The following is a 56,574-nucleotide window of genomic DNA, read 5'->3' as shown; positions in this document are numbered from 1 at the left end:
CGCGAGCCGCCGCGGGGCTGGGCCCCCGACTGGATCGAGGCCGACGCCGATACCTTCGGGGAACACGCCCCGATGCCGTGGCCGACCCCGCGCGAACCGGTGACCGCGGTGGACGGGACAGTCGCGCCAAAGCGCGTGGAACCGAAGGATTCCACGCACCGCACCGTGGCCCCGGTTCACCCGAACGCCGCGCGGCCCGAAGGTCGGCCAGCGCCCAAGGCCACGCCACATGGTGGTTAAGTACCGTCATCAATGCCGGGGGCCGATTCCCGGATCGGAATAATGGCCCCCATGGCCTCCTCCAACACCGCACCGGGCATCGGTTTCCCCTCGCTGCTCGCCCACGCCTTCTTCCTGCAGGCGGCGGTGTACCTGGTGCGTCCGGCAACCTCCTACAAGGCCCTGGAACTCGGCGTGGACCCCGGGCTGCTGGGCCTGGTGGTGGCGAGCTTCTCGATCCTGCCGGTCTTCCTGGCCGTGTACATCGGCCGTGCCGCGGATCGCGGCAAGGAGCGGCACATCCTGCTGGTGGGTGCCGCCCTGATGATCATTTCCGGGGCGGGGCTGCTTTTCGCCGCGCCCTCGCTGCCGGCACTGCTCGGCTGGAACCTGGTCCTGGGCGTCGGGCACCTGATGAGCCTGATCGGGGAGCACAGCCGCCTGGCCTCGGCCACGAACCGCAACATGGACAAGGTCTTCGGTTTCTACACCATGGTCACCGCGTCGGCGCAGGCCGCGGCGCCGCTGCTGCTCGGCCTGCTGGGCGGGGCGGCCGTCACGCCTGACACCTCGGTGCTGCTGCGGGCCTATCTGGTGGGCGCCGCCGGCGTGCTGGCCACCGGCATTTTCATGGCCCGCCACCGCGGCGCGGGGCGCTCGTCCGGCCCAGCGAAGGCCCCGGTGAAGCTGCGCACCGCGCTGCGGGTTCAGCCCGCCGCCCGCAACACGCTCATCGCATCGATCGGGCTAAGCATGATGGTGCTGTGCACCATCGACCTGCTGCAGGTCTATCTCCCGGCGCTGGCCGTGGAGCGGGGTATCTCCACCCAGGCGGTCGGCATGCTGCTGGCGCTGCGTGCAGTCGCCACGATGCTCTCGCGGCTGGCCATGGACAGGTTGGTCCGTGCCGTGGGCAGGGCGCGTCTCTTGCTTGGATCCACCGGCATCTCCGCGGTGCTGATCGCCCTGCTGATGCTTCCGCTGCCGACACCGGCGATGGCGGTGCTGCTGGTGCTTGCCGGGCTGGCACTGGGCATCGGGCAGCCGCTGAGCATGACGGTGGTGTCGCTGGCGGCCACCGACGGCACCCGTGGCACCTGGATGTCGATCCGGCTGCTGGGCAACCGCCTGGGGCAGGCTGTGATCCCGGTGGGGGTCGGCGTCTTCGCCACCTCCCTGGGTGCCGGGGGAGTGTTCCTCGCCCTGGGTGTCACGACGGCAGCGGCGACGCTCGGGGCCATCGTGCCGCTGCGGTCCATGGACGACTGAGGCCGAGCGGCAAGGCCTATTGCGGGTCGGCGATCACCGCGGCGATCTTTTCACGGTCGACCTGAACCAGGTCCGCCGGGTTCCACGCCGGGCTGCGGTCCTTGTCGATGACCTGGGCGCGGATCCCCTCGGCCAGGTCATCGCGGTGCATCAGGTAGTCGGCCACACGCAGCTCCCGGGCCAGGGCCGAGGGCAGGTGATCCTCTGCCCGGGCCGCGCGCACCGCAAGCAGCGCGCATTCCAGGGAGGTGGGGCAATTGGCCCGCATCCTTGCCGCGGCTTCGGCCGCCGCGGGATGGGTCATGGCATCAAGGCGCCCGAGGATTCCCTCCAGCGTCGGCGCACCGAAGGCCTCATCGATCCAGGGCTGCGCGCTCGCCAGCGGGGAGGCGGCAAAGGAACCGAAAAGCACTTCCAGGCCGGCCGCGATGTCGGCCGCCGGCATCGACTCGAAGTCGGGCAGCGCCTCGATGACCTCCTCAAAACGCTCGGCATCCACCAGCATGTCCGCAAAGCCGAGCTCCACTGCGTCGGCTCCCGTGAAGGTGTCGGCGGTCAGCACCAGGTATTCACCCAGGTGCCCCGGCGCCCGGGCCGACAGGAGCGTGCCGCCCACATCGGGGCTGTAGCCGATGCGGGTCTCGGGCATGGCGTAATGCGCATCGGGGGCGGTGATGCGGATGGCTGCGTGGGAGGACAGCCCGATCCCGCCGCCCATGCACAGCCCGTGCACCAGCGTGATCACGGGCTTGGGGTAGGTCGCAATCATTTCATCAAGCGCGAATTCCATGCCGAGCAGATCCAGGAAGCGGGCGTGCCCGCCGTTTGTCACAGCATGGTGGAAGTCCTTGATGTCCCCGCCGGAGCAAAAGCCGCGTATCCCCTCGCCGCGCAGCACCACCATTGACACCCGCGGGTCGTCCCGCCACGTAGTGAGGACATCGGTCAGCTCCTGCAGCATCGCGCGGGTGAGGGCATTGATGCGCTCGGGTCGTTGCAGCACCAGCATGCCCAACGGTCCCAGGACGGAGGAGCTGATAAGAGTCGTGATCGTGATTGTCCTGTTCATTGCGGCGGGCGGGTAGTTGCCAATTTATCGCCCCCACGGCTCCCAAGGAAAACGCCGCCGCGGTGCAACGGCGCCCCCGGGCGGCGGGGGACCGGCAATTCACCGGTATCCTGAAGAGGATTTTCCGGCAGTGGAGGACACCGCCGGAGCCTGGAAACACGAAAAGCCAAAGGGAGCACGCCTGCACATGGCATCGACCGAAAAGAATGACGAGCGCGGAAGAATTGCCAGGCGCGTGCTGCCCGGGGGACAGGAGCCGGACCCGCGCTTCACCCTGGCCAACGAGCGCACCTTCCTGGCCTGGATCCGCACCGCACTTGCCTTCCTGGCCGGCGGCATCGCGCTGGAGGCATTCGCCGCCGCCGCCTTCCCCGGCCCGCTGCGCACCGGCATCTCGGTGCTGCTCATAGTCATTGGGATGCTGATCAGCGCCGGGGCCGCCTTGCGCTGGCGCAGCATCGAAATGTCGATGCGTCATTCCCGGCCGCTGCCGCTGCCGTTGATCATCCCGATCCTGGGGCTCGGCGGCGCCCTGGCCGCCGCGGTGGTCGCGGTGCTGATAGCCCTGGGCCCATGAGCACCATGCCGCCCACGCCCCTGCACCGGGACCCCGGGTTGCAGCCCGAACGCACCGTCATGTCCTGGGGCAGGACCACACTCTCGCTCTGCGTCGCCGCGGTGGTCTTCCTGCGCTGGCTTCCGCATTACGGGGCCGTGATCCTGGCGATGGTCGTGGTGTGCCTGGTTGCCGCCGGCGGCATCTATGCCACCCAGCGAAGGCGCTATGCCGTGGCCTCCCACGGGATCGCCGCCGAGAGGCTGCGGGCCGACGTGGTCGCCGTCCTCGTGATGAGCTGTGCTGTCCTCGGGCTGGGAATCATCGGGATCCTGGTGGTGCTGGGACCCTAGTTCCCGCGGCAGCCCGGTTGGCCCGGAGCGATCCGTGCCGACAGGGACCGACGACGTGGCCTGTTAATCCAGCTGACGTATGATCAAGGTTGATTGCCGCGGGCCCGGTCCGGCCCTCCACCGAAAAGCTGTCCAAGGAAAACCATGAGAAAAACCGCCATGGCCATTGCGGCCGCGCTCATCTCCGCACTGTTGCTTCCCGGAACCGCGGCAACGGCCGCCGCTCCGGTTCAGGCCCCCGTGGCCGCCGCGAGCATCCAATACACCAACAAGGCGTACCTGGCCAAGGCCGCCAAGACGCTGGGCGGCGCCGATGCCGCAACCGGCAAGCTCAAGGATGGAACGCTGTGGCGTTCCCACCGCGACGGGATCGTGGTGCACTCGGCCAAGCGCAGGGCCTTGACGGTCCGCAATGCTGTGGCCCAGGCCTGGGCCGACACCGGCTGGGAGAACGGCCGCTTCGGCTACCCGACCGGCGAACAATACAAGTCCGGGGCAGACACCCGACAGAATTTCAGCGGCGGCGTCATCGGGGTACGCCCGGACGGGACCTCGTACTGGTTGCCCAAGGCGCCCAAGCTGCCCGACTTCACCATCAGCGGTGCGGGCTGGGGACACGGTGTGGGCATGAGCCAGTACGGCGCCCGGGCCATGGCTGCCGAGGGCAAAAGCGCGACCAGCATCCTGCAGTACTACTACAACCCCGCCAAGGTCACGGCCAGCAAAACCGCGGCATCCGGTGACATCCGGGTGCAGGTGCTCAAGTCCGGAACCAACTCACTGACCGTCGCCGGCGGACGCATGCGCGTCACCGATCCCACGGCCGGAAAAACGTACACCGCCGTGGCCGGATCCACGCTCACCCTCGGCCGGAGCGGCTCGCAGCTTTCCTACGAGCTGAAGACCCCGGCCGGGTTCGACGTGGTGCCACGGGACAGGAACAAGGACGGGGTGCGCGACGTGAATCCGGCGCCCGGGGCCAACAAGGCCGGAGGCAAGCTACGCATCACGTGGGAGGGCACGCGCGCGTGGCCCTCGTCCAACCGCGCCACGATCTCCGTCCCCAAGGCCAACGCCGAATCATCGGCGCCGGGGCTCTACAGGCACGGCGTCATGGAAGCAGGGCTGCTCGGTGACCAGGTGAACCTGGTCACCACGCTGCGGCTGAACGACGAATACCTCTATGGCCTGGCCGAGGTCCCGTCCTCGTGGCCCAGTGCGGTGCTGCAGGCCCAGGCCATTGCGGGCCGGACCTATGCCATGCGCAAGAACACCAAGCTCAGGACATTCTGCGACTGCAACGTCACCGACGAGGTCCAGGACCAGAAGTTCACCGGATGGAAGAAGGAAAACGAGCAGCCCGGATACGGGGCCAAATGGAAGGCGGCTGTAGACGCCACCGTCTCCCGCAACGCCGCGGGCGTGCCGACCTCCGGCAAGGTCGTGATGTATGCCGGGCGACTTGCAGAGACCCTGTACTCCTCCTCGACCGGCGGGGCCACGCGCAACAGCGAGGACGTCTGGGGCGGCGCCGCGCTGCCCTACCTGCGCTCGCGCGCGGACTCCTGGTCGCTGAAGAAGAGCGCCAACAACCCCTACAGCTCTTGGACCCAGCGCACCAGCCAGCGGGAGATGGCGAAGGTCTTTGGGCTCAGCGATGTGGTCAGCGTGAAGTTCACCCGTGCCAAGGACCTGACCATCACCTCTGCCACCGCCAAGTCATCGGCCGGAACCAGCAAGACCCTGAAGGGAAGCACCTTCCGCGGATCCGCCTCCGGCATCGGCGCACTCTCGGCCTGGATCGGCGGCATCAAGGCCAGCGTGGTCGCCCCGAGCGCAACCACCATCAATGCCCGGAACTTCTGCACCACCACGGTCAAGCCCGGGGCCAGCATTTCCAACGCCGCGGCCAAGGCGCGCGACGGGGCGGTCATCTGCCTGAAGCCAGGAACCCACAAGCCCAGCAACGTGGTGCTCAAGCCCCGGCAAACCCTGGTGGGGCAGACGCGGTCAAACACCCGCTTCGACGGGACCATCGCGGTGGGCACGAAGAAGTCAGGGAAACTGCATCGGATCGGTACGGCAATGATCCCGGCCAAGGCACCCACAGCGCTCGCGTGCACCACCGGCAGCCAGTGCAACAGCGCCCAGGTCCTCTTCGCCAACGGCGCCCAGCTGACCCGGGTGTCGTCCAAGGCCAAGGTGAAGTCCGGTAGCTACTGGATCGACCACAAGAACCGTGCCATCTTCACGGGCAAGGCCAGTAGCTCGAAGAACAAATACACCGTGTCCTCCCTGGCCCGTGCCATGACGCTGGGAACCTGGTCCCGGATGGGCAATGTCAACGTGGTCGGCTACGCCAACCCCTCCAGCACCGGGGCGGTGTGGCTGCGCGGAGCCCACTCGACGCTCTTCTCGTCCCGGGTTGCGGTGAACCACGGCATCGGCGTGCAAAGCAACGGCCATGCCACCAGCATCATCAACTCCATCGTCCGGCTCAACGGGCAGGGGGGAATCAGTGCCTCGGGCGGGAAGAACTCGGTGGTGCGGGGGACCGAAATTAGCAAGAACGGGTGGGCCGGGTTCAAGCCCTCGAGCTTCACCGGAGGGATCGGCGCCTCCAACAAGGCCACGATGAAGGTTTCCTCCTCCAAGATCCTGGAGAACCGCGGGGCCGGAACCCGCGGGGTGCGCACCAATAGCGGCGCCAGCGTCTCGGTGGGTTCCAGCACGGTGCGCGGAAACAAATAGGCGCTGCCCCTTATCGCCGTTTGGGTCCGATGCTCAGCTCGGCCAGGACCTTGGTGAGCCGGTCCATGAACACCCCGACCTTGGGGTTGTCCCGGTTTTCCGGGCGGAGGGCAAAGATGCTGCGGGCCAGGCTGATCTCCGGTGCATCGATCACCTGGATGCCATCGGGTGCCCGCAGCATGGCCAGCTCCGGAACCAGCGCGGCACCCAGGCCGGCGGCGGCCATGTGCAGCGAGGCGTTGAAGTCATCCGAATGGGCGACCACGCGCGGGTGGATGTTGAACGCGGCGAAGAGCCGGGAGATCACGGTGGCGTCGGAGGTCCCCGGGTGGTGCATGATCCAGGGCATGTCCGCCAGCTGGGCGGCACTGAAGACCGAGGAGCCATCGAGTTTCCAGGCGGCCGGGACCACCACGCGGAACGGGTCGTCGCCCAGCCACTGGCGTTCCAGCTGCGCCGGCCACGCGAGCCCGCCCTGGCCCACCTGGAAGATCAGTGCGAGGTCCAGCTCCCCGTCCTGGCGCAGCCCGGTGATGGTCTGGTGGGGTTCGCCCACGTTCACGCGCAGGGCGATGCCCAGTTGGTCCCAGTCCGGGGAGCCCAACAGCTTGGGCAGGGCATAGGTGGCCAGGGAGGGGAAGATCCCGATGCGCAGTTCCTGCAGGGGCTTGCCGCTCGGGTCAAGGTCCGGGGTGGAGGTAGCGGCTATGAGTGCGTCGATGTCGGTGAGCACACGGCGGGCATGGCGCACCATGGTCAGCGCCGCGGGCGTGGGCTCGATGCTCTTGGCTGCCCGGGCAAATAGGGTGGTGCCGGTGTCGCGTTCCAGCGCCGACATCTGCTGGGAGACCGCCGAGGGTGTGTAGCCCAGGCGCATGGCCGCGGCGGCAAAGGACTTCTGCGTCACCACCTCCAGCAGCGTGCGCAAATGTACCGGGTTGACCACTGAAACTCCTGTGCCTCGGGCGGGATGAGGGCGCGGACCGCTTATGGACCGCGCCCGTCCCATCCTAGACGGGCAAAGTGGCTATTGGGTTTCTTCCTCGAGGACTTCGTCCTCGGTCCACTCTTCCTCGACGGTTTCCTCGTCGTCGGTATCGTCCTCGGCGGTGAGATCGTCATCGAGGAGATAGAGGTGCTTGCGCAGCGGATCGAGGGCGGTCATGGTCTCGGGACTGTCGGAGGAACCATCGTATGGTTGGCTGTCCCGGCCGTCGTCCGGCTCGTACATGTCGTCGTCAATCGGCTCATCGAAGACGGTGTCATCAAAGCTGTTGCTCATCGTGTCCCTCTTTTCTCCAAACGCCGGGATCTGCGACTGAACCCCGATTGAGTACAGCCTATGTTGCATCCGACCGTATGGGAATGGGCACTTTTTCGTGCACCGAAGCGGGCCTCTCGGCGGAGTAAGGTCGATATATGGACAGCGACACTTCCCCTCGATTCTTCACACCGGCCATCAGCCACCCGGCATTGCTTGCCGCCGCCGGAAGGCTCCTGGCACCTGCATTGTGGCTGGGATTGCTGATCGGGATTTCGTTCAGCGAGACGCCGCTGAAGTTCATGGCCCCGGGGATGACCCTGGCGCTGGGCCTGGGAATCGGGCAGCTGGTCTTCGCCGCGATGAACATCGTGGAAGCGGTCTTCTTCATCGTGCTCGCCGCTTCATGCATCAAGCGGGGCCTGGATCGGGCATATCTGTGGGTGGTCGCCGGGTTGGGTGCCGTGTTGCTGGCCAAGATCGCGCTTGTCAGGCCGTTCCTGGCCAAGCGCACCGAGGCAGTGCTGGCGGGAGTTGAGGCCGGCGGTTCGAGCTGGCACTACTTCTACATCGCCGCGGACGGCCTGCTTTTGGTCCTGCTAGTCACGGTGCTGGTGATGGGCGTTCGCCGCTGGGTGCTTCCGGGCCGGTAGGGGCCGCCGAAAGCATGTGCAAGACGGCCACCGGGCAATCCCGGTGGCCGTCTTGCATATGCGGGTTGTGGTGTGACTAGTTCGCCGGTGCCATGGACATGGCCTTGGCGGTGATCTTCACCGACTCCAGGCGCTGGGCGGGGTCGCCGGCATTGTGCACCGTGATCAGTTCGTCGGCCTGCGCGGTGCGCGCGAACTCCTGCAGGTACTCGGCCACCGCGGTGCCGTTGCCCACGGCGGTGTACTTGAGCATGTTCATGATCGAATCCCCATGCGGGGAATCCAGCAGCATTTCCACCTCGGCATCGGTGAATTCGGTCTCGCGGTTGCGGCCCAGCATCATCCGGATGCGGTCCCGCCGGACCTCCTCCATGATGGTCTGGGCCTCGGCATTGGTCCCGGCGGCAACCACTCCGACGCCGGCAATGACGTAGGGCTCGGCCAGGAACTCCGAGGGGCGGAACTCGTTGCGGTACGCGGTGGTCGCCTGCACCAGGGCATCGGGGGCAAAGTGCGAGGCGAAGGAGTAGGGCAGGCCCAGCTGGGCGGCAAGTCTGGCCCCAAAGAGGCTTGAACCCAGGATGTAGAGCGGGATGTTGGTTGCGCGCCCGGGATAGGCGTGTATGCCCTCGATGCGTGAGGTGTCCCCGAGGAAGGCCTGCAGTTCGAGCACATCGTGCGGGAACGCATCGGAGGCTGCAGGGTCGCGGCGCATGGCCCGGAACGTGGCCTGGTCGGTGCCCGGCGCTCGTCCCAGTCCCAGGTCGATGCGGCCGGGGAAGAGGGTTTCCAAGGTGCCGAATTGTTCGGCGATCACCAGCGGTGAGTGGTTGGGCAGCATGACGCCGCCGGAGCCAAGGCGAATGGTGTTGGTGTGGTGGGCAATGTGGCCAATGAGCACCGAGGTCGCGGACGAGGCGATGGTGCTCATGTTGTGGTGTTCGGCGTACCAGACGCGCTTGTAGCCGGTCGCCTCGGCGGTTTGCGCCAGTTCGACGCTCTCGGCGAAGGTCTCGGCGGCGGAACCGCCACGGCGGATGGGGGCAAGATCAAGGATCGATAAAGGAATGCTCACGTAAGCGGCAACTAGCCCCCGCCCGGTTTCATTCCCGCGGTGTTCGGGCACGCCGCCGGGACGCCATCCCAGGCGTAGGATTTTGAGGCATGAGGCGGATTCCGTGGCTGCTGGCCGGCGGCCTGCTGGCAATCACTCTGGGTGCCTGCACCGTGCTGGTCCCGGACCCAGATCCCGTCCCGTCCACCCTGCCGACTCCCGATCGACTGGCCGATCTTCCTGCAGATTGCCCGCGTTCGGGCGGCGTGGCGGAGCCCGAGGGCCTCGGCCCGGGGACTGAGGCCCAGATAGCCGCGGACCTGTTGGCCGCCGTGGGTGATTGGGCAAACGCGGGAACCGCAATGGTCACCAATGAGCCGGACTGGATCGGCCCCGGGCTGCCCGGGCACTGCCTGGGGGATCTGGCCGGGCTCCTCGGGAGGATCCACGGCTCTGCGCTGCTGGCCACTGGCGGGGATGAGACGCTGGTGCGCTTTCAGGCGGAAATGGTCAAGGAGAACCTGGCTAATCTGGAGGCCGCCAAGGCCCAAGGCAGGGCCACGAATGCCAAGCGGGAATTGGCGCTCATGCAGCAATCGTCGCAGTCGGAAAGCGGCGCGTTCCTGGATCTCATCGTGCGCAAGCTGGACAACGGGTCGATACAGCCAGACCGGATGGAGGAGTGGATGGTCATCGTGGCGCCGGACGATACCGAAAACCTCGTGTTCCATCTGGAGACCAAGGAAGCGGCGCACGGCTTCTTCAGCTGGTGAGCCAGGTACCAGGCGGGGTCCGATCGGTTAAAGCAGTATGGGCGGCACTCCCGAAGGAGTGCCGCCCATACTAATCAGCTAAATGCCGAAGGTGATGATCCGAAGCTTAGACAGCGCGGATATCGGTGGCCTGAAGGCCCTTCTGGCCCTGAGTAACTTCAAACTCAACGCGCTGGCCCTCTTCGAGCGAACGGAAGCCGTTCGACTGGATGGCGGAGTAGTGTGCGAAAACATCATCCGAGTTGTCGTCCGGAGCGATGAAGCCGAAGCCCTTTTCGGCGTTGAACCACTTAACGGTACCTGTTGCCATGATGGGTGTGTCCTTTCGAGACTGTCCTGAAATGGGACGTAGGGGAGCGAATTCCACTGTGGAATCCACTTGCAGCTACGTGATTCAACGCGGTTCAGAAAGGTACTCGCCCCGGCAACGGGGTGTTTGCACTGAAATTACTGCGAGAAAAACTAGAACTACAAGCTCAACGGTACGCTACTTGGCGGCCAGTTGCTAGCACGAGGGTCATTCCGGGCAAAAGTTACCCAGAATGACCCCTGCCGTTCACCAATCGATGCACTGCCGGTAACGCTCGATGACGATGTCCACGAGCTCCCGCGGAGGGGCTTGGTTCGGGTCCAGCAACGGGGCACTGAGAACGTCCGGGGAGCAGCTTGCCGCCAGATTTGCAAAGTATCCGGGGGCCAACAAATAGCTGGCAACCACGCTGCGACGCCCGGGGTTGAGGACACCGGCCGCGGCCAGGACATCGGGCAGCCGCGGTTCGGCAGCCGAGATGAAGGCGGGCGTCACGGGGACCTGCAACCGGCCGGCCAGCAGCTGTGCCATGGTGCGGCAATCCGCCAACCCGCGCGGATCCGTGGACCCCGCGCAGGCAAGGACCACCGCCTCGCCGGGAATCCAGCCGGCCTCCACCAGCCGGCGATGAAGCACGGCGGCCAGCGAGGCATCGGGGCCCAGCGGCGCCGCCACCTTGGTGCCCGGGAGCCCGCCCGCGGCGCGGGAAAGATCGCCCGAGGCGTGGGTTCCGGCCGACAGCAGCAACGGCACCAAGGCCGCCGCCTGCCCGGGGTCGATGGCACGGGAATTCAGGAAGGGATCGACCCGCGGATCCTGTACATCGACGAAGGCCGCGTGCACGGAGATATCGGAAAGTGCGAGATCCACCACATCCACCAGCGCCCGGATCGCCGCACGTCCCGCCGGGTCGTCCGTTCCGTGGGAGACAGCCACCAGATCGGGGGACGGGGCGGTTTCCATCCAGCCAAGCCAGGGCGAGTGTTCGACGGTTCCGGCCATCCGGGGGCCGGTGCGCGTCAGCGTCGTGGTGCTCATTGGGCGGCCTCCAGCCACAACATGCCCTGGTGCAGGCGCACCGGGTGGACCGGCAGCGCCGGCGCCGCACCGCTGAGGCAGTCGCCGGTGTCCAGGCGGTACACCTCTTTGTGCAGCGGGCAGGCAATCGTGGGAACACGGGCGCCGGCAATGGACTTGTCGCCCAGGATGCCGCGGGCCATGACCTTGGCGCCGCTACCGGGGCAGTGGTGCGAAGCGGCGAAGAACTCATCGTCCTCCGTGCGGTACACGGCAACCTGCGTGCCCTCAAGCCACGCGGCCTCGCCCCAGCCGGGCTCGAGGTCCCCGGTCCTGCACACGGCCACCAGGCCCTGCACGGTTTCGAGCGTGGTTTCTTCGAGCGTTGCACTCATCGCTTCGGTCCTCTCGTCGTTACTGCTTCGATGCCCCGAGCCTAGAAGTCCCTTGTTTCACGTGTTGCGATGCCACGTTGCGTGCCGGTAAACCCCATCTCACGGAGCCGCAGCCAGACGGTGAACCGGCCCCGAGGCAGAGCTGGCAGCCATGGGCGACCCCGCTGGCCGACCTCTGCCGGAGACTTCGCCTGCCTCCCGTTAACGGGATGTTTCGACAACCTCACGGGTTGGCTTGTGTCCGGGACGCAGAGTTGTCCTGAACGAAACAAAGAGGAAATTGGTAGGCAAAGCCCGTTTCCTAAGCTGAAGACAATCAAGCACGCGTCACAAGCGCAAGAGTGAAAGTCGGGTAACAGACATGGGTACAGGAAACGGCGCACGCCGCATCGTAGTCATCGGTGGCGGTCCAGCCGCACATCGCTTCACCGAGGCCATGGCGGCTCGCGAACCAAGCAACCTCGAGATCACCGTGTTGACCGAGGAAGCGCACGTTCCCTATGACCGGGTTGCCCTGACCAAGGCACTGACCAATACCTCGGTGGACCTCACCCTGGGGGACCCTGCACTCTGGGCACGCGAGAATGTCACCCTTGTGACAAGCGCTGGCGTGAAGACGCTGGACAGCATCAAGAAGGTGGTCCACACCCAGGATGGCCGCAGCTTCGACTACGACGAACTGGTGCTGGCCACCGGCTCGAACGCTGCAACACTGCCGATCCCCGGCAATGCGCACACCCACGTCTACCGCACCCTGGAAGATGTGTGGGCGATCAACGCCGGCATTCAGGCGCTCGCCGCCCAGCTCGGCCGCAAACCCGTGGTTGCCACCATCGGTGGCGGGCTGCTGGGACTCGAGGCGGCAGCCGGCTCCCAGTCGCTGGGCGCCGAGGCAGTTGTCATCGACGGTGGCAAGTGGCTCATGGGCACCCAGCTGGATGAGGGTGCAGGCCAGGCCATGGGCCGACTGATCGCGCAGACCGGTTTCACCGTCCACGGCGGGGTCTTCCCCAAGGAAGTCACCACCGAATCGGTGTACGGCATCGAGCAGGTCACCGGCGTGCTGATGGCCGACGACAACCACATCCCCGCGGACATGGTCATTGTCTCCATCGGTGTGCGCCCCCGCGACGAGCTGGCCCGCAACCACAACCTGGCTCTCGAGGAGACCGGCACGCAGGGACCGGTCTTTGGCATTGGTCCGCGCGGCGGCATTGAGATCAACGAGCACTGCGCCACCGCGGTGCCCAACGTCTGGGCGATTGGCGAGGTGGCCAACTTCGGCGGCATGTGCATCGGCCTGGTGGCCCCGGCCAACGCCATGGCCGAGGTACTCGCGGCGCACCTGCAGGGCGGGGACGCCGAATTCACCGGCTTCGACACCGCCACCAAGCTCAAGCTCTCCGGTGTCGACGTGGCAAGCTTCGGCGACGGGTTCGCCCGCACCGAGGGCGCGCTCGAGGTCGTCTACGCCGACGCGGCCCGCGGCCTCTACCAAAAGATCGTCGTCTCCGCCGACGCCAAGGTCCTGCTCGGCGGGATCTTCGTGGGCGACGCGAGCCCGTACCAGTCCCTGCGCCCGCTGCTGGGCCGCGAGCTGCCCGCCGAGGCAGGCGCCTACCTCAGCGCCCTGGGCGGAGAGGTGCCCGACGGGGACCTGCCCGATGACGCGGTGCTCTGTTCCTGCAACGGCGTGTCGGTCGGATCCATCAAGGACGCGGTCGGGGGTTGCGGCAGCTGCGAGGGCAGCGAACCTGTCAACGACCTGGCCTCGCTGAAGACCTGCACCCGCGCCGGAACCCAGTGCGGTTCCTGTGTCCCGATGCTCAAGAAGCTCATGGAATCGGAGATGACCAAGAACGGCGTCGTCGTCTCCACCGCCATGTGCGAGCACTTCGAACTTTCCCGCTCCGAGCTCTTCGAGGCGGTCCAGGTTGCCGGGCTGCACAGCTACCCGCAGATCATGGAGCGCTTCGGCCAGGGTTCGGGCTGCGATATCTGCAAGCCGGTCATCGCCTCGGTGCTCGCTTCGCAGACCTCGGGGCACCCGATGGAGGCCGGCCTGGCCGGCGCGCAGGACACCAACGACCGGGTCATGGCCAACATGCAGAAGGACGGCACCTACTCGGTGGTCCCGCGCATCCCGGGCGGGGAGATCACCCCGGAAAAGCTCGGCGTCATCGCCGCGGTGGCAGCGAAGTACAACCTCTACACCAAGCTCACCGGCGGGCTGCGCATCGACATGTTCGGTGCCCGGCTCGAGCAGCTGCCGGAAATCTGGAAGGAATTGGTGGACGCAGGATTTGAATCCGGACAGGCCTACGGCAAGTCGCTGCGCAACGTGAAGACCTGCGTCGGTTCCTCCTGGTGCCGCTACGGCATGCTGGACTCGGTGGCCATGGGCATCGAAATGGAGTTGCGCTACCGCGGGCTGCGCGCCCCGCACAAGTTCAAGATGGGCGTCTCCGGCTGTGCCCGCGAGTGCGCCGAGGCCCGTGCCAAGGACGTGGGTGTCATCGCCACCGCCGAGGGCTGGAACCTCTACGTGGGCGGCAACGGCGGCGCCAACCCCGCCCACGCCCAGCTGTTGGTCGGCGGCATCGACGATGCCACGCTGATCCGCTACATCGATCGGTACCTGATGTACTACATCCGCACCGCCGACAAGCTCCAGCGCACCGCACGCTGGATGGAGGATTTGGACGGCGGCATCGAGCACGTGAAGTCGGTCGTCGTCGATGACTCGCTGGGTCTGGGCGCGGAACTCGAGGCGGCCATGGAAACCCACGTGGGCAACTACCAGGACGAGTGGGCGGCAACGCTCGCGGACCCGGAGAAGCTGCGTCGCTTCCGCTCCTTCGTCAACGCCCCGGAGCAGGCCGACCCCGACCTGCACTACGTGCCCGAACGCGGGCAGCACCGCCCGGCCGAGCCCGTGCGCCTCGGCGCAACCATTTCCATCGGCGCACCGAACCCCACCCAGGAGCCATCATGATCGCCAACTCACTGCAACTGCAAGGCCAATTCGTCCTGGTTGCCGGCGCCCGCTGGGCGGCACGGCATGTCGTGGCACGCTATGTGTCGGCCGGCGCGCAGGTGTTGCGGGCCCACCACCCGCACGAGCTCGAGGGCCACGGCCAAATGCTTTCCGAGGTCAGGTTGCTGGTTGCCGTCGATGACGGCGCAGCGGGCTGGGAGGTGCTGGAAGAGATCGCCTGCCGCGAATCGATCCTGCTGTCCCGCGAACAGGCGGCCCAGCGCGACGGCGGGATCACCCTGCTGGGCGGCGGTCCGGGCAGCAGCGACCTGCTGACGGTGCGCGGCGCCGCGGCGCTGGCGAGCGCGGACGTGGTCTTCCACGACCGCCTGGGCCCGGGACACGACCTGGCCGCGCTGGCACCCGGCGCACAGCTCGTCGACGTGGGCAAGGCCCCGGGGAACCACAAGGTGCCCCAGGAGCGCATCAACGAGCTGCTCATCGCCGAGGCCCGTGCCGGGCGGGCCGTCGTGCGGCTCAAGGGCGGTGACCCCTTCGTCTTCGGGCGCGGCTCCGAGGAACGCGACGCGGCGCTGGCCGCCGGGCTTAAGGTCCAGGTGATCCCCGGGATCAGCAGCGCGATCTCGGTGCCCGGCGCCGCCGGGATCCCGGTGACCGCCCGCGGGGTGTCCAAGGCCTTCACCGTGGTCTCGGGCCACGACCCCTTCACCGAGACCGAGCTGGGTCATCTTGCAGGCATCGGCGGGACGCTGGTGGTGCTCATGGGCGTGGCAACGCTGCAGCAAAACGCTGCAGGCCTGCTGCGCAACGGACTGGCGGCCGACACCCCGGCGGCAATCATCGAACGCGGCTTCTGCGACACCCAGCGCAGCACCCGCGCCACCCTGGGCACGCTGGCGGCGGCGGCCCGCCTGGCCGGCTGCTCCAACCCCGCGGTCATCGTCATCGGAGGCGTCGCGGCCCTGGGCGCGAGCGTCGACGATGTGGCTGCCCTGCTTCCGGCGGCCGTGCGATGAGCGCGACGGCAACGGCCGGCGCCGGCACGCGGAGCGCCGGGGCGCTTGCAGGATTCCGCATCGCGGTGACCTCCCAGCGGCGTTCGGCCGAACTCATCGAGGCACTCGAGCGCCGCGGCGCCCAGGTGCTGCACGCCCCGACGCTGCGCCTGGCCCCGCTGGCCGAGGATTCCGAACTGCTTGCAGGCACCCGCCGGGTGCTGGAGCTGCGGCCCGAGTACGTGCTGGTGAGCACCGCCTACGGGTTCCGCCGCTGGTTTGAGACGGCCGAGGCCGCGGGTCTCGGCGACGAGCTGGCCGAGGTGCTGCGAGCGGCGCGGATCCACGTGCGCGGTCCCAAGGCGCTGGGGGCCGTGCGGGCCCTGGGCTTCGATGCGGAGGCGATGGCCGGCGACGAACTGACCTCCTCGATGGTGGCCAGGCTGGTACCGCTGCTTCGGGGCAAGGCGGTGGTGCTGCAGCACCACGGGCTCGGGGACGACGAGGCAGCCGCCGCGCTCCTGGAGGCCGGCACCCGGGAACTGGTGCGGATCAGCCCCTACCGCTGGGTGCCGCCGGAAGACGCCGGGAAGCTGGAGGTGCTGCTGCGTGCGCTGTGTTCGGGCTCGCTGGACGCCCTGACCTTCACCAGTGCCCCCGCGGTGGTGGCGCTGCTTGAGGCGGCACGGCAGCACGACTGCCATGCCCAGCTGCTGCACGCGTTGCAAACCACCGTCAGCACGGTTGCCGTGGGGCCGGTGACGGCCGCGCCGCTGCGTGGGGCGGGCATCGAGCCGCTCGTGCCGGCCCGGCACCGGATGGGCGCGATGATCCACACCCTGGTCGAGCACCTGGGCCGGCGCGGGGCGCTGGAATGCGCCACCGTGCTGGGCCCCTGCCAATTGCGCGGGGACACCGTCCACCTGGGCGGGGCCGGGACGGAGCTGGGCGCCAGCCAGTTGAGGCTCTTCAAGGCCCTGCTGGTCGCCCGCGGAAACGTGGTGTCCCGCGGCGCCCTGGCGGCCCTGCTGCCCGACGGGTCCTCGGACCACGCGCTGGACATGGCGGTGAGCCGGTTGCGCGGCGCGCTGCCCGATGCCCGGCTGGTCTCCACCGTCGTCAAGCGCGGCTACCGGCTCAACGCCTAGGCCTTCGGTGCCCGGCTCCCGTTGCCGGAAGCGCCACCGTTGGCCTCGGCGGGCATCCGGCGCAGTGCGAACGAGACGATCGCGGCGGAGGCCAGGGCCAGCACCATGGCGATCGCGGAGGTGTACAGCACTCCCGTGTCGAAGGCCTCGGCGGCGGATTCCAGCAATCGGTCGGCGGCCGGGGCGCCCAGGGACGCTGCGACCTCGTGCGCGCCGCCCAGGGTCTGGCGGGCCGTCTCGGTATCTTCCCCGCCCAGCTGCGCGGGGATTTCGACGTTGCGGCTGTACGCGGCGTTGAGGATCGAGCCAAGCACCGCTGTGCCCAGCACCGAGCCGACCTCGTAGGCGGTTTCGGAGATCGCCGAGGCGGCGCCGGCCTGGGCAGGCGGCACCGCGGAGAGTGCCATGTCGTTGGACAGCGTTTCGCTCAGGCCGACGCCTGCACCCAGGACGCTGAAGGCAAGCATGAGCATCGGAACCGATCCGGACTGGCCGGTGAGCATCACGATGCCGTAGGCGGCGGCGTTGAGCCCCAGCCCCCACACCATCACGTGCTTAACCTCGAAGCGCCGGGTCAGCCGCACCGCCAGCAGGCCGAAGGCAACGGTCAGTGCCAGGCCCGGCAGCATCAGGACCCCCGCCATCATGGGCGTGTAGCCGGCCACCAATTGCAGGTGCTGGGAGATGAAGTAGATGAAGCCGACCAGCGCAAAGATGCTCAGCAGGTTCACCGCCAGCGCGGAGGAGAATGCGGGGTTGGCGAAAAGCCGCACGTCGAGCATCGGGTTGCTGCGCCCCAGCTGGCGCCGGGTGAAGGTCACGCCCGAGGCGATGCCCACCGCGATCGCCAGGGCAGGCACCAGCGGTGAATCCCCGTGGGTCAGCTCCTTGATGCCGTAGACGATCGGCAGCAGCGTCATGATGACCAGGCCGATGGACAGCGGATCGATGGCCCCGGGCCTGGGGTCCTTGGACTCGGGAACCAATGCGGGGGCCAGGATCAGCAGCGGCACCAGCATGGGGACGGCGATCAGGAAGACCGAGCCCCACCAGAAGTTCTGCAGCAGGAAGCCGCCAACGACGGGACCCAGTGCCGCGCCGCCGGAGAAGCCTGCGGCCCAGACGGCGATGGCCTTGCGGCGCTCGAGCGGGTCGGTGAAGATGTTGCGGATCAGCGAGAGGGTGGCGGGCATCAGCATGGCGCCGAAGATGCCCAGCAGGGCGCGGGCGGCAATGAGTTGCTCGGCGTTGGTGGCAAACGCGGCCGCGGCGGAAACCGCGGCGAAGCCGGTGGAGCCAATCAGCAGCAGGCGGCGGCGCCCGAACCTGTCGCCGAGTGAGCCCATGGGCACCAACAGGCCGGCGAGCACCAGGGGATAGATGTCAATGATCCACAGCAGCTGGTTGCCGCTGGGGGACAGCGCAGCCGACAGTGCGGGGACCGCGAAGCTGAGCACCGTGTTGTCGACGGAGATCAGCAGGACGGGGAACATGAGGACAACAAGGGCAGCCCAGCGTCGGCGGTGGAGCGTGCCGGCGCCTGGATTCAGGGGAGTGCTCGTGTTGCGGTGGATGCTCATGGTGATCGGTTTCCTGTGGGAGTGTTGGTGGGCTGACAAGAGTAACTGTACCGTCCGGACGGTACAGTTACAATGTGACGATGACTATTGGAAGGGGATAGGGTTCACTACATGTCTCGACCACCATTAGCCAAGGAAAAGATCGTCGACGCCTACGCCGCGTTGCTTTGCGACGAGGGCGAGCGCGCCGCGACCATTGAGGCCACCGCCGCACGTGCAGGTGTTTCCAAGGGTGGTCTGCTCTACCACTTTGCCTCCAAGGAGGCCCTGGCCCAGGGCGTCATCGAGGGGTTGCTCCAGGCGTCCGCCGAGGACCTGGGGCACATGGGTTCCTCCCCGGAGGGCGCCTCACGGTACTTCGTGCGCACCTCCACCGTCATCGGCAGCGAGCTGGACCGCTTCTTCCTGGCCGTGCTGCGCCTGGCCCAGTCCGGCCACGAACCCTCCATCGAGGCGCTCGACGTGGTGCACTCCGGCTGGCTCGACCTGATCCGCGCCGAGGTGCAGGACCAGTACGTGGCCGAAACCATCATGCTGATCGGCGAGGGGCTCTACTACCAGACCTCCATGCCCGGGCCCTGGTCCCAGGGAACCTTCGCCAAGGACCTGGAGCACCTGCTGGACCAGGTCGAACGACTCAAGAACGGCAGCTGAGCCCCCATGTCCCTGACTCCGCCACGGCAAAAGCTCGCCGGCCGCATCGGCGCGCTGCTGGGCATCATCCTGATGGCCCTGTCGCTGCGGGCGGCGGTCGTCTCCGTGCCGCCGTTGCTGGGAAGCATCGGGCCGGAACTGGGATTCACTTCCTTTTCCACCGGCCTGCTGGCCATGCTGGCCCCGATCGTTTTCGCCGGGTTCGGGCTGCTCACCCCGCGCCTGATCCGTTGGTGGGGGCTGGAGAAGGTGCTGGTGGGCGCGGTCCTGCTGGCGGTGGCCGGGCAGCTGCTGCGGGCCGTGGTGGGGGATGTGACCAGCTTCCTGCTGCTCTCGACCATCACCCTGGCCGGGTACGGGATGGGCAACGTGGTGCTGCCGCCGCTGGTGAAGAAGTACTTCCCCGACCGCCTGGCGATCGTCACCTCGAGCTATGTCACGATGCTGGCGGTGGGCACCTGGATGGCCCCGCAGTTCTCCGTGCCGCTGGCCAACCTGGCCGATGACTGGCGCGCGTCCATTGCCGCGTGGGCACTGCTCTCGGCCGTGGTCCTGGTGCCCTGGGGCATCCAGCTGTTCCGGGACCGCAAGAACCCGCGCCCGGACAGCCCGCTGGTCAACGGACTGGTGGCAGCGCCCCCGGCCCGGATCAACCCGTGGAAATCCCCTGTCGCCTGGGGCCTGGCCATCTTCCTGGCCGGCAACTCCGCACAAACCTACGTGTACTTCACCTGGCTGCCGCCGTATCTCTCCCAACAGGGCTTGGACACCCAGACCGCCGGATCCATGTTGGCGCTCTTCGCCATCCTGGGCCTGCCGGTGAGCCTGCTGGTTCCGTTGTGGGTTCCGCGACTGCGCCACCCGATCGTGGCGGTGCTGGTCTTTACCGCCTGCTGGATCACCGGCCACCTGGGCATGTACCTCTCACCGACGCAGGGGACGGCGCTTTGGGTGGTGTTTGCCGGCCTGGGCCAGGGCACCTTCGCCATAGCCCTGCTCATGATGAACCTGCGCTCACGGACCACCTATGGTTCGGGTGTTTTGGCGGGATTCAGCCAAGGGCTCGGTTACGCCGGCGCGGCCGTTGTTCCGCTGCTTTTTGGCATCGTCAAGGACGCCACCGGCGGCTGGACCGCCTCCTTTGCCATGCTGGGGATCTGCCTGGCCGTGATGCTCGCCGGCGCGCTGATGATCAACGGACCGCGGAAGATCGAGGACGGCCAGGGCGAGGCCGAGAAGCTCGGCGAACTCGAGCGGGTCAGCTAGCCCTGGGAGGTTGGTTCCTAGTGAAGTTCGGCGTCGCGGTGCCAGGGACCGACGGCCTTGGGGACGTGCCAGCGTAACTTCAATGAGAGCAGGCGCAGCGAGAAGACAATCGCTGCCACGCCCAGCTCCCAGGCCCATCCTTCAATGCCCGCCACCCACAAGGCGGCGATGAGCCCGGCACCCAACATCGCCGGAACGGCATACATATCGCGCGGGTCGAAGATCGACGGGGTCTGGTTCGCCACCACGTCGCGCAGCAGGCCGCCGCCCACGGCCGTGGTGACGCCCAGCAGCGCGGCGGCAAAGGGATTCATCCCGAGCTCGAGTGCCTTGATCGTGCCGGAGGTGCAGAACAAGGCCAGGCCCGCGGCGTCAAAGACCAGCAGCGGCCGCTTCAGCCGCTGCACCCCGGGGGCCACGAAATAGACCAGCAGGGCGGCAAGGGTCGACGGAATGAAGTAGTACGGGTTCACGAACGCCGTGGGCAACACGCCCAGGATCACGTCGCGCACGATGCCGCCGCCGATTCCCGTCAGGCCAGCCAGGAGCAACGACCCGATGATGTCGAAGCCGCGCCGGGCGGCCAGCAACGATCCGGAAACGCCGAAGAAGAAGACACCCAACAGGTCGAACAGCAAGGGCATGGTCACCGGTTCTCATCCTCTGGTTTCGGGCTCGGCCGCGGCCTGGCGCATAGGATTCATTACAACACAGACCGGGGGCGGATCACGGTGTCGGTGACTGCATCGCCAGGTGGATCCTCCCGATGGTGTTCATGTTCCGGGTCGTCACCAGCGTCCTGGAGGCGACCTTGGTGAAATGCTTGGCCAGCGGCGTCTTCAGGCTCTCGCCACGCGGAACCTCCCAACAGATGGCGTGGCCCAACCGTGCCGCGCGCTCGGTGGCGGCGGGTTCCGGGGCGCTGCCAAGGACCTCGGCCGCATCCTGTTCATTGCCCGTGAGCACCAGGTATTCGTGCCGTTGGATCCCGTCGTCGGGCGATTTGAACGGATATTCCGCCACGATCCGCCCCAGCTGCTCCCCGTCCTGCACGATCACCGGGATGTCCCTGCCGTAGCGCTCCCGAAGGGCCTGTTCTACGGTTTCCTTGACGCGCGACGGATCGGCTTCCTCGCTGCCCAGGACCACATTGCCGCTGGCCAGCAGCGTGCGGACCTGCGTGAAACCGGCATCCTGCAGCAACGCGGCGAGGTCCTTCATCAGGACCTTGACGCCGCCGACGTTCACCCCGCGCAGGAAGATCGCATAGAGATTCATGTGGCCAAGTCTGCGCCGTGCACGCTGGCGGTGTCCATTCGCGCCCGCACGCACCACGGGGCCGCACCCGCGACAAGCGGATACGGCCCCGTGCTGATTCGTGTGTTGTCCCGAAAAGAGAGGACTAGCCCGCCCAGAGCGGCGAGATGGCCTTGTAGAGCTGCTGGACACCCAGGGAAATGAAGAGCAGGGCGGTGAGGCCCAGCAGGATGTTGGTGTGCAGCTTGTTGGCCCAGGCCTTGGGGATCCGCTTGCCGTTGAGCAGCCCCAGCAACGTCAAGGCAAGGAACGGCATGAACAGCGAGCCGAGCACGCCGTAGGCCAGGATCAGTCCGATCGGCTGGTCCAGCAGGAACAGGACCATCGGGGGGAAGGTGAGCCACAGGACGTAGAACTTGAAGTACTTGCCGCCCACGCGGGTGTCCTCGTGCCCGGATTCCTTGCCGCGCATGTTGCCCCAGAAGTCGGCGAACATCAGCGAGACGCCGTTCCACACGCCGATGATCGAGGAGAAGGATGCGGCCCAGAAGCCCACCAGGAACCCGGTGCCCACCACGTCTCCATACTTCTCGTTGAGCACCGTGGTCAGGTCCAGCAGGCCCTTGTCGCCGGCGCTGAGCGAGACACCGGCGGCGCGCACTACCTCGGCGCCGACAATGAGCATGGCAATGACGAAGATGCCGGTGATGACGTACGCCATGGAGTTGTCGATCCGCATGACCTTCATCCATTTGGGCGTGTACCAGCCCTTTTCGCGCAGCCAGTAGCCGTAGGCCGCCAGGGTGATGGTGCCGCCCACGCCGCCGGCCAGTGCCAGGGTGTAGACCAGGCCGCCCTCGGGGATCATCGGGATCAGCCCGGCGAACATTGCGGGGATGTTCGGCACGGCGATGATCGCCAGGCCGACGACGGTGACGAACATGATGCCCACCAGCACCGCGGTGATCTTCTCGAAGATCGAGTAGCGGCCAAACCAGACCATGGCGAACCCGGCCAGGCCCATCAGGACCGCCCAGATCTTCAGGTCGATGGCAGGGAACATGGCGGCCAGCGGCATGGCGGCCGACGACATCGCGGTGGCGCCGTAGACGAAGCCCCAAATCATGATGTACGGGCCGAAGTACCAGGTGGTCCACTTGCCCAGCGAGCGCCAACCCTCAAAGATGGTCTTTCCGGTGGCCAGGGTGAAGCGTCCGGCGCCTTCGACCAGGATGATCTTCAGCACCACGCCGACGATCACCGCCCAGAGCAGCGCGTAGCCGTAGCGGGAGCCTGCCACCAGGGTGGCGACCATGTCGGCGGCGCCGACGCCGGTGGCGGCAACGACCAGGCCGGGGCCGACGATCTTCCATTTGGCCGGCTTGCCGCCGTCATCGTCAATGCGGTCGGCGTGCAACGCCTTGACCGGGGGGAGGTTCTCTTCTGCTGGCATCAGCCTGTGGTTCCTAATCCTTGTGGTTGCCGTCTGTGCCTGGGATGTCGCCTGCGAGGCGGCACATCCGGCACGATCCTGCGCGTCGTCCGGGCCGGCAGGTTACCCGTAAGACGCCCTGCGGCGGAAGTTGTCCGCCGGTGGCGCAGGGGACGGGCCCGGTTTCATGGGCGCATCCTTGCGGATCCATGTGGGCCAAATCCCGTGCGAGAGTCTAGTCACAGACAAAGCTATAGGTGATCGCCCGCACACCCATGCTTAATTGCCCAGTCCTAACACTTTCTTAAGGAACCGGCCGGTGCGCCGTTTTGCCATTCCCCGCCCAGTCCTGATTGCCGGGCGCATCGGCGGGCCGCGTCCGGCAAGGGTTCATCCCGAAGTTCGGGGCGGCTAGGATCGCATCATGAGAACGCACTTGCCCTACGGCTCCTGGCCCTCGCCCATCACCGCCGAGCACGTCGCCGCCGGCACCACCCCGGTGGGTGGCGGGGTCTTTGTGGGGGACGAACTCTGGTGGGCCGAAGGCCGCCCGGCCGAGGGCGGTCGGATGACGGTGCTGGCCCGGGACGTCGACTCCGGAGGGCCGACGCGCGAACTTCTCGCCGCTCCCTTCAACGTCCGCAGCCGCGTCAACGAATACGGGGGAGCGTCCTGGGACGCCGTCGAGGCGGGGGAGGGACACCGGCTGGTGTTCGTGAACTTCGCCGACCAGCGCCTGTATGCGTTGGACGCGGGTGGAACACCGGTGCCGCTGACTCCCGTCAGCGCCGGGGCCGACGGGGACCCGCAATTGCGCTTTGCCGAGATCATTCCGGGGCCGACCCCGGGGGCCGTGCTGGCCATTTGCGAGGACCACCGCACGGAACTGCGCCGCTACATCGCCTCCATTCCGCTGGACGGCTCGGCGGCCGAGGACCCCGGCGCACTGGGGGAGGTCACTCCCTCCTCGCGCTTTGTCGCTGCGCCGCGGCTGAATCCCTCGGGAACTCGGATCAGCTGGATCTCCTGGGAGCACCCGCAGATGCCCTGGGACGGCACCGAGCTGCACGTGGCCGACCTCGTGTCCCTTGCCGCGGCCAATGACACCGTGCTGGCAGGGTCCACCACCGAATCGGTGCTGCAGCCCGAATGGCTTGGCGACGACGAGCTGGTGTTCGTCTCGGACCGCAGCGGATGGTGGAACCCCTACCTGCACAACCTGGCAACCGGCACCCAGCGGCCCCTGTGCGAGCTCGCCGAGGAATTCGCCGGACCCCTGTGGGCAGTCGGGCAGACCTGGTACAAGGTGATCGACGCGAACACGCTGCTGGTCACCCACGGCACCCACGGCACCTCGCTGGCCCGGCTGGATGTGCCAAGCGGGAAGCTCCGGCAGCTGGTGCTTCCCTTCACCCGCATCTCGCCCTCGGCACTGAAGGGAAACCTGCTGCTTGCCCTCACCACCTCGCTGGTGGAAGGGGACGGGCTGCGGCTCATCGACCTGGACACCGTGAAGACCACGAACATCTCGCTGGCACTGAAGGAACTTCCCGATCCCGAGGCGCTGCCCGGGGCCGAGGCCATGGAATTCACCACGGCCGACGGCTCGCGCATCTACGCCCACGTGTATGAACCGAAACTGGGAAACCTCGCCGGGCCGGTCGGGGAAAAACCGCCCTATGTCGCCTTCGTCCATGGCGGGCCCACCGCACAGGCCTTTGCCCAGCTCTCGCTGTCCATCGCCTACTACACCTCCCGCGGAATCGGGGTGGTGGACGTGAACTACGGCGGCTCCACCGGATTCGGCAGGGCCTACCGCGAACGACTGCGCGGCCAGTGGGGCGTGGTCGACGTGCAGGACACCGTTGCGGTGCTCGAAGGCCTGGTGGCAGCGGGCATGGCAGATCCCAAGCGCCTGGCCATCGAGGGCGGGTCCGCCGGCGGCTGGACCGTGCTCAGCGCGCTGACCACCACCAAGACCTTTTCCGCCGGCATCTCCCGGTACGGCGTCTCGGACCTGGTCGGCCTGGTGCGCGACACCCACGACTTCGAATCCCGCTACATGGACTCGCTGGTCGGCCCCTACCCGGAGGCCGCCGAGCTCTACGCCCAACGCGCCCCCATCAACCACGTGGACGCGATCAGCTGCCCCGTCCTGCTGCTGCAGGGCGACCAGGACAAAGTGGTGCCCCCGGCCCAGTCCCAGGTGGTCGCCGACGCATTGGCGGCCAACGGCATCCCGCACGCCTATGTGCTTTATGCCGGCGAGCAGCATGGCTTCAGGCGCGCAGAGACCATCATCAACGCGCTTGAGACCTCGCTGGGGTTCTATGCCGCGGTCTTCGGCTTCGAGGCCGATGTCCCGGTGCTCGAACTGAGCTAGACAGCTGCGCGCAAATCCCCGCCGCCGGTGCCCACCAAGCGCCGGAAGGAACCAGGAGAGCAAATGACCACCAACGGAAACGTGTCGTTTTGGTACGCGGCCGACGGGCTGCCCGCGCCCCGCCCGGCGCTCGCCGGGGACCTGGATATCGATGTGGCGATCGTGGGCGCCGGGTACACCGGGTTGTGGACCGCCTACTACCTGGCCAAGGCCGATCCGTCCCTGCGCATCGCGGTGCTGGAGGCGCGCTTTGCCGGGTTCGGTGCCTCCGGGCGCAATGGCGGGTGGCTGGCCAACACCATCACCGGCGGCCGCGATGGGTACGTGGCATCGCACGGCCGGGGGCTGGTGGGGGACTTCCAGCGCATGCTCAATGACACCATTGACGAGGTCATCGACGTTGCAGCTGCCGAGGGCATCGATGCGCACATCCGCAAGGGCGGGGAATTGCTGGTGGCCCGCAACGCCGCCCAGCTCTCCCGCCTCCAGGTGCTGGCTGCCGGGCAGAGGAAGTGGCCGGAGGACGACGCGGTGCGGCTCTCGGAGGCCGAAACCCGGGAACGGATCAACGTTGCAGGCGCGCTGGGGTCCCTGTACATCCCGCATTGCGCGCGCATCCACCCGGCGAGGCTGGTGCGCGGGCTGGCCGAAGCGGTCGAACGCCTCGGCGTCACCATCTACGAGAACACCCTGGTCACCGAGATCAACGGCGGCGGCAACGAGGCCCTTGCCAGCGCGGTGACCGAACGCGGAACCGTGCACGCCACGCACATCCTGCGGGCCACCGAGGGCTTCACCGCCAACCTGGCGGGGGCGCACCGCGACTGGCTGCCGATGAACTCCTCCATGATCGTGACCGAGCCACTGGATGCGCCGGCCTGGCGAGAAATTGGTTGGGAGGGGTGCGAGACCCTGGAGGATTTCGGCCACGCGTATGTGTACCTGCAGCGAACGCACGACGGCCGCATCGCCATTGGCGGTCGCGGGGTGCCCTACCGCTTTGGCTCGCGCACCGACATGGACGGGGCAACCCAGACCAAGACCATCAAGACCCTGACTGGGATCCTGCACGAGATGTTCCCGGCAGCGGCCGGGGCGCCGATCGAACATGCCTGGTCAGGGGTTTTGGGAGTGCCGCGCGACTGGCGGGCGACGGTCAACTACGACCCTGCCACGGGACTCGGCTTCGCCGGGGGATATGTGGGCACCGGGGTGACCGCCGCCAACCTGGCCGGACGGACCCTCGCGGACCTGGTCCTGGGCCGCGACACCCGGGCCACCTCCATGCCGTGGGTCAACCGCACGGTGCGCCGCTGGGAACCCGAGCCCGTCCGCTGGCTCGGGGTCCAGGCCATGTACGCGATGTACCACCATGCCGACAGGCAGGAAGCTGGCGGCCGGGCAACCACCTCGCCTCTGGCCGCGTTTGCGGATCGGATTTCCGGGCGGTAGCCATACCCCCGGAAGCGGCTGTGGCACCCGGCGGCGCACCACGATCCAGGGGGCGGTGACCAGGCACCGCCCCCGGTGCGCCGGAAAGAATGACAGCAGAAGGGCGGGGCGCCCGCGAGCCGGGGGAACATGCCTGTTCCGTTCCGCCCGCGGGAGCCCCGCCCGGTATTGCTAAGGAAGTGCGTACGGCTACTCGAGCGCTGCCTCGCGCTCGACGTCCGCGAGCACTGCCGGGGTCTCGACGATCCGCTTGGGAATCAGCGACACAGCAACCGCGGCGATCACGCCGACGATGGCGAAGAAGATGAAGTTGAACTCAAAACTCAGTCCGGTCGAGGCGATCCAGCCGCCGATGATCGGACCGGAGATGGCGCCGATGCGCGCGAATGAGAGGGCCCACCCGGTGGCGGTGCCGCGCTGGGCGGGCGGGTAGTAGTCGGCGATGTAGCCGGTGAGCACCAAGGACGTAGAGATCGAGCCGATGCCGGCAAATGCCACAAAGCAGAGGTTGACGAACATGGTGTTCGGGAACATCAGCAACAGAATGCCGCCGGCGCCGAGCAGGTAGAAGAGCACCAGGATGGTCTTCTGTCCGTACTTGTCGGCGAGGAAGCCAAGGACCAGGCCGCCGATGGCGGAGGCCAGGGAGAACACGAGCAGGAACGCCAGGGAAGAGCCCAGGTCGTAGCCGGCCTTGCGCATGATCTGCGGCAACCAGGTGTTCAGGCCATAGACCAGCACCATTCCGCAGAACAGCGAGATCCAGAAGAACACGGTGGAGCGCAAATACTTCCCGGAGAACATGGCGCCCATGACCTCGCGCCACGGGATCCTTCGGCCCGGGTTCGCCGGTGCCACCGGGCGGTACTCGCGCACGTTCAACTTCGCGGCCAATGCCTTGGCCTCGGGGATCCGCCCCTTGGCCACCAGGTATTCGAGGGACTCCGGAATGAGCCAGGCGACAATTGGAAGAATCAAGACCGGAAGCGTGCCCACGGCAATCACCCAACGCCAACCGAGTGTCGGCAGCAGGGCCATGGCAACCATGGCCGCGGCGACGATGCCCAGGGAGTATCCGGAATACATGATGCCGTAGTTCAGCGAGCGCTTCTTGGGTGGTGAATATTCGATGGTCAGCGCAGCGGCGACGGGGATGATGCCACCCATGCCCAGGCCGCCGAGGAAGCGGAAGAATCCAAACATCTCCGGGGTGGGAGCCAAGGCGGCCCCGGCCTGGGTGACAGTGAAGATCGCCATCGAGAGCAAGAGCATCCTGCGTCGGCCGATGACGTCGCTGAGGGTGCCAATGAACAGCGCGCCGAAAAGCATGCCGACCAGGGCGTAGGCGCCCAATCCGCCGAGCTGCAGCGGGGTCAGGGACCATTCCTGGTATTCGGCCAATGCGGGGAGGACGGCGCCAAGGACGCCGACGTCGTAGCCTTCGGCCAGAATGGCCAGCCAGCAGGCAAAGAGGACCACGGAAGTGGTCCGTTTGGGGATGTTCCAGTCGGCGCTGGTTTGTGTTGCCGCCATGCTTGGGGCTCCTCGTGAATAAGGGGTCAAGTGGTGCTGGTGGTTGATCATCGAATGCTTGTATTATGTCGTTAAGGTGACGTGCGTAACAATAGTTGAATGGAGATTTCTTAACGATGGTCAAGGAAGCGAAGGTCCAACCAACCTGCGATCGGGGTGCGGTTGCCGTGCTGGCAGACGTATTCCTTGCCGAAGCGGTGCGGGGAACCACCGTGGAACGCACCATCGAATGGGTCGACACCGACGCCGCCGGTCACCAGCACAACTCCGTGATCATGCGGATGGTCGAGTCCGCAGAGGCAAAGCTCTTCCGCGAGCTGGGTGCCACCTCGTACTTTGCCATTGCACCCCGGGTCCGCCATGAAATCGACTACCGCGCAAAACTATACTTCGGGCAGGCGGTCACCACCGCGGTGAGGATCGAGCGCATCGGGACCAGCTCGATGGACTTCGCCTTCAAGGTTTGGGGACACCCGCATGAGGGGCGGGCGGCCGTGCTGGCGGCCGAGGGCCGCTTCGTCACCGTCTGCGTACCGCAGGGCAGTGACGGCTCGGCGCCGTGGCCGGAGGGGATCCGGGCTGCACTGCCCGCATAGCAAGCGGGACGGGTTACTGCGTCCTTTCCCCTCGCAACGTCTCAGAGGGCGCCATGCCGAAGTGCTGCCTGTAGGCCTGTGCGAAGCGACCCAGGTGTCCGAATCCGCATCGTTCGGCAATGCTTGTCACGCTGTCGACGCCCGGGTCCGCTTCGCTGAGCATTGCATGGGCGCGGCGCAGGCGCGCCTCGCGCAGCATCTGGGACGGGGTGGAGCCCAGCTCCTTGGCCAGCGCGACTTGAAGCGTGCGGATCGAGACCCCGAGCGCCTCGGCAAGGTCGCCGACGTTCAGGTCCTCGCTGCTGTGGACGTCCAGCAGGTCCGAAAACGAACAAACCAGCGACGAGTTCTTGGCATCCTCGGAGGGTGTGTCCCATTGGTCAAGCGCCGTCGAATAGTTCGATTTCACGGCCATGAGCCAACGGGCCAGCACGACTTCCTCGTGCAGCCGCTTGACGTAGCCAACGGGCGCTGCGCCTCCGTTGTTGACCATGTCGTGGTATTCGAAAACGGCCCGCATAAACGACCGGCCCTCCGGTGTCGCAGTATTCAGGCTGTTGGCCAGCTTCAGGGGACCCTCGAGCGTGGCCCCGTAGAGCGTCGACGCCGCGTCGTTGAGCAGCTTGCGCGGGGCGGTGACGATCAGCTGCGGCGTTCCCGCCTGCCATGTCATCGAAAAGTCGCTGTCTATCGGCGGGATCGAGGCCAGATTGGGTGTCGATTCGACGGTGGAGCCCGAGCTGCGCAATTGGGCGCTGCCGGACAGCGGCACCTGGACCATATAGAAGGTCTTCAATGCGTCGGGGCTGATGCGCACCGCCGTCCCGTAGTCCAGCAGGTGCACGCCGAATCCGGCGCCCGATGAACGTAGGTTCAGCTTCACGTTTCCGCGCCCCGAAAGCGGCTGCAGGGTGTGCGCGCAAAAAAGTTCACTGATCCGTTGCCGGGCTTCGTAAGGGTCGCTGGTTCTTAGCGTCGGCAAGGCGTCGAGCACGCGACCGGATGATGGCATGGTGTGCTGCGGACTCAGCATGCTGAATACTCCTTGGTCGCCCTGGCGAGAGATGCGTGGATCGGATGTTACGTGCGTGAAGTGGCTAGTGGTGGCTCGGCTTCGACGCGTAAGTTCTATGCAGGTCACCCATTATGACATGGGTCACGTGAAGCTTGCAGGGAAGGAAAACCATGAAATCACTTCAGGATCGCGTCGTACTGCTCACTGGCGGAGCCACCAAGGTCGGTGCCGGGGTGGCAGGTTCGCTCATCGAGGTAGGAGCCCGCGTCATTGTCGTTGACATCGACGAGATGGGCGGTGCCGAACTGCTGGAACGCCACCCGGACGTCGAATTCCATGCCGTGGACATCGCCGACGACGCCGCCCTCGAATCATTGGTCGCCGGCATCGAGTCCCGCCACGGCCGCCTTGACGGCCTGGTCAACCTGGCCTGCAGCTACCTGGATGAGGGCATCGAATCGAACCGAAGCGACTGGCTCACGGCCCTGAACATCAACGTCGTCTCTGCCGTGATGCTGGCAAAGCTGGTCCGCCCGTTGCTCGCCGCCTCCGGGCACGGTTCGATTGTCAATTTCACCTCGATCTCCTCCGGCGTCTCGCAGACCGGCCGTTGGCTCTACCCTGCCAGCAAGGCAACATTGGTGCAGGTCACTCGGTCCATGGCTGCAGACCTCGCTGCCGACGGCATCCGGGTGAACTCGGTCAGCCCGGGCTGGACCTGGTCCAAGATCATGGACACGCTCTCCGGCGGAGACCTGGCCAAGACCGACTCCGTGGCGGCGCCTTTCCACCTGCTGGGCAGGGTCGGGCGTCCGGGGGAGGTCGGTGACGTGGTCGCGTTCCTGCTCTCGGACCAAACCTCCTTTGTCACCGGTGCCGACTGGGCCGTGGACGGCGGCTACTCGGCCATGGGTCCCGAACGCAACGAGCCAGCCATTCCGCTGCTGGCCGCCAACTAGTTTCCCTTCGCAACACCTCCCACTCCCACATCATCAGCAGCGAGAACAAGGAAACAGGATCATGACCCCACGCACCATCACCATTGTCGGCGCCGGACAGTCGGGCCTCCAGCTGGGCATCGGTCTGCTGGACGCCGGTTACGACGTCACGCTCATCTCAAACCGCACCCCCGAACAGATCCGAACCGGCTCCATCGCCTCCAGCCAGTGCATGTTCGATCAGGCGCTGGGACACGAACGCGAGCTGGGTCTGGACCTGTGGCCCGACGCCCCGGCGGTCGAGGGCATCGCCTTCACCGTGGCGCCCCCGGAGGCCCCCGGCGTCAAAGCCATCAGCTGGGCGCACCGACTGGACGCCCCGGCCCGGTCGATCGACCAACGGGTCAAGTTCCCCGCGTTCATGGAGGTCTTCGAGGCACGCGGCGGCACCCTGGTGTTCGAGGAGGCAGGCGTCGAGGACCTGGAGCGCTACGCCGAGCAAAGCGATCTGGTGCTGGTCGCCGCGGGCAAGGGCGAGATCGCCGGCCTCTTCGAACGCGATGCCGAGCGCAGTCATTATGCGGCACCGCAGAGGGCACTGGCCCTGACATACGTGAACGGCATGAAGCCGCGCGAGGAATTCTCCGCGGTGAACTTCAACCTCATCCCGGGCGTCGGTGAATACTTCGTCTTCCCGGCACTGACCGTCACCGGCCCCTGCGAGATCATGGTGTTCGAGGGCCTGCCCGGATCCGACATGGACTCCTGGAGGGGCTTGACCCCGGAGGAGCACCTGGAAAACTCACTGCGCATCCTGCGCACCTACCTGCCGTGGGAAGCCGAGCGCTGCACCGACGTGACGCTCACGGATCCCAACGGGGTGCTGCAGGGACGCTTCCCCCCTACCGTCCGGCACCCGCTGGCAACCCTTCCCTCCGGAAAGACGGTGCTGGGCATGGCCGACGTGGTGGTGCTCAACGACCCAATCACCGGGCAGGGCTCCAACAATGCGGCCAAGTGCGCGGCCGCCTACCTCAAGGGAATCCTCGAACACGGCGATCGCCCCTATGACGACGGGTTCAAGCAGGGCCTTTTCGAGGGCTACTGGGAGTACGCGCAGCACGTCGCGGCTTGGACTAGCACCATGCTGGCCCCGCCAGCCACCCACGCCCTTCAGCTGCTGGGCACCGCCCAGAGCAACCCGGACATCGCCAAGCGCTTCGCCAACGGCTTCGACTACCCGCCGGACTTCGCCGCGTGGTTCATGAGCGAGGAAGCAGCAAACGAATACCTGGACTCCTTCGACACGGTGCACTAGCACCGCCGCCCCCACATTCCCCACACCACTGGAGTTTTCAATGCGTACCATCGCCATCGTCGGGGCCGGAGAATCCGGTGCCCAGCTAGCCCTCGCCCTGCAACGATCGGGCCACAGCGTCACCCTCTTCTCCGACCGTTCGGCCCAACAGATCCGCACCGGGTCGATCACCTCCAGCCAATGCGTATTCTCGTCCTCCCTGAGGATCCAGCAGCCGCTGGAAATCCCCGGTGCGAACACCTCGGACATGGGCATCATCGGGGTTCACATGAGCATTGCAGGCGGAGAGGGGCGGGACGAAATCGACTGGCAAGGCATGCTTGAGCGCCCGGCGCTTTCGGTGGACCAGCGGGTCAAATGCGCGCACTGGATCGAGACGTTCATCGGCCGTGGGGGAGACTTCCGCATCGAGAAGCTTTCGGTGCGCAGGCTCGAGGAGCTCGCGGGGCTCTTCGACCTGGTCGTGGTGGGCACCGGAAAGGGTGAACTGGGGCAGGTCTTTGCCACGGACAGGGCGAAGTCGCCCTTCGACCGTCCGCAGCGTGCAGTGGCCGTTACCTACGTGAAGCCCGCGCACGGCCCGGGGGAGGAACCAGATGCGTCAGCCATCAGGATGAACATCGTGTCCGGGGTCGGCGAGTTCTTCACCTTCCCCGGGCTGGGCACCAAGGGACCGTGCCAGATGATGGTCTTCGAGGGCATTCCCGGAGGCCCGATGGACTGCTGGGACTCGGTCAACACCGCCGAGGAACACCTGGCGATGTCGCTGGAAATACTGCGCAAACACTTCCCGCGCGAGTACCCGCGCTTTGCCGGCTCGGTTCTCAACGACCCCGGTGCCGTGCTGCGTGGCCGCATCACCCCAGTTGTCCGCTCCGCGGTGGGCATGCTGCCCGGGGGACGGGTTGTCATGGGTATCGGGGATGCGATCATACTCAACGACCCGCTCACCGGCCAGGGCTCAAACAATGCGACGCTGGCTGCGGACCACTACGCCCGGGCCATCGATGCGCGCGGGGAAGGCGGCTTCGACTCCGAGTGGATGCTGCGCACCTTCGACGAGTTCTGGCGCGGCTGGGGCCAGTTCTCCACGGTGTGGACCAACTCCATGTTGCGCGAACGCAAGCCCTGGCAGCTGGAGGTGCTCGCGGCGGCCCAGAACCACGAATCCTTGGCCACCGCGTTGGCCAACGGGTTCGACGATCCGCGCACGCTCTTCCCCTGGTGGTTCGAACCCGAGGAGGCCGCGGCGTTCATGGAACGCGCGGTGGCCGAGGAGGGTGCGGCGTTTGACCTGCGCGACTTCCGCTCCACGCTGGGCCAGTTCGCCACGGGTGTCACGGTGGTGACCACACGCACACCGCAGGGGACGAAAGTGGGCATGACCGCCAACTCCTTCACCTCCGTATCGATGGATCCGCCGATGGTGCTCTGGTGCCCCAGCAAGTTCGCCCCGTCGCTGGACGACTTCGAAGCGTCCACGCACTTTGCCATCAACGTGCTCGAATCCTCCCAGCATGTGCTTTCGCGCCAGTTCGCCACCCCAGCCGAGGACAAATTCGCCGGAGTGGATTGCTCCGAGGGGATTGCCGGGGTGCCGCTGCTGGAGGGTGCCGTCGCCACCTTCCAGTGCCGGACCGTGGCCAGGCACGATGCCGGCGACCACGTGATCTACGTGGGCGAGGTGGAAAAGTACTCCCGGATCGAAGGGGACCCGCTGGTCTTCCACGCCGGGGCCTACCACCGAACCGCCCTGCACCCGGACTTCAGCTAAGCACCCTGCAGCCAGTACCTACGCGAAAGAGAAACACATGGAAACCGACTACGTCGTCATTGGCTCGGGCATCAACTCCCTGGTGGCCGCAGCCGAACTGGCGCGCAGCGGGGCGTCGGTGGTGCTGCTAGAGGAACACGAGCGGCTCGGCGGGTTCATCGACTCCGGGGAGCTGACCGTCCCGGGGTTCATCCACGACACGTTTTCCTCTTGGCATCCGTTGTTCGTCTCCGGGGGCGCCTACGCCGAGCTGGGCAAGGAATTGCACGATCGGGGCCTGCGCTATTGCAACACCGAGGACGCCAACACGCCCTGGGTGTGTGCGAGCATCGGCACCGATGTCAGGGGGAACACAACGGCCGTTTACGCGCAACGTGACCCCGGCGCGACGGCCGAAGCCTTCGAACACGCCGAGGATCGCGCGGCATACGCCCGCATGCTGGAAGACTTCGGGAAACAAGCCCCGGTCATCTTCGGTGCGTTGGGCAGCGAGATGAACCTGCCAAACGCCGCGAAACTCGGCTTCAAGACGATGCGCCTGGGACTGGACAAGGCCCAGCAGCTGGGGCGCCAGGGACTGATGAGCGGGCGCAGCCTAACCCGCAGCACATTCACCGGGACCGAGGCCGACCAGCTTTGGGCGCCCTGGCTGCTGCATGCAGGGCTCGGCCCTGAGCAGGCAAGCGGCGGGGTCATGCTCCCGGTCATGGCTGCAAGCATGCACCAATTCGGCCTGCCTGTCGTCCAGGGCGGAGCCGGGCAATTCGTTGCGGCCTTCGAATCGCTTCTCACCGACCACGGCGTGGTGATCCGCAATGGCACCCGCGCGCAGGACATTGTTGTGACGGGCGGGCGCGCGACGGCAGTGCGCACCGCCACCGAGATCTTCACCGCCCGCAAGGGGGTCCTCGCCTCAGTCTCGGTGCCGCAGCTGTACAACGATCTGCTGGAACCCGCCGCCGTGCCGGAAGCAACCCGTGCCGAAGCCCGTGCCCACAGGCCGGGCCGCGCTGCCATGCAGATACACATGGCGCTCTCCGGCCCCGTGCCGTGGAGCGATGATCGCTTGGCTCGAACCCCGTTGATTCACATTTCCACCGGCTCCGATTCATCGGCCATCGCCTGCGCCCAGGCAGAAGCGGGGCTGCTGCCGGCCAACCCGACCATCGTGGTGGGCCAGCAATGCGTGCTCGATCCCTCGCGCGCGCCGGAAGGGCAGGCTACGCTCTGGCTACAGTTGCAGGAACTGCCGTTCGAGCCCGTCGGGGATGCCGCGGGGGAGCTGGACACCGGGTCCGGCTGGGACGAAGCCCTCACCGAGGCATACATCGGGCGGGTGCTGGGGAAGATCGAGCAGTACGCCCCGGGCCTCGGCGAACTGGTGCTCGGCATCAAGGCCATCAACCCGCAGCAGCTGAGCCGGGCGAACAGGAACGCCGTGGCCGGCGACCCGTACGGGGGAGCCGCCGAATTGCACCAGAACCTGCTGTGGCGCCCGCTGCCGCGGCTGGGCAAGGGGCGCTCGCCGGTCAGGAACCTCTGGCACATCGGGGCGGCGACGCATCCGGGTCCGGGTCTGGGCGGCGGTTCCGGCCACCTGGTTGCCCAGCGGCTCATCCGGAGCGCCGGGAAATCCCGGCGTCGATGATCCGCACTGTGGACAGGGCCTTTGACTAGTCCTGATGCACTGGTAGATTTGCGACAAATCAATCAAATATGACGACCGTCATTGTTTTTCGATAAATAGTTTCCGGTGGGTGCAAGAGCGTCCACCCCCACCAACACTGGAGTTGCCATGAGTCCCGTACGAGAAGTCCTTGCATCGCTGGCCACGGGTGCCGTCGAGATCCACGACCTGACCGCTCCGCTGTCAGAAGACACCCCGACGCTGGTGCTGCCGGAGCCGTTCTCGAACCTGATCGACTTCCGCATCGAAGAGGTCTCCGCCTACAACGAGCCCGGCCCGTTCTGGAAGCACCACAACATCCACACCGGCGAGCACATCGGCACGCACATCGACGCCCCGATCCACTGGATCTCCGGGCGCGAGGGCAAGGACGTCTCCCAGCTCGATCCCGCACGCCTCGTCGGCCCCGCGGTGGTCCTGGACTTCAGCGCCGAGGCCGCCGCGGACCCGGACTTCCTGATCGACATCGCGCACCTGGTCGCATGGCAGGAAGAGCACGGCGTCTTCCCCACCAACTCCTGGTTGCTCTTCCGCACCGGGTGGGACCAGTACGGACACGACAAGCAGGCATTCCTGAACTTGGACGAGAACGGATCCCACACCCCCGGATTCACCGCCGAGTGCGCGAAGTGGATCGCCGAGGAGCTCGATATCTCCGGCATCGGGGTGGAAACCGTGGGCATCGATGCCGGAAACGCCGGGGCGCTGAACCCGCCGTTCCCGATGCACTACTTCCTGCTGGGCGCCGACAAGTACGGCATCACCTCGCTGAAGAACCTTGACAAGCTTCCCACCCACGGGGCCATGATCGTGGTGGCCCCGCTGCCGATCGTCGGCGGCACCGGCGCTCCAACGCGCGTGCTGGCCATGGTCGGAAAGAACTGACCATGAACGTTGCGCAGCTCGTCGGCAAGACCCTGGCCGAACTAGGCGTTGGCCACTGCTTTGGAGTGGTGGGCTCCGGGAACTTCACCGTCACCAACACCCTGATAGAGCATGGAGTGCCGTTCACCGCGGCCCGGCACGAGGGCGGGGCCGCGACCATGGCCGACGCCTACTCGCGCGCCAGCGACCAGGTTGCCCTGCTCTCCGTGCACCAGGGCTGCGGGCTGACCAACGCGGCCACCGGCATCGGCGAGGCGGCCAAGTCCCGCACCCCGATGATCGTGCTCGCCGCCGAGGCCGCACCCTCGGCCGTGTACTCGAACTTCGCGATGGACCAGGACGGCTTCGCCGCCTCCATCTACGCGTTGCCCGAGCGCGTTCACTCGGCCGAATCGGCAGTGGCTGACACCATCCGGGCCTACCGGCGCGCTGTGAACGACCGCCGCACGGTGGTGTTGAACCTGCCGCTGAACGTCCAGGCGCAGGAGGTCGCCAAGCTGCAGGCCGCGGCACCGGCGTCCATCGCACCGGCCGAACCCATCCGCCCCTCGAGGGCCTCGGTTCAGGCCCTGGCCGATCTGCTGGCCGGAGCCCGACGCCCGGTGTTCGTCGCCGGCCGCGGCGGGCGCGGGGCCAGGGACGAGATCCTGGCCCTGGCGAAGCACTCGGGCGCGCTGGTGGCGACCTCGGCCGTGGCCAAGGGACTTTTTAACGATGACAAGTTCAACCTTGGCATCTCCGGAGGCTTCTCGTCTCCGCTCGCGGCCGAGTTGATCACCGACGCGGATCTCATCATCGGGTTCGGCTGTGCGTTGAACATGTGGACCATGCGCCACGGGCACCTGATCGGCACCGATACCAGGGTCGTCCAGGTCGACCTCGAGGAGCAGGCGTTGGGTGCCAACCGGCCGATCGACCTGGGCATCGTGGGGGACTCCGCGGAGTGCGCAGCGGACGTGCTCGAGGCGCTCGTCGCCGGAAACGTGCAGGCCCGCGAGGGCTACCGCAGCACAGCCGTCGCCGCGCGTATCAAGGAATCGATCGACTGGAACCGGGTCGACTACCGGGACCTGTCCGACGGCCATCTCATTGACCCGCGCACGCTGACCAAGCGGCTCGACGAGCTGCTGCCGGCCGAGCGGATCGTCAGCGTCGACTCGGGCAACTTCATGGGCTACCCCAGCCAGTTCCTCTCGGTGCCCGACGAGTTCGGCTTCTGCTTCACGCAGGCCTTCCAGTCCATAGGGCTGGGCCTGTACACGGCCATCGGCGCGGGTTTGGCACAACCCGGACGCATGCCCGTGCTGGGCACCGGCGATGGCGGATTCCACATGGCCATCGCCGAGCTGGACACGGCCGTTCGGCTGGGCATGCCGCTGGTGTGCATCGTCTACAACGACGCCGCCTACGGGGCCGAAGTGCACCACTTCGCCATCGACAACCCGGAGGCCGATATGGGCTCCGTGCAATTCCCCGACACCGACTTCGCGGCCATCGGCCGCGGCTTCGGCGCCGACGGGATCACGGTGCGGACCCTCGCGGACCTGGACGCGGTGGGGGACTGGGTGGCCTCCAACCCGTCCAAGCCCTTGGTGATCGACGCGAAGATCGCCTCCGACTCGGGCTCCTGGTGGCTCGCGGAGGCCTTCAAGGGGCACTGACCGGCATGATCGCCCCTGACAACGACGTATCATCTAGTCATAGTTTGAATCGGCCCGCCTTGGAATCACTCCGGGGCGGGTCGATTTCGCAGTGGTGGCTTCACGCAGAGCGACGGTCATGACCGACGAAGATTTTGACCACAACGATCTTTGCCCGGGGCAGGCGGCTTGATCTGGACTTCCGCGAAGGCATGGTTCCGGTCACCGCCATCGCCGAGTGGAGTCCGGCGGCCAAACAACTTGAGGCGGTTTGGGTTACCTGGTCCGGCTTCACCCGGGAAGCCTTCGAACAGCTCGGGGCGATGACCGGCAACCGTCGGGCGGCCGCCGAACTTGAACGCACCCTGCACAGCCGTGCAGGCCTCCAGAGGCTGATCGAACTGCTCAGGAACCTGGGCAGTGGCCGGAGTGCCCCGGACTACGGGCGGAGTGGGTCTTTCCTCGACGCGACGCGAACCATTTAGCCCCGGGGCGCTCTGGAGCGCGTGCGGGCGGGGCCGGCGGACGTACAACGAAGGGCCGGCACCAAGCGGTCGTTTTTCAGTGCTACGCGACAGCTCAAATCCGCTCGGTAGGATCGGCGGTGACGAATTCGCAGGGATGGGTCCGCAGAACCGCTGCGCTCTTTTCCGGACAGCCGGCAGCGCCGATGTGGAGAAGCGGCCAATCGTCCCCGACCCCGGGCTTTTCACGAATGGTTGGCTGGACAGGACTGTCGCGAGGCTAATGCGAAGCTCTCATCAACGTCGCGACAGTCCATTTATACGGTTACCGAATCCGTCTCGATGACAAAGTCCGCGAGGTCCACCGACTTGTACTTAGCCCGCTCGTGGTGGGCTTCATGGGGGAACGTCCGCGTTGCATCGAAACCGATCTTCGCGCCCACATAATTCGGGAACGAAGGATTCAATCCGTGTCCGAATGCTGCGGGGATCGTGAGCACCCCGTTTACCGGGTCCAGCCGGGTCGCCATGGCCCATTCGACATCCGACGCGTTGCGGATGTCCACGTCGTCATCGACGACCGTCACCATTTTCAGCGGCGGGAAGGCAGCAAAGGTTGCCATGATCGCCTGTTTGGACCAGCCCTTCCGGACCTGCCTCATTTGTAGGACCGCATGGTAGAAACCGCATCCACCATGGGTGAAGGCGACATCCTTGATTCCCGGAACCTGCTTGCTGACCAACGACAGCACGTTCGATTCCCCAAGCAGACCAACGGAATTGAACACTTCTTGGCCGGACAATATGGTGTGGAAAACCGCTTCCCGCCGCCGGTGGATGGCCTTGACATGAACCACCGGCCGAGGGGCCCGCTCGGCGTAGTAGCCGGTGACTTCTGCAAACGGTCCTTCGTCGGCGAGTTCTCCGGGGACGATTTCGCACTCGAGGGAAATCATGGCTTCTGCCACCATTTCGACGTCCGAGTTGCGCCCGGCGACCAGCCGCAGGGCCGAACCGTGGAACGCGGAGGCAATCCCGAGTTCGTCGGTGTCGGCGGGCGCGGACTCCGACGGCGTGGCGGCGGCGAAATGCACGCCGGGGCCAACGCCGATGTTGATGGTCAAGGGAAGCGACTCCCCGCGCTCGGCGGCCTTGTCCAAGTAGAGTCCGAGATGCCTGCCAGCGTCGATGTTCACATGCAGGGTCCTCGGGCCCGCCACCATGAAGCGCTGGATGGACGCGTTTCGTACACCGGTCTCGGGATCGCGCGAAATTACCACGCCGGCGTCGATGTATGGACCGCCGTCCTCCAGTGCGTGCACCGGGATCGGGAGATCGTGAAGGTTCACCTCGGAGCCGGTCATGCTCACTTCGGTGACGGGGCCTTCGGGTACTACCACCGGATTCACCGGCTCACGTTGCCAACCTGAGATCATGTCCGACACGTATGAGGGCAAGTCTTGTTCAAGCATGTCGAACAGCCCGCCCAACAGTCCCCGCGACCAGTAGAGGCCGGTGAGAACCGGAATGTCGCTTCCGCGCACGCGTTCGAAGAGGACGGCACGGTCTTGGCCCTCGTATCGGGCCGCGATACCCGCCAGATCGAACTCGGGGTCAACTTCGGACTTCACCCTGACCAAGCGCCCTGCGGCGTCAAGTGCCTCGATGATCCGGGACATATCGTGGATGACATTGTGTGATTTCATGATTACTCTCCCCAGCGTTCAAAGTCGGTTTCGATGTCGTAGTGGTCAAGGATTCGCCCGACGGTGTGGTCAACGATCTCGGCAATGGTCGTCGGACGGGTGTAGTAGGCGGGAACAGGCGGCATGATGATGCCTCCGTCGCGATCGACCCTGACCATTGCCTCCAAATGGGCGCCGCGCAGGGGGGTTTCGCGGGTTATGAGGACCACCTTCCGGCGCTCTTTCAAGGCAACGTCGGCTGCCCGGGTAAGCAGGCTCGTGGTGGTTCCGTAGGCTATCTCCGCGAGTGATCGAATGGTGCACGGGACCACGACCATGCCAATGGTTCGGAATGATCCCGAGGATATTGCCGCACCGACATCGTCGGTGGGGTACACGACGTCGGCAAGTTTCCTCACGGCATCCACGGTGTAGTCGGTTTCGTCGACAATGGCCCGCTTCCCGCTGCGGGAAATGACGAGGTGGGTCTCGATATCTTCAACCTCACGCAGTATTTCCAGAAGCCGGATCCCGTAGATCACTCCCGACGCGCCACTGATACCGATAATCAGTCTTTTCTTGCCCATGGTGCATGCTCCCGCTCGTATGCGACAGGAATGAGGAGAAGCCCATCCCGAAGAAATCCAGGCGTCATGTCAGAGCCAAAGCAGGCATTCTCAATAAGTGACGCACGTCATGAAAGCTTAACGCGTCGGCAGTTCGTTTCGCCCGGGGGTTTCGTCGTCTATGCGCGTTCTGGATATCGTCTACGCAAAGCGGATATTCCTGTCCGGCTTCTGCCTATACATTCAGTTCAGTCCGGAACGTGGATGTGCGTGCGAATCCCTTTCGATGGCATTCGCCAATATCCGCCATTGCCATTCGGCGGCGCCCAAGATCTCCTTTCCGTCTTGGGTGCCGTCACCGCTGGGTCTGGTCTTGCCAAAGGACATTGCGGCTTCAGGGTTCGAGAGATGCCGGACGCGCGATAGCGGGATGCCCACGTTTCGAGGATGCAAGAAAACGTTGACTGGATTTGGGGGCAGGGTCCCCCTGTCGCTTTCGAATTCTTGGGAAGCGGGAGTGATTTCGATTTCGCGAAGTCACTTCGAGGCGAACCCGTGCGTTATCGAACTTCCTGGCGTTATTCCAAATTTCTAGTTATCAAAACGATCTAGCACAAAGGAATTGAGGTTGAGTATGTCGCAAGATACAGCGAACAAAGAAGGTTCAAATACCCTTCGGTACGCTCTTCAGAACGGCAAAATGAACAGAAGCGCGTGGACCGTCACCGCAATGTTGGTCGTATTGCAGGTTATCGCGTTCGCAGACCGAGCGGTGCTCGGACTCGTGGCTCCATCGGCAATTTCCGAGCTCGGCATCAGCCCAACCCAATTCGGATTCATCGGAAGCGCATTTTATTTCCTGTATGCGGTCATGGCGGTCATTACCGGAATCCTGGCGAGCAAGGTTTCGGTCAAATGGATCGTCTTTGTGCTGGGTCTGACTTGGGCGCTCATGCAGTTTCCAATGCTGTTTGGCGGCGGGGCGGCGGTTCTTCTGGTGAGTCGGATCATTTTGGGCGCTGCGGAAGGACCCGCAACTCCAACTGCACTTGCCTCGGTTCATTCTTGGTTCTCCGCATCTCGGCGTGCGCTGCCGTCCAATTATGTGGCCATTGGTTCCACACTTGGACCGGTGATTGCCGCCCCGGTATTGGCATTCATTATTGCCACATGGGGCTGGCGTTGGGCGTTCGGTGTCTTGGGGATTCTGGGCCTCGTATGGCTTTTGTTCTGGGTGGTTCTCGGAAAGGACGGTCCTTACGCTGCGACCACGAAGCGATCCACCGATGCGCTTGGTGAGGCCCTAAACGATGTGGCCGAACCTGAAGCGGAAAACGCCTACACGTGGTTCGACCAGCAGGCCCCGGTGCGAATGCTCAAAGTACTTCTCAGCGGCACTTTCCTGATAACAGCAATTGGCGTTTTCGCGAATTTCTGGACGATGGGATTCCTGACGACGTGGCTCCCTCAATATTTGAAGGTGTCCGCAAACCTCACCATGGGTCAGGTCGGTATCGTAACGGTCTTCCCGTGGCTGTTCGGGGCGTTGGTCCTGTTGGTGCTCGGGTTTATCGGACGTCAACTTATGAAGAAGGAACGCACGGTTCGCCACGCCATGGGAGTGCCTTTCAGCGTGACCTTGGCTATCGGTGGATTAAGCTTCATCACGGCTACATTCACTTCTGGCGCCCTGACAATCGTATTCCTGACGATAGCCGCCGGGTGCAGCATCATATACCCGATGGGTGCCGCGGTGGTTTCCTACATTGTCGGAACGAAGCAGCGGCCAATTGTCATGGGCACATTGGGGGCGGTCGGCTCCATCGGCGCAATCATTTCACCGGCCTTGGTTGGGTGGCTCATGGAGAATGCCGGGTACAAGCCTGGCGCAAAGGGATCGGTTCCAACACCGGAAATGGTGGCGAGCATGGTCGACGGGGTTGATAGTTCATTCATGATTGCGGGAGCCTTGCTCTTGATCTCAGGTCTGCTGGGCCTGTTCTTCATCCGCCCCGATCACACCGCAAGAAGTCTCCAGTCGAACGCCACAGCCTGATCGAAGGTAGCGGTCGGAGCGATTCCTGAAGGCTGACAGTCTTAGCAGGGCTCCGAATCTGCAGCAACATGGGCGCGCACATCATGTCGCTGCCGCCGCGATTCTCGTCAAGCCCAAACGGGCCCCGGAAGAAATTTCCGGGGCCCGTTTCACGTTTGCGCGGGATTTGCTGGGTTCGGGCATCGCGACCACAGCAATGCGTAAAGACTTCGAAAACCGGCGTCACGAACCATGCCATGCGGTCTCTACGTAGTTGACAAGGTGTTGTTGGGGATTTGTCCCGTCACTTGGCGTTCGCACCGAGGGTCCACAAATTGCTCGCATCTCTTCTTGGGGGAGTTTAGGGATCCTCGTCGTTGAACCAGCGGCCCGTAGCACTTGGGGGAAGCAGCGATATAACCATGTTCAAGCGGGTCGGCAGCGCAAACGGCCCCAAACGACCGGCAGACGAAAAACGGCGCCGGGGTTTGGTTCATCGAAATTTGAAGGAGCAACAAAATGCAACACAACGAACTACATGACACCAACTGCGCCGTGGAGTCGTCATCGGCAGAAAGACGCACGATCATCAAGGGTGCGGTCTGGTCCCTTCCCGTGACCTCACTGGCCGTGGCCGCGCCATCCGCTGCGGCCGGCCTGCCGGCGCGTGTCGTTCCGGCGGGGAACAACCTCCAATTCAACCCCACCAACTACTCGATTCCCGGGGTATGGGACACGACGTGTCTATGTGAACCGATGATGAACGCGTCGAACAAGCGCGATGTCACCACAACCACCTGCATCAGCTACATCGGGGCCCTGAATTTCCTGCCCGGCGAGTTCACGGTCTCGTACAGGGTTGGCGGTTGGTTCGACCTTCGTGCGGGGAAATGTTGTTCGCCGATTGGGAGCTGCTGACCACAGGTGACTGGACGATTGTCACCGAGGCATTGGTCCAGGCCGACAGCGGCTAGTGGAACTCGAGGGTCCCGTTGACGTACAACAAGACCCTCTTCGCGGGGAAGGAAGCCGCCGCACTGTCCTTCAAGCGCTTGGCCGGAGCCGAACGTCCGTTCTACACGGGAATGGACGGAGACGACAAGACCGTCCAGGTCCACCTGTGAGACTTCGGACGCATCGAGACGGGTTTCTGCGGCGAAAGCGGCGTATTACAGCGACTGGCTCTTGGACGCCTAGGGGGAGTCCTACTACCTCGGGCAGGAACAAGCCGAATACACCGAGGTATTCGGCCTGGCGCAGCTGCCGGTCCTGCCGTAACCGGATTTGGCCGCGAAACCGCGGCCACCGGTGATCATGGACCCTCAGGCTGCAGAATGAAATGCCAAAACACCCGCGGGTGACCAGTATCTGGTCACCCGCGGGTGTTTTGGCGAGGGCAGTTGCCGGCCCACTCTCGTCTTGCCGCCCGCACCATCCGGCACGTGCTTGCTGTCTGGCCAGCCGCGTCAACAAGCACGTGCAACAACGTGAGGCTGGCGAAGCTCGACGCCAGGACCTCGGCGCACTGGGTGAGGGTACTGCTCGTGAAGATGGGCTATCCGTGGATCAGGCGCTGGGCACTAGACCCTTCACTGACGCGGCGCTCACGTCCTTGGCCGGGGCCCAGCGCAGGTGCACCGTGCCCTCGGCCTCAGGGTCCTCGCGAAGCAGCGAGAGGCGCGGCCGGACCGCGTCGGTGCGGGCGCTCGGCGGCTTGCGGCGTCCGGCCTTGAACGGCAGCGGCCAGGTGGCACCGTCACCGACGTAGTCCTGCTCGGCTGCGGCCTGCAGCGTCCACTGCGGGTTGTACAGGTGAGTGCGGCCCAGTGCCACCAGGTCCGCGCGGCCCGCCAGCAGGATGGAGTTCACGTCGTCGTAGGAGGAGATCGCACCGACCGCGATGACCGCAACGCCGGCGGCGGCTGCCACCTGGTTGCGGATCTTGTCCGCAAACGGGGTCTGGTAGCTGCGGCCGAATGCCGGGCGTTCGTTGCGCACGATCTGCCCGGAGGACACATCGATGGACTTGACCCCGTGGGCAATGAACGCCGCGGCGATCTGAAGCGCGTCGGCCTCGGTGTTGCCGCCCCCGGTCCAGTCGGTGGCCGAGATGCGCACGCCGATCGGCTTGTGCGCCGGCCACACTTCGCGCACCGCGTCGAGCACCTCGAGCGGGTAGCGCAGGCGGTTCTCCAGCGATCCGCCGTATTCGTCGGTGCGTTTGTTGGACAGCGGGGAGAGGAAGGAGGAGAGCAGGTAGCCGTGGGCGGCGTGCAGCTCGAGCAGGTCGAATCCTGCTTCATCGGCGCGGCGGGCGGCGGCAACGAATTCCTCGCGGACCGTATCCATCATGGCGCGGTCCATTTCCACCGGAACGTGGCAGCCCTCGCCGTAGGCGATGGCACTGGGGGCCAGCACCTCCCAGTTGCCCGTTTCAAGCGGCTCGTCGATGCCCTCCCACATGAGCCTGGTGGAGCCCTTGCGGCCGGAGTGGCCGATCTGGGCGCCGATCTTGGCGTTGGAATTGCCGTGCACGTAGTCGGTGACGCGCTTCCACGCGGCACCCTGTGCGTCGTTGTACAGGCCGGTGCAGCCGGGGGTGATGCGTCCGATGTCGGAGACGCAGACCATTTCGGTCATAACCAGTCCGGCGCCGCCCATGGCCTTGGAGCCCAGGTGCACCAGGTGGAAGTCCCCGGGAACGCCGTCGGTGGCCGAGTACATGTCCATGGGGGAGACCACCACCCGGTTCGCCAATTCCAGCTCGCCGATCTTGTAGGGCTGGAACATGGCGGGGGCGATCTCCTGGGAACCAGCCAGGCGCGCGAAGTCCTCATCGACGCGCGCCGCGAACTCGGTGTCGCGCAGTTTCAGGTTGTCGTAGGTGATGCGGCGGGAACGGGTGAGCAGGTTGAAGCAGAATTGCACCGGGTCCTGGTCCTTGTACTGCCCGATGTTCTCGAACCACTCCAGCGAGGCCTGGGCGGCGCGCTGGGTCGATGCCACCACCGGGCGGCGCTCGGTCTCATAGGCGGCGAGTGCCTCCTCGACGGAGGAGTGTTCGTGCAGGCAGGCGGCCAGGGCCAGGGAGTCCTCCATGGCGAGCTTGGTGCCCGAGCCGATGGAGAAGTGGGCGGTGTGGGCGGCGTCGCCCAGCAGCACGATGTTTTGGTGGCGCCAGTTTTCGTTCCGCACGGTGGTGAAGTTGATCCACTTGGAGTTGTTGGTCAGCACGTCGTAGCCGGCCAGTTCCTCGGCGAAGATCTCCTTGACCTTGGCAACGGCAAACTCGTCGCTGACGCCGGGGGCGAAGACCTCGTTCTGGGTTTCGTCGAACCCGGCGGCCCGCCAGACGTCTTCGTGCATTTCCACGATGAAGGTCGAGCCCTCGTCCGAGTACGGGTAGCCGTGGATCTGCATGGTTCCGGCGTCGGTTTCCTTGACGAAGAACTTGAAGGCCTCAAAGACCTGGTCAGTGCCCAGCCACATGTACTTGGAGGTGCGCGCATCCAGGGACGGCTTGAAAGAATCGGCGAAGCGGGTGCGGATTGCCGAATTCAGGCCGTCGGCTGCCAACACCAGGTCGTAGTTTGCCGAAAGCTCTTCGACATCCGGGGCCATAGTGGAGAATCGCACGTCGACACCGAGCTCGATGCAGCGGCGCTGCAGCAGTTCGAGCAATTCCTTGCGGCTCATGGCAGCGAAGCCCTGCCCTCCGACGGTGTGCATTTCGCCGCGGAAGTGGATGTCGATGTCACTCCAGCGGGCAAAGCGGCGGGACATGTAATCGGCAATGACGGTGTCCGCGTTGCCGATGCCGCCGAGTGTCTCATCCGAGAAGACCACGCCGAAACCGAAGGTGTCCGAGGCGGCATTGCGCTCCCAGATGGTGACCTCGTGGGCGGGGTCGAGCTGCTTCATCAGGGCCGCAAAATACAGGCCGCCTGGGCCGCCGCCAACAACTGCGATCTTCATGGTGGATCCTTTCAATGACACGGTGCGGCCGGTTGGGGGCCGAGCGGTGCTGGCTAAGTTAAGGGGGGAGGGAAAGCTAGGACACTGGCGATTCGGCGAGCGACTCGCGCAGCTTGAAGTGCTGGAGCTTGCCGCTGGGGTTCCGGGGAAGCTCGTCGACAAAACGGATGTCACGCGGGTACTTGTAGGGCGAGATGACGGACTTGACGAAGTCCTGGATTTCCTTCGCCTTCGTCTCCGAGCCATCGACGCCGTCGACGAGGACCACGAAGGCACAGACCACCGAGCCGCGCTGCTCGTCGGGCCGTGCCACCACCGCGGTTTCCAGCACGTCGGGGTGCTGCATGATGGCTTCCTCGACCTCGGGCCCGCCGATGTTGTAGCCGGAGGAGATGATCATGTTGTCGCTGCGGGCCTGATAGGTGAAGTATCCGTCGGCGTCGCGCACGAAGGTGTCTCCCGTGATGTTCCAGCCGTTGGAAACATAGGCCTGCTGGCGCTCGTCATCGAGGTACCTGCAGCCGGTGGGGCCGATCACCGCGAGGCGTCCCACCTCGTTGGCGCCCAGCTCGTTTCCTTCCTCGTCAAGGATGGTGGCCCGGTAGCCGGGAACCGCAAGTCCGGTGGCTCCGGGGCGGATGTCGGCGCCGGCGGCGGAGATGAAGACATGGAGCAGTTCGGTGGCGCCGATCCCGTCGATCAGCGACAGGCCGGTGGCGTCATGGACCTGCTGCCACGTGGCCGCCGGGAGGTGCTCGCCGGCGGAGATGGCCAGGCGCAGCGGACGGAGCAACTCGGCCTTGCCCTCCTTGAGGATGGCGCGGTAGGCGGTCGGGGCCGTGAAGAGGATCGTGGCCCCCGCGTCGTGGGAGTACTGTGCCAATTCCACCGGGGTGGTGCGCTCGGTGAGCAGGGTGCTGGCGCCAAAGCGCAGCGGGAACACCACCAGCCCGCCCAGCCCGAAGGTGAAGGCCAGGGGAGGGGATCCGGCGAAGACGTCATCCGGGGTGGGTGCGAGGATGTGGCGTGCGAAGGTGTCGGCGTTGGCCAGGATGTCCCGGTGGAAGTGCATGGTGATCTTCGGGACGCCGGTGGTCCCGGAAGTGGGGCCAAGCAGCGCCACATCATCCGCGGCGGTTTCGACGTTGCTGAACTCACCTGACTTGGTTCCGGCCAGGGCCACCAGATCCAGGGGATCCCCGGATCCAACGGCCACGACCGGGTAGGCCGAGCCGGCGGAGTTGCGGGCGTCAGCCAGGAACCGGTGGTCGCAGAGCATCAGCGAGGGCTTCGCCAGCTCCGCGAGCTTGCTGATCTCCGGGGCGCGCAGGGCGGGCATGGTGGTGACCACCACGGCTCCGGCCTTCAGTACGCCGAGCCAGCACGCCACGAGCCATGCGTTGTTGGGTGCCCGCAGCATGACCCGGTTTCCCGGGACGATCCCGAAGTCCTCGGTGAGGACCTGGGCGACCTGGTTGGCCCGGTTGAGCAGTTCCCCGTAGCTTTGCGTCGAACCGTCCGGGGCCAGCAGCGCCGGACGGTCGGCGCCGAAGGCCACGACCGCGTCGTCGATCAGGACGGTGGCGGCGTTGAGCCGATCGGGGTATTGCAACTCGGGCAGCGTGAATTCCAGGGTAGGCCACAATTCGTGCGGCGGCAGATGGTCGCGCGTGAAGGTGTCTTGGTGGGCCGATAGCGATAATTCCATGAACTTGCCGTCTCTTTCCAGGAGTCGATTTTCAAGGTGGCGTTGGTGCCGTGGTGCCTTAACCGCGGGGTCCGCGGATCATGCCCTCCTGGGCGACGGTGGCCAAGAGCTGGCCGTCACGGGTGTAGAAGCGGCCCAGGGCCAGACCGCGGTTGTTCTGGCTGGAGATGGCTTCCTGGACGTAGAGCACCCAGTCGTCCACGCGCCCGGGGCGGTGGAACCACATGGAGTGGTCAAGGCTCGCCGTCACCAGTCCCTCGGTGCTCCAGGACAGGTTCTGGGTCCGCAGCAGCGGCTCCAGGATGGTGTAGTCACAGACATAGGCCAGGGCCGCACGTTGGGTGATGCCGTCATCGGGAAGTTCGGTGAAGGCCTTGACCCAAACCGCCTGGTGGGCTGTCGGTGCGCCGTCCACCTCGAGGTAGAGGGCGCCTGGAACATGGCGCATATCGAAGGACCGGCCGGCCGACCAGTAGTCCGCTGCGGGGCCCTCTGCTTCGGCCAGCACCGTCGCGGCGCTGGCCAGCGTTTCGGGATCTAGGTCAAGGTATGCGGCAGGGGCCGTTGAGGACTGTTCGGGCCCGGATTCCGGAACGTGGAAGGAACCAAGCGCGGTATAGACGGCTTTGCCGCCCTGGAAGCCGCGCACCTGGCGGGTGGAGTAGCCGCGGCCGTCTCGCATGAGCTCGACCTCGTAGCGGACGGGCACATGCATGTCCACGGGGCGCAGGAAGTAGGAATGCATGGAATGCAGTTCCCGGTCCTCGCCCACCGAGCGCATCATGGCCGAGGCGCCCTGGGCCACCATGTCCCCGCCGTAGGCCTTGGGCCACGGCACGTATTGGGGGATGGCGGTGTATGCCTGGTCGAAGACCTCGGCCTCGCAGGACGTCAGGTCGATGGCATCCAGGAAGATTTGTGAGCTCATGCCCGGCGGTATCCTTCCAGGGACTCGTCGGCGACGTCGTCGAGGTTGACCACGATGTTTTCCGGGGTGCGTGCCGTGAGCCAGACCAGGTCTTCGGTGATGGACATGTTCGCCTCGACGTGCGGCATGAAGGGTGGGACAAAGACCCAGTCGCCTGCGGTCATGTCAAGGAACTGCCCGTAGTCCTCACCGAAGTAGATGCGCCCGTGGCCGCGCAAGACATAGCCGCCGGTCTCGGCCTCGCCATGGTGGTGGGGCAGCGAGCGGTAGCCGGGGGTGTTGGAGACTTGGCCGAACCAGATCTTGGTGGCCGGGGTGTGCTGGATGCTGACCCCTGAGACACGGATGCAGTCGCCGGACTGTGCCGTGTTGCTGTCTTCCTCGCCCTTGCGGGTGACCACCGGGACGACGACTCCGTCGCTGCCGGCGTAGATCGAGTTGTCACCCTCGGTGCGGTAGATCGTGGGGGCGGTGTTGCTCATGGGCTTGGCTCCTTGGCTTGGTTGGCGGGTTTTTCTGGTGAAGGAAAAAGTATCTAGAGTGTTGCGTTGACGCGCAGTGTGATGCGGTTCGTCAATGTCCCGATGCCGGGAATCTCGGTGGTCATTTCGTCTCCGTCCTTCAGGAAGCGCGGCGGGACCATGCCCATGCCGACCCCGCCGGGGGTGCCGGTGAGTACGACGTCGCCGGGGCGAAGCACTGTGAAGGTGGAGATGTAGGCCAGAAGTTTGGCGGCGGAGAAGACCAACGTCTTGGTGTTTCCGCGCTGGAGAACTTCGCCGTTGACGGCGCAGATGACTTCGAGCCCTGCCTCGGGGTCGATCGAGTCGGCGGTAACCATGACAGGGCCCAGCGGGGTGGTGGCGTCAAAGGCCTTGCCTTGGAACCACTGCAGCGTGCGGCGTTGCCAGTGACGCATGGAGACGTCATTGGCCACGGTGTAGCCGGCAATCGCCGCGGCGGCCTCGTCCTCGGAAGCGTCCTTCAGGGTGGTGCCTACGACGACCGCCAGTTCGGCCTCCCAGTCGAGGTCCACCGACTCGTCGGCCACAATCTGTGCGTCCGGGTCGGTGAGGGTGTCGGCGAACTTGGCGAAGAGTGTCGGGTACTCGGGAAGCTCGCGGCCCATTTCACGGATGTGGTCGGAGTAGTTCAGCCCGCAGCAGATGACCTTTCCCGGGGCCGGCACCGGATTGAGCAACGTGGCGTCGGCTGCCGGAATGATGGCCGGCCCGCCTTGCACGGACGTGGCCTCGCGGACGATTCCCTTCCACTCGGGCAGGGCCAACAGGTCGCTGAGATTGTGTGCGGGCAGCGGCCGGTAGCCGCCGTCCACCACCAGGGCAGCGGTGGTGGTTCCATCGTGTCGAATCGTTGCGAGTTTCATTCCCTGGCCCCTTGCCATTCACCAATTTTATGTGTGTCGACTTTTTGACTGCCGTCACGTATCCTCAATGTAACACGCATCACTAGTCCGGCGCCAGAGCGGAACAGCCGCAATCGCCACGGGAACCCATAGGAGAGCACGATGACCGAAACCACCCTCTTCCAGAACCTCACGATCAACCCGGATTCACTGGGTAAGCCCTCCGGATTCGCCCATGGCGTGCTCGCGGGAAACACCGTGTACCTGGGTGGGCAGACTGCACTGGACAAAGACATGAAGATCGTTCCCGGCAACATCGTTGACCAGTTCAAGCAGGCGTTTTCGAATGTCCTCACGACCCTTGCCGAGGCCGGCGGCCGGCCCGACGACTTGGTTTCCGTGACCATCTACCTCACGGACGTGGATGACTACATGGCCAATGGCCGCGAGATCGGCCGACTCTGGCGTGAAATGGCCGGCAGCAACTATCCGGCGCTTGCAGGCATCGGAGTCAGCCGCCTGTGGCAGAAGGAAGCGCTCATCGAGATCCAGGGAGTGGCAGTGATCCAGGACCGTGCCTAGCGCCTGGCCGGGCAGGTCCGGGGTCTGAAGGAGTTAACTACGAAGCCGTGCCGTGCAACCGATCCCCGACAAGGGGAAGGCTGCGCGGCACGGCTCATTTTTGGACCGCGTGGTTCCGTCAGCGGGCCGCGGCGTTGTCGTCGATGGCACGGTCGGCATGGCGCTCGGCGCGAGGGGCCAGCAGGGTGTGGAGTTCCTGAAAAAGACGTTCGGCCTCCAGCGCATTCCAGTTCTCGGGCAGGAACTCGGTGGGCAGCCCGGGATCGAGGTAGGGCAGACGCCGCCACTGGGTGATCAGGACCAGGTAGTCGGCAAAGGCGCGGGCATCGGATTCGAGATCGCTGCGATACCCCTCCCGCTGGGCCCAGGTGGTCAAGAGCCCCCGGTTGCGCTCCAAGAAGTCGGAATACAAGGCATCAAGCGCCGGCAAATCCCACCACGACCCGATGTTCTTGTGCGGGTCCGTCCCGCCGATATGATCTGCCATGAAGAATTCGAGGTATTCGTTCAACCCGCGCGTACCAAAGTAAGCCAGCACAGACTCGCGAAGATGGCCCGGCGCGATCCAGAGCCCGGGAGTAACCGAACCAAAGCCCATACGGACCAGCGATGAACGGATCTTGTGCCGAATGTTGCGCTGCGACTCCGGCACCGTGAACGTCGCCAAGAGCCACTGGTCATCTTTTTTAGCCCGCCGCGGATGGAAGATGCGTTCGTCACCCTCGATGAACGTCTCGATGACCGATGTGGCAAGGGCGTACCCGTTGCGGCCATTGACCTGCACGCTGTCGATGACGCCGCGCTTCTTCAGTCGGGATATCGACGACCTGGTCCCCGTTGACTCGACACCGATATCCTGCATCAGGGAAATGATGGTGGCCACGGCCAGGGCGCCGCCGTGCTGGCGCGCATACAGGCCGAAAAGCGAGACGATTAGCTGGTGGTGACGAGGAACCGGGGCCTCACTGGGGCCCTTTCGGTCGCCTACGTGTGTAGTCATGCGCTCACTTTATCCAATTGGCCGGGATAGCCTGTCCGAAGGGGGCGGGAGTTTCAGGCGTGTCGTTGTGGTGACGCCGGTGATGGCAACCCGATGAACATGTCCCGCCCTTGGCCGCCATCCGTCGAAAGAGGTACAAGAGATTCATGCGTCCACAGGTATTGATCTGCTCGTATCTGCAGGAAGATCTGGTCGGCAAGCTGATCACCGATGTACCGGCGGTCGATGTCGTTTACAGACCCGAACTGCTGCCGGTCCCACAATTCGGGGCGGACCATTGGGGCAAGCCACGCGAACTGGTTGAGGGCCAAATCGCCGAATGGCGAGCTCATCTGGCCGAGGCCACCATCATGTTTGACTTTGATTGGTGGCAGCCGCGGGCTTGGCAGCAACACAGCCCCAACCTCACCTGGATCCAGGCCACGCAGGCGGGCGTGGGTGCCCGGGCCGAGGCAATGGGGCACACCGAGAACCAAATTCGCATTACTACTGCCGCAGGCGTCCATGCCAAGCCACTGGCTGAGTTCGCTCTGGCCGGCTTGCTCTATTTTGTCCGGGAACTGCCACTCCTTGGGTCCCAAAAGGACGCGCAGCGGTGGGAAAACGGGGCATCAAGCACACTTTATGGACAAAAGGCCTTGATTGTCGGTGCGGGCAGCATCGGTAGCGAAGTTGCCAGGACCCTGAGCTTCATGGGTGTCAGGTGCGATGGAACGACCCGGGGGTCGCGAGTTCTGGGCCAGCCATTCGAACGCTCGATTACTTTGCAAGACTGCGATTTTGGGGAGTACGACATCGTGGTCCTGGCCTGCCCGCTGACCGAGGAAACCAATGGTCTCTTCGACAAGCAAAGAATTGCCGCAATGCGGGAAGGTGCAATACTCGTAAACTTGGCCCGAGGGCCAGTCATCGACCAAGAAGCGCTTATTGATGCGTTGAAAGCAGGACATCTTGGCGGAGCCGTCCTTGACGTGGCGACCCCTGAACCATTGCCGACCGGCCATCCGTTGTGGGAAACCCCGAACCTAATACTGTCGCCACATACTGCCGCAAATGTGGACGCCGAAAACGCACGCTTGATGGATCTTTTTACCAGGAACCTTCGCCGCTACTTGACCGGCGACAAGCTGATCAATTCCTATGAACCGTTCCGGGGATACTGACGTCGGCCAAGTAGTCAGGCCCGGGGCGTCGCGTAGCGCGAGGGGCCGGCGCTCAGCGGCAATGCGGGCCTGACTTCATCGAGAAGCCCGGCCTGAACGACCAGGACCGCAAGCTGAACACGGTTGTTGGCGTCAAGGGGTTCCATGATTTTTGCCAGCTGCGCCTTTACGGTTCCTTCGCTGACATGCAGAAGTGAGGCTATCTGGGCATTCGTGTGACCCTGAGCCAGCGCATACAGCATGCGGCGATCGCGAGGTCCTGTTTGACGCAGGAGCTGTGACTTCAAGTCATACTTGCTCGTGGAATGAAGCTGGAACTGCTCCGCGTCCGTTGGCTTGGAAAAAATCATGTTTCCGAAATGGATCATCCGGAGGGCGGCGCCGAGCTCCGTTGAGACGGCGTTCTTGGCCAGATAGCTACAGGCCCCGGCCGAATGGGCTCTGCCCATGGTTTCTATGTCATGGGTCGCCGAGAGCATGACAACCTTTATGTCCGCGGATCCGGCAACGATCCGCCTGGTGGCTTCCACGCTGCTGACATTGGTAATGGTCGTTTCCATCAGAACCAGGTCCGGCTTCTTGCCGAGCGCAGCTTCGATGGCCTCATTGCCCGTGCTCGTGACTTCTTCAAGTTCAACGTCCGGGCTGGAAGCCAAGAGGCTTTCGAGCCCAAGCCGAAGAAAGTAATCACCATCTGCTAGATGGATTCTTATGCGAGGCTGCATCGTTGGGCTCCTAATGGAATCTGAAAATATTCAGTAAAAGATCGCAATAATCAGATGAAGATACAACCATCAAAACCCCGAAACTGAATTTTTCATTGTATTTCTTTCCCATGTTAGCCATGTCGAATAGCCAGTTGGCGATCCGGGACTGCCAAAGGAGTGCAGATTACGGAAAAAGCGGTGACTTTTGGCCGAGCGGCTAGTCTCTCCTGGCTGGTTCACCTAAGTGTCAGGCTGATAGGTCCTTCTATAATAACCGTACAGTGAATGGCATCTGTCTAGTACGGGTAAGGCAAGCATCCGATCGCTTCCATAAGGTCAAGCTTGGGGTCACTTTAGCAATGTGCCTCGGATCATTTCGCTTTCGCCTTGGAGGATGCATTGACAAGAGATTATTCACCACCAGGCAATGGGCAGCGTCGCTTCCCATTAGCCCGCAAACTTTTGGCTGGCGCCGTGGCGTCCAGCCTCTTTATTGTGCCGACAACTTCGGCCTACGCGGTTGACACCGATGATTCGGAAGCCATGGGCCAGGTTATTTCATCTGACCTGTTTTCCTTGAGTCTCTTGGATGTCGCGACGAGCGTTGCAGGAAACCCGAGTGATGCTGGTCCAAACGCTGAGCCATTGAATCTTTCAGCACTCGGAGCTTTGAGCCTGGACGTCGGCACTTTGCAGCTCCCGCTGATCAGCGACGGGACAACTCCAGGATTGCTGAACCTTGGCAATGCCGGGGTGCTGAATAGCTACGCCTCCGCCCCGTCCGTGACTCAGGCGGTGGCCGGTGCCGGCGCGGTCGATCAGAACGGTGCAATCGATGTTTCCGGGTCCCCCACCGAACCGCGCGGCAACGCCACGGTCAACTTGACCGACCTGCTTGCCCAGCTCGGCATCGATCCTGCGACCGACCCGGTAATCAGTGACCTTTCACTTGAACTCGGGGCCATTGGCTCGACCGCAACCAAGGACGCGGGAACAGTCACGTCTGAATATGTGGTGGCCGACGCGAAGATCGCACTCGAAAGCCCAGCTGTCGGAACCATGACGACTGCCGTTGGCGCGGTCGCTGACGATCTCGGTGTCACCCTCAATGGTCTGGTGGGCGCAGGCAGTCCGTTGCTGGGCACAATCTCCGGCATTCTGGGTAGCCTGGGCGTGGCCGGAATCGGTCTGGATAATACCGCTATCAGCCTTACCGGTGTTAATACAGCAATGACGGCATTCAAGGATAACCTCATTACGCAGAGCTTTTCCGATACCGATGGAATTGCTTCGATCAATCTCGGAACCGGGATTGTTACCATCGACTTGGCTAAAGCATTCGACGCAACCAATGGCTTAAACGGCCAAGCGCCCAACACGGACGTCATCGATGCAGCTACCCTGGCAGCCATCACCACGGCTCTCGGCGCAGCCATCGATGACCTGACGGCGACTCTCACTCAAGAACTCGAGGACGCGATCAACTCGATCCGTCTCGTTATCACGTCGGATGCCGATGCGGTTCTCGTTAGCGGAAGCGCGACCATCGACGCTTCGATTGGTGAATTGCTGGGAACGGCAACTACCACTCCGGTAGTCACGGTCGACCTGGGCGGCGGACTAGTGGAAGCTACTCTCCAGACCGCTCTTGAGGATATTGCGCTGCCGCTGATCGCGACTGCTGCTGGAAACGTACTCAATCCTGTACTGGCTGGCGTCGGCGGCTTGGTTTCAAGTGCGGTCACCCCGTTGCTGACGGCGCTGACCCCTGTGATTAATGGTGTGCTTGCCGATGTTATCCAGTTGACGGTAAACGAGCAGCCCACTCCGGGGCTGTTGGGCGCTGAATCGTTCACAGTGAGCGCATTGACCTTGACCCTGCTGCCCCAAGCAGCAGCGGCAAAGGTGAGCCTTGGAACGTCTACGGTGCGAGCACTTGATTTTGTTCCGGTGAGCATTGATTCACCGACCGCCGGGCAGGACCTGGGTGAGACCGGTTCGGTTCCGGTGTCGGGTCTGGGCGAGTCGGGTGCCACGATTTCGGTGGTGCTGGATGGCGATGCCGCGAATCCGCAGACCGCGGTCGTTGATGTTGACGGCAACTGGACCGTGACGTTCACCGATGTTCCGGCCGGCGACCACGCGGTGGTTGCCACCCAGGACG

50 protein-coding genes (1 of these 50 only partly in view) are annotated in these 56,574 nt (G+C 65.1%); 28 read left to right on the top strand and 22 right to left on the bottom strand.

Annotated features, from left to right (window positions below; genetic code table 11):
- Positions 1-240, top strand: partial view of an FMN-binding glutamate synthase family protein gene (locus ACLQ7E_RS02010; protein WP_411730870.1) — the end only. It extends 1,518 nt beyond the left edge of the window; 240 of the gene's 1,758 nt are visible here — the last part of the coding sequence; its start codon lies beyond the left edge, outside the window; it ends in the stop codon at positions 238-240.
- A gap of 51 nt (positions 241-291) precedes the next feature.
- Complete coding sequence (locus ACLQ7E_RS02005; protein WP_411730869.1) at positions 292-1,488, top strand: MFS transporter; 1,197 nt, start codon at positions 292-294, stop codon at positions 1,486-1,488.
- A gap of 16 nt (positions 1,489-1,504) precedes the next feature.
- On the opposite strand, the gene ACLQ7E_RS02000 is transcribed toward ACLQ7E_RS02005, so the two are convergent.
- Positions 1,505-2,557: an enoyl-CoA hydratase/isomerase family protein gene (locus ACLQ7E_RS02000; RefSeq protein WP_411730868.1), complete on the bottom strand. Its 1,053-nt coding sequence runs from the start codon at positions 2,555-2,557 to the stop codon at positions 1,505-1,507.
- 187 nt (positions 2,558-2,744) lie between these two features.
- Here ACLQ7E_RS02000 and ACLQ7E_RS01995 point away from each other — a divergent pair, with 187 nt between their 5' ends.
- The 3 genes from ACLQ7E_RS01995 to ACLQ7E_RS01985 all read left to right on the top strand — a co-directional run bounded on the left by ACLQ7E_RS01995 (position 2,745) and on the right by ACLQ7E_RS01985 (position 6,217).
- Positions 2,745-3,134, top strand: coding sequence for a YidH family protein (locus ACLQ7E_RS01995; RefSeq protein WP_411730867.1), 390 nt, complete (start codon positions 2,745-2,747; stop codon positions 3,132-3,134).
- Complete coding sequence (locus ACLQ7E_RS01990; RefSeq protein ID WP_411730866.1) at positions 3,131-3,466, top strand: DUF202 domain-containing protein; 336 nt, start codon at positions 3,131-3,133, stop codon at positions 3,464-3,466. The genes ACLQ7E_RS01995 and ACLQ7E_RS01990 overlap by 4 nt, the downstream gene beginning before the upstream one ends.
- Positions 3,467-3,610: 144 nt before the next feature.
- A complete protein-coding gene (locus tag ACLQ7E_RS01985) occupies positions 3,611-6,217 on the top strand; it encodes a SpoIID/LytB domain-containing protein (protein ID WP_411730865.1) in 2,607 nt (868 codons plus the stop codon).
- A 10-nt stretch (positions 6,218-6,227) separates the two neighbouring features.
- On the opposite strand, the gene ACLQ7E_RS01980 is transcribed toward ACLQ7E_RS01985, so the two are convergent.
- Positions 6,228-7,163 (bottom strand): LysR family transcriptional regulator, encoded by a 936-nt coding sequence (locus ACLQ7E_RS01980; protein ID WP_411730864.1) that lies wholly within the window; start codon positions 7,161-7,163, stop codon positions 6,228-6,230.
- 81 nt (positions 7,164-7,244) lie between these two features.
- Entirely contained in the window at positions 7,245-7,499 is a 255-nt protein-coding gene (locus ACLQ7E_RS01975; protein WP_411730863.1) for a hypothetical protein, read from the bottom strand.
- A 137-nt stretch (positions 7,500-7,636) separates the two neighbouring features.
- On the opposite strand from ACLQ7E_RS01975, the gene ACLQ7E_RS01970 reads away from it, so the two are divergent.
- A complete protein-coding gene (locus ACLQ7E_RS01970) occupies positions 7,637-8,131 on the top strand; it encodes a hypothetical protein (protein ID WP_411730862.1) in 495 nt (164 codons plus the stop codon).
- A 76-nt stretch (positions 8,132-8,207) separates the two neighbouring features.
- On the opposite strand, the gene ACLQ7E_RS01965 is transcribed toward ACLQ7E_RS01970, so the two are convergent.
- On the bottom strand, positions 8,208-9,206 hold the full coding sequence (locus ACLQ7E_RS01965) for an LLM class flavin-dependent oxidoreductase (RefSeq protein ID WP_411730861.1): 999 nt from the start codon (positions 9,204-9,206) through the stop codon (positions 8,208-8,210).
- 89 nt (positions 9,207-9,295) lie between these two features.
- Between ACLQ7E_RS01965 and ACLQ7E_RS01960 the strand changes: the two genes are divergently transcribed.
- A complete protein-coding gene (locus tag ACLQ7E_RS01960; protein WP_411730860.1) occupies positions 9,296-9,958 on the top strand; it encodes a hypothetical protein in 663 nt (220 codons plus the stop codon).
- A 106-nt stretch (positions 9,959-10,064) separates the two neighbouring features.
- Here ACLQ7E_RS01960 and ACLQ7E_RS01955 read toward each other — a convergent pair whose 3' ends face one another.
- The 3 genes from ACLQ7E_RS01955 to nirD all read right to left on the bottom strand — a co-directional run bounded on the left by ACLQ7E_RS01955 (position 10,065) and on the right by nirD (position 11,680).
- A complete protein-coding gene (locus ACLQ7E_RS01955) occupies positions 10,065-10,268 on the bottom strand; it encodes a cold-shock protein (protein ID WP_007271190.1) in 204 nt (67 codons plus the stop codon).
- Positions 10,269-10,514: 246 nt separating this feature from the next.
- Positions 10,515-11,306 carry a sirohydrochlorin chelatase gene (locus ACLQ7E_RS01950; RefSeq protein ID WP_411730859.1) on the bottom strand — a complete coding sequence of 264 codons (792 nt, stop codon included), beginning with the start codon at positions 11,304-11,306 and terminating at the stop codon, positions 10,515-10,517.
- Positions 11,303-11,680 carry a nitrite reductase small subunit NirD gene (nirD, locus tag ACLQ7E_RS01945; protein ID WP_411730858.1) on the bottom strand — a complete coding sequence of 126 codons (378 nt, stop codon included), beginning with the start codon at positions 11,678-11,680 and terminating at the stop codon, positions 11,303-11,305. Before nirD ends, ACLQ7E_RS01950 begins: the two co-directional genes overlap by 4 nt.
- A gap of 361 nt (positions 11,681-12,041) precedes the next feature.
- Between nirD and nirB the strand changes: the two genes are divergently transcribed.
- Genes nirB through ACLQ7E_RS01930 form a run of 3 tightly spaced genes read left to right on the top strand, consistent with a single transcriptional unit; the run spans position 12,042 to position 16,821 of the window.
- Complete coding sequence (gene nirB, locus ACLQ7E_RS01940; RefSeq protein WP_411730857.1) at positions 12,042-14,675, top strand: nitrite reductase large subunit NirB; 2,634 nt, start codon at positions 12,042-12,044, stop codon at positions 14,673-14,675.
- Entirely contained in the window at positions 14,672-15,694 is a 1,023-nt protein-coding gene (cobA, locus tag ACLQ7E_RS01935) for a uroporphyrinogen-III C-methyltransferase (protein WP_411730856.1), read from the top strand. Before nirB ends, cobA begins: the two co-directional genes overlap by 4 nt.
- Positions 15,691-16,821: a uroporphyrinogen-III synthase gene (locus tag ACLQ7E_RS01930; protein WP_411730855.1), complete on the top strand. Its 1,131-nt coding sequence runs from the start codon at positions 15,691-15,693 to the stop codon at positions 16,819-16,821. The genes cobA and ACLQ7E_RS01930 overlap by 4 nt, the downstream gene beginning before the upstream one ends.
- On the opposite strand, the gene ACLQ7E_RS01925 is transcribed toward ACLQ7E_RS01930, so the two are convergent.
- Complete coding sequence (locus ACLQ7E_RS01925) at positions 16,818-18,401, bottom strand: MFS transporter (RefSeq protein ID WP_411730854.1); 1,584 nt, start codon at positions 18,399-18,401, stop codon at positions 16,818-16,820. The two genes, ACLQ7E_RS01930 and ACLQ7E_RS01925, sit on opposite strands and share 4 nt — an antisense overlap.
- A 111-nt stretch (positions 18,402-18,512) precedes the next feature.
- On the opposite strand from ACLQ7E_RS01925, the gene ACLQ7E_RS01920 reads away from it, so the two are divergent.
- Positions 18,513-19,055, top strand: a complete 543-nt coding sequence (locus ACLQ7E_RS01920) for a TetR/AcrR family transcriptional regulator (RefSeq protein WP_411730852.1) — start codon at positions 18,513-18,515, stop codon at positions 19,053-19,055.
- Positions 19,056-19,061: 6 nt separating this feature from the next.
- A complete protein-coding gene (locus ACLQ7E_RS01915; protein ID WP_411730851.1) occupies positions 19,062-20,321 on the top strand; it encodes a CynX/NimT family MFS transporter in 1,260 nt (419 codons plus the stop codon).
- Between the two features lie 17 nt (positions 20,322-20,338).
- On the opposite strand, the gene ACLQ7E_RS01910 is transcribed toward ACLQ7E_RS01915, so the two are convergent.
- The 3 genes from ACLQ7E_RS01910 to ACLQ7E_RS01900 form a co-directional block, all read right to left on the bottom strand.
- The gene (locus tag ACLQ7E_RS01910; protein WP_411730874.1) at positions 20,339-20,965 is read right to left on the bottom strand and encodes a trimeric intracellular cation channel family protein; all 627 of its coding nucleotides are present in this window, start codon (positions 20,963-20,965) and stop codon (positions 20,339-20,341) included.
- Between the two features lie 82 nt (positions 20,966-21,047).
- Entirely contained in the window at positions 21,048-21,599 is a 552-nt protein-coding gene (locus ACLQ7E_RS01905; protein ID WP_411730850.1) for a DUF1697 domain-containing protein, read from the bottom strand.
- Positions 21,600-21,723: 124 nt separating this feature from the next.
- The gene (locus ACLQ7E_RS01900) at positions 21,724-23,031 is read right to left on the bottom strand and encodes an Nramp family divalent metal transporter (protein ID WP_411730849.1); all 1,308 of its coding nucleotides are present in this window, start codon (positions 23,029-23,031) and stop codon (positions 21,724-21,726) included.
- A 403-nt stretch (positions 23,032-23,434) separates the two neighbouring features.
- Here ACLQ7E_RS01900 and ACLQ7E_RS01895 point away from each other — a divergent pair, with 403 nt between their 5' ends.
- Both ACLQ7E_RS01895 and ACLQ7E_RS01890 read left to right on the top strand, forming a co-directional pair.
- Positions 23,435-25,393 carry a prolyl oligopeptidase family serine peptidase gene (locus tag ACLQ7E_RS01895; protein ID WP_411730848.1) on the top strand — a complete coding sequence of 653 codons (1,959 nt, stop codon included), beginning with the start codon at positions 23,435-23,437 and terminating at the stop codon, positions 25,391-25,393.
- A 63-nt stretch (positions 25,394-25,456) separates the two neighbouring features.
- Complete coding sequence (locus ACLQ7E_RS01890; RefSeq protein WP_411730847.1) at positions 25,457-26,845, top strand: NAD(P)/FAD-dependent oxidoreductase; 1,389 nt, start codon at positions 25,457-25,459, stop codon at positions 26,843-26,845.
- A gap of 189 nt (positions 26,846-27,034) precedes the next feature.
- Here ACLQ7E_RS01890 and ACLQ7E_RS01885 read toward each other — a convergent pair whose 3' ends face one another.
- Positions 27,035-28,378: an MFS transporter gene (locus ACLQ7E_RS01885; RefSeq protein WP_411730846.1), complete on the bottom strand. Its 1,344-nt coding sequence runs from the start codon at positions 28,376-28,378 to the stop codon at positions 27,035-27,037.
- 116 nt (positions 28,379-28,494) lie between these two features.
- Between ACLQ7E_RS01885 and ACLQ7E_RS01880 the strand changes: the two genes are divergently transcribed.
- Complete coding sequence (locus ACLQ7E_RS01880; protein ID WP_411730844.1) at positions 28,495-28,974, top strand: acyl-CoA thioesterase; 480 nt, start codon at positions 28,495-28,497, stop codon at positions 28,972-28,974.
- A gap of 13 nt (positions 28,975-28,987) precedes the next feature.
- Here ACLQ7E_RS01880 and ACLQ7E_RS01875 read toward each other — a convergent pair whose 3' ends face one another.
- Positions 28,988-30,007 (bottom strand): AraC family transcriptional regulator, encoded by a 1,020-nt coding sequence (locus ACLQ7E_RS01875; RefSeq protein WP_411730842.1) that lies wholly within the window; start codon positions 30,005-30,007, stop codon positions 28,988-28,990.
- A gap of 152 nt (positions 30,008-30,159) precedes the next feature.
- Between ACLQ7E_RS01875 and ACLQ7E_RS01870 the strand changes: the two genes are divergently transcribed.
- The 7 genes from ACLQ7E_RS01870 (at position 30,160) to ACLQ7E_RS01840 (ending at position 38,716) form a co-directional block, all read left to right on the top strand.
- Complete coding sequence (locus tag ACLQ7E_RS01870) at positions 30,160-30,948, top strand: SDR family oxidoreductase (RefSeq protein ID WP_411730841.1); 789 nt, start codon at positions 30,160-30,162, stop codon at positions 30,946-30,948.
- Positions 30,949-31,009: 61 nt separating this feature from the next.
- A complete protein-coding gene (locus ACLQ7E_RS01865) occupies positions 31,010-32,245 on the top strand; it encodes a styrene monooxygenase/indole monooxygenase family protein (RefSeq protein WP_411730840.1) in 1,236 nt (411 codons plus the stop codon).
- Positions 32,246-32,285: 40 nt separating this feature from the next.
- Entirely contained in the window at positions 32,286-34,019 is a 1,734-nt protein-coding gene (locus ACLQ7E_RS01860) for a flavin reductase (RefSeq protein WP_411730839.1), read from the top strand.
- Positions 34,020-34,056: 37 nt separating this feature from the next.
- Positions 34,057-35,667 carry a phytoene desaturase family protein gene (locus ACLQ7E_RS01855; RefSeq protein ID WP_411730838.1) on the top strand — a complete coding sequence of 537 codons (1,611 nt, stop codon included), beginning with the start codon at positions 34,057-34,059 and terminating at the stop codon, positions 35,665-35,667.
- Between the two features lie 147 nt (positions 35,668-35,814).
- Positions 35,815-36,591: a cyclase family protein gene (locus ACLQ7E_RS01850; RefSeq protein ID WP_411730837.1), complete on the top strand. Its 777-nt coding sequence runs from the start codon at positions 35,815-35,817 to the stop codon at positions 36,589-36,591.
- 2 nt (positions 36,592-36,593) lie between these two features.
- Positions 36,594-38,252 carry a thiamine pyrophosphate-binding protein gene (locus ACLQ7E_RS01845; RefSeq protein WP_411730836.1) on the top strand — a complete coding sequence of 553 codons (1,659 nt, stop codon included), beginning with the start codon at positions 36,594-36,596 and terminating at the stop codon, positions 38,250-38,252.
- 134 nt (positions 38,253-38,386) lie between these two features.
- Positions 38,387-38,716 (top strand): hypothetical protein, encoded by a 330-nt coding sequence (locus ACLQ7E_RS01840; protein ID WP_411730835.1) that lies wholly within the window; start codon positions 38,387-38,389, stop codon positions 38,714-38,716.
- 296 nt (positions 38,717-39,012) lie between these two features.
- On the opposite strand, the gene ACLQ7E_RS01835 is transcribed toward ACLQ7E_RS01840, so the two are convergent.
- Together ACLQ7E_RS01835 and ACLQ7E_RS01830 are read right to left on the bottom strand one after the other, a co-directional pair.
- A complete protein-coding gene (locus ACLQ7E_RS01835) occupies positions 39,013-40,401 on the bottom strand; it encodes a UbiD family decarboxylase (RefSeq protein WP_411730834.1) in 1,389 nt (462 codons plus the stop codon).
- Positions 40,402-40,403: 2 nt separating this feature from the next.
- Positions 40,404-40,967, bottom strand: a complete 564-nt coding sequence (locus ACLQ7E_RS01830) for a UbiX family flavin prenyltransferase (protein WP_411730833.1) — start codon at positions 40,965-40,967, stop codon at positions 40,404-40,406.
- Positions 40,968-41,580: 613 nt separating this feature from the next.
- Between ACLQ7E_RS01830 and ACLQ7E_RS01825 the strand changes: the two genes are divergently transcribed.
- The 3 genes from ACLQ7E_RS01825 (at position 41,581) to ACLQ7E_RS01815 (ending at position 44,105) form a co-directional block, all read left to right on the top strand.
- Entirely contained in the window at positions 41,581-43,002 is a 1,422-nt protein-coding gene (locus ACLQ7E_RS01825; protein WP_411730832.1) for an MFS transporter, read from the top strand.
- Positions 43,003-43,500: 498 nt separating this feature from the next.
- Positions 43,501-43,899 carry a hypothetical protein gene (locus tag ACLQ7E_RS01820; protein ID WP_411730831.1) on the top strand — a complete coding sequence of 133 codons (399 nt, stop codon included), beginning with the start codon at positions 43,501-43,503 and terminating at the stop codon, positions 43,897-43,899.
- Positions 43,900-43,973: 74 nt separating this feature from the next.
- A complete protein-coding gene (locus ACLQ7E_RS01815; protein ID WP_411730830.1) occupies positions 43,974-44,105 on the top strand; it encodes a hypothetical protein in 132 nt (43 codons plus the stop codon).
- A 442-nt stretch (positions 44,106-44,547) separates the two neighbouring features.
- Here ACLQ7E_RS01815 and ACLQ7E_RS01810 read toward each other — a convergent pair whose 3' ends face one another.
- The 5 genes from ACLQ7E_RS01810 to ACLQ7E_RS01790 form a co-directional block, all read right to left on the bottom strand.
- Complete coding sequence (locus tag ACLQ7E_RS01810) at positions 44,548-46,956, bottom strand: bifunctional salicylyl-CoA 5-hydroxylase/oxidoreductase (RefSeq protein ID WP_411730829.1); 2,409 nt, start codon at positions 46,954-46,956, stop codon at positions 44,548-44,550.
- Positions 46,957-47,032: 76 nt separating this feature from the next.
- Entirely contained in the window at positions 47,033-48,664 is a 1,632-nt protein-coding gene (locus ACLQ7E_RS01805; protein WP_411730828.1) for an AMP-binding protein, read from the bottom strand.
- A 58-nt stretch (positions 48,665-48,722) separates the two neighbouring features.
- Positions 48,723-49,592: an acyl-CoA thioesterase gene (locus tag ACLQ7E_RS01800; protein WP_411730826.1), complete on the bottom strand. Its 870-nt coding sequence runs from the start codon at positions 49,590-49,592 to the stop codon at positions 48,723-48,725.
- Positions 49,589-50,074 carry a cupin domain-containing protein gene (locus ACLQ7E_RS01795; RefSeq protein WP_411730825.1) on the bottom strand — a complete coding sequence of 162 codons (486 nt, stop codon included), beginning with the start codon at positions 50,072-50,074 and terminating at the stop codon, positions 49,589-49,591. The genes ACLQ7E_RS01800 and ACLQ7E_RS01795 overlap by 4 nt, the downstream gene beginning before the upstream one ends.
- Positions 50,075-50,127: 53 nt before the next feature.
- Positions 50,128-50,979, bottom strand: coding sequence for a fumarylacetoacetate hydrolase family protein (locus ACLQ7E_RS01790; protein ID WP_411730824.1), 852 nt, complete (start codon positions 50,977-50,979; stop codon positions 50,128-50,130).
- Between the two features lie 141 nt (positions 50,980-51,120).
- Between ACLQ7E_RS01790 and ACLQ7E_RS01785 the strand changes: the two genes are divergently transcribed.
- On the top strand, positions 51,121-51,540 hold the full coding sequence (locus ACLQ7E_RS01785) for a RidA family protein (RefSeq protein ID WP_411730823.1): 420 nt from the start codon (positions 51,121-51,123) through the stop codon (positions 51,538-51,540).
- A 118-nt stretch (positions 51,541-51,658) separates the two neighbouring features.
- Here ACLQ7E_RS01785 and ACLQ7E_RS01780 read toward each other — a convergent pair whose 3' ends face one another.
- Positions 51,659-52,540 carry a PaaX family transcriptional regulator C-terminal domain-containing protein gene (locus ACLQ7E_RS01780; RefSeq protein ID WP_411730822.1) on the bottom strand — a complete coding sequence of 294 codons (882 nt, stop codon included), beginning with the start codon at positions 52,538-52,540 and terminating at the stop codon, positions 51,659-51,661.
- Positions 52,541-52,686: 146 nt separating this feature from the next.
- Here ACLQ7E_RS01780 and ACLQ7E_RS01775 point away from each other — a divergent pair, with 146 nt between their 5' ends.
- Positions 52,687-53,703: a D-2-hydroxyacid dehydrogenase gene (locus ACLQ7E_RS01775; RefSeq protein WP_411730821.1), complete on the top strand. Its 1,017-nt coding sequence runs from the start codon at positions 52,687-52,689 to the stop codon at positions 53,701-53,703.
- A 14-nt stretch (positions 53,704-53,717) separates the two neighbouring features.
- Here ACLQ7E_RS01775 and ACLQ7E_RS01770 read toward each other — a convergent pair whose 3' ends face one another.
- The gene (locus tag ACLQ7E_RS01770; protein WP_411730820.1) at positions 53,718-54,428 is read right to left on the bottom strand and encodes a response regulator transcription factor; all 711 of its coding nucleotides are present in this window, start codon (positions 54,426-54,428) and stop codon (positions 53,718-53,720) included.
- Between the two features lie 456 nt (positions 54,429-54,884).
- Here ACLQ7E_RS01770 and ACLQ7E_RS01765 point away from each other — a divergent pair.
- On the top strand, positions 54,885-56,574 hold a 1,690-nt coding region (locus ACLQ7E_RS01765; protein ID WP_411730819.1), incomplete at its 3' end, for a choice-of-anchor G family protein.

The organism is Paeniglutamicibacter sp. (assembly GCF_046714615.1).
Lineage (GTDB): Bacteria > Actinomycetota > Actinomycetes > Actinomycetales > Micrococcaceae > Paeniglutamicibacter.
The sequence above is the reverse complement of the archived record's forward strand: the minus strand, read 5'-3'. Positions and strand labels throughout refer to the sequence as shown.

Bases quoted from the DNA above. Each gene is read 5' to 3' on its own strand.
- ACLQ7E_RS02005 (WP_411730869.1), top strand. From the start codon at position 292: ATGGCCTCCTCCAACACCGCACCGGGCATCGGTTTCCCCTCGCTGCTC.
- ACLQ7E_RS02000 (WP_411730868.1), bottom strand. From the start codon at position 2,557: ATGAACAGGACAATCACGATCACGACTCTTATCAGCTCCTCCGTCCTG.
- ACLQ7E_RS01995 (WP_411730867.1), top strand. From the start codon at position 2,745: ATGGCATCGACCGAAAAGAATGACGAGCGCGGAAGAATTGCCAGGCGC.
- ACLQ7E_RS01990 (WP_411730866.1), top strand. From the start codon at position 3,131: ATGAGCACCATGCCGCCCACGCCCCTGCACCGGGACCCCGGGTTGCAG.
- ACLQ7E_RS01985 (WP_411730865.1), top strand. From the start codon at position 3,611: ATGAGAAAAACCGCCATGGCCATTGCGGCCGCGCTCATCTCCGCACTG.
- ACLQ7E_RS01975 (WP_411730863.1), bottom strand. From the start codon at position 7,499: ATGAGCAACAGCTTTGATGACACCGTCTTCGATGAGCCGATTGACGAC.
- ACLQ7E_RS01970 (WP_411730862.1), top strand. From the start codon at position 7,637: ATGGACAGCGACACTTCCCCTCGATTCTTCACACCGGCCATCAGCCAC.
- ACLQ7E_RS01960 (WP_411730860.1), top strand. From the start codon at position 9,296: ATGAGGCGGATTCCGTGGCTGCTGGCCGGCGGCCTGCTGGCAATCACT.
- ACLQ7E_RS01955 (WP_007271190.1), bottom strand. From the start codon at position 10,268: ATGGCAACAGGTACCGTTAAGTGGTTCAACGCCGAAAAGGGCTTCGGC.
- ACLQ7E_RS01950 (WP_411730859.1), bottom strand. From the start codon at position 11,306: ATGAGCACCACGACGCTGACGCGCACCGGCCCCCGGATGGCCGGAACC.
- nirD (WP_411730858.1), bottom strand. From the start codon at position 11,680: ATGAGTGCAACGCTCGAAGAAACCACGCTCGAAACCGTGCAGGGCCTG.
- nirB (WP_411730857.1), top strand. From the start codon at position 12,042: ATGGGTACAGGAAACGGCGCACGCCGCATCGTAGTCATCGGTGGCGGT.
- cobA (WP_411730856.1), top strand. From the start codon at position 14,672: ATGATCGCCAACTCACTGCAACTGCAAGGCCAATTCGTCCTGGTTGCC.
- ACLQ7E_RS01930 (WP_411730855.1), top strand. From the start codon at position 15,691: ATGAGCGCGACGGCAACGGCCGGCGCCGGCACGCGGAGCGCCGGGGCG.
- ACLQ7E_RS01925 (WP_411730854.1), bottom strand. From the start codon at position 18,401: ATGAGCATCCACCGCAACACGAGCACTCCCCTGAATCCAGGCGCCGGC.
- ACLQ7E_RS01920 (WP_411730852.1), top strand. From the start codon at position 18,513: ATGTCTCGACCACCATTAGCCAAGGAAAAGATCGTCGACGCCTACGCC.
- ACLQ7E_RS01915 (WP_411730851.1), top strand. From the start codon at position 19,062: ATGTCCCTGACTCCGCCACGGCAAAAGCTCGCCGGCCGCATCGGCGCG.
- ACLQ7E_RS01910 (WP_411730874.1), bottom strand. From the start codon at position 20,965: ATGCCCTTGCTGTTCGACCTGTTGGGTGTCTTCTTCTTCGGCGTTTCC.
- ACLQ7E_RS01905 (WP_411730850.1), bottom strand. From the start codon at position 21,599: ATGAATCTCTATGCGATCTTCCTGCGCGGGGTGAACGTCGGCGGCGTC.
- ACLQ7E_RS01900 (WP_411730849.1), bottom strand. From the start codon at position 23,031: ATGCCAGCAGAAGAGAACCTCCCCCCGGTCAAGGCGTTGCACGCCGAC.
- ACLQ7E_RS01895 (WP_411730848.1), top strand. From the start codon at position 23,435: ATGAGAACGCACTTGCCCTACGGCTCCTGGCCCTCGCCCATCACCGCC.
- ACLQ7E_RS01890 (WP_411730847.1), top strand. From the start codon at position 25,457: ATGACCACCAACGGAAACGTGTCGTTTTGGTACGCGGCCGACGGGCTG.
- ACLQ7E_RS01885 (WP_411730846.1), bottom strand. From the start codon at position 28,378: ATGGCGGCAACACAAACCAGCGCCGACTGGAACATCCCCAAACGGACC.
- ACLQ7E_RS01880 (WP_411730844.1), top strand. From the start codon at position 28,495: ATGGTCAAGGAAGCGAAGGTCCAACCAACCTGCGATCGGGGTGCGGTT.
- ACLQ7E_RS01875 (WP_411730842.1), bottom strand. From the start codon at position 30,007: ATGCTGAGTCCGCAGCACACCATGCCATCATCCGGTCGCGTGCTCGAC.
- ACLQ7E_RS01870 (WP_411730841.1), top strand. From the start codon at position 30,160: ATGAAATCACTTCAGGATCGCGTCGTACTGCTCACTGGCGGAGCCACC.
- ACLQ7E_RS01865 (WP_411730840.1), top strand. From the start codon at position 31,010: ATGACCCCACGCACCATCACCATTGTCGGCGCCGGACAGTCGGGCCTC.
- ACLQ7E_RS01860 (WP_411730839.1), top strand. From the start codon at position 32,286: ATGCGTACCATCGCCATCGTCGGGGCCGGAGAATCCGGTGCCCAGCTA.
- ACLQ7E_RS01855 (WP_411730838.1), top strand. From the start codon at position 34,057: ATGGAAACCGACTACGTCGTCATTGGCTCGGGCATCAACTCCCTGGTG.
- ACLQ7E_RS01850 (WP_411730837.1), top strand. From the start codon at position 35,815: ATGAGTCCCGTACGAGAAGTCCTTGCATCGCTGGCCACGGGTGCCGTC.
- ACLQ7E_RS01845 (WP_411730836.1), top strand. From the start codon at position 36,594: ATGAACGTTGCGCAGCTCGTCGGCAAGACCCTGGCCGAACTAGGCGTT.
- ACLQ7E_RS01835 (WP_411730834.1), bottom strand. From the start codon at position 40,401: ATGAAATCACACAATGTCATCCACGATATGTCCCGGATCATCGAGGCA.
- ACLQ7E_RS01830 (WP_411730833.1), bottom strand. From the start codon at position 40,967: ATGGGCAAGAAAAGACTGATTATCGGTATCAGTGGCGCGTCGGGAGTG.
- ACLQ7E_RS01825 (WP_411730832.1), top strand. From the start codon at position 41,581: ATGTCGCAAGATACAGCGAACAAAGAAGGTTCAAATACCCTTCGGTAC.
- ACLQ7E_RS01820 (WP_411730831.1), top strand. From the start codon at position 43,501: ATGCAACACAACGAACTACATGACACCAACTGCGCCGTGGAGTCGTCA.
- ACLQ7E_RS01810 (WP_411730829.1), bottom strand. From the start codon at position 46,956: ATGAAGATCGCAGTTGTTGGCGGCGGCCCAGGCGGCCTGTATTTTGCG.
- ACLQ7E_RS01805 (WP_411730828.1), bottom strand. From the start codon at position 48,664: ATGGAATTATCGCTATCGGCCCACCAAGACACCTTCACGCGCGACCAT.
- ACLQ7E_RS01800 (WP_411730826.1), bottom strand. From the start codon at position 49,592: ATGAGCTCACAAATCTTCCTGGATGCCATCGACCTGACGTCCTGCGAG.
- ACLQ7E_RS01795 (WP_411730825.1), bottom strand. From the start codon at position 50,074: ATGAGCAACACCGCCCCCACGATCTACCGCACCGAGGGTGACAACTCG.
- ACLQ7E_RS01790 (WP_411730824.1), bottom strand. From the start codon at position 50,979: ATGAAACTCGCAACGATTCGACACGATGGAACCACCACCGCTGCCCTG.
- ACLQ7E_RS01785 (WP_411730823.1), top strand. From the start codon at position 51,121: ATGACCGAAACCACCCTCTTCCAGAACCTCACGATCAACCCGGATTCA.
- ACLQ7E_RS01780 (WP_411730822.1), bottom strand. From the start codon at position 52,540: ATGACTACACACGTAGGCGACCGAAAGGGCCCCAGTGAGGCCCCGGTT.
- ACLQ7E_RS01775 (WP_411730821.1), top strand. From the start codon at position 52,687: ATGCGTCCACAGGTATTGATCTGCTCGTATCTGCAGGAAGATCTGGTC.
- ACLQ7E_RS01770 (WP_411730820.1), bottom strand. From the start codon at position 54,428: ATGCAGCCTCGCATAAGAATCCATCTAGCAGATGGTGATTACTTTCTT.